The sequence below is a fragment of the Leptolyngbya sp. UWPOB_LEPTO1 genome, from assembly GCF_017302695.1.
Lineage (GTDB): Bacteria > Cyanobacteriota > Cyanobacteriia > Leptolyngbyales > Leptolyngbyaceae > Leptolyngbya > Leptolyngbya boryana.
The window spans coordinates 1-56,610 of the sequence record NZ_JAFLCJ010000022.1 but is presented as its reverse complement, the minus strand read 5'-3'; the positions used below and the strand labels follow the sequence as shown (position 1 = coordinate 56,610).

Below are 56,610 nucleotides of genomic sequence, written 5' to 3'. Positions count from 1 at the left end.
CGTTTTAATTTGGCAGGTAAGTCGGTTCTAATTTGAGATTTTGCGCTGGCAGCATTCAAAAGTGCTTCGATATTGCTCGATCGAATTCGATTTGCCGCATCTATATTTGCAGGAGGTTGATATTGAGAAACGGTTTGTCTCTGGGCTGCTTCTTGCCGAATTTTATCGATCAGAGTGTCAATATTTACGGGGTCACTCATGTTAGATTCACTCCTTTTTTTGCTCTAATAACTTCACTTCAGGCTGACCCAATCGCTGTTTGATTTTCCACCAAACATTTCTCGCTTTCCAAAAAATGCTGTTCTCCATTTCTGAGATTGTTTGATGCGATCGCGCAATTTCTGCGTCTACTTGCTGGCGAAATTGTGTAAATTCTGCTTCGGTCTGTTGCAGCGAAGTTTGTGTCTGCTGAAGCGAGGTTTGCGTCTGTTGCAGCGTTAAATGAGTTTGATGATTCTGCTGCTGAAGTTCAACGAGTTGTTGATAAACTCCATATAACTCTTCTCGTAAAAAGTGAGTTGAATCAAGTGTGTATCTTTTCGACTGAAAATATTCAGAATTCTCGAACGGCGCTGAGATTGCAATTCCTTGTTTTAGCTCATCATAATAGCCGCGCCGCATTGCTTGTGTAATGGAAGTTCCGTCATTAAATTTGCTAAAGGTATAAGGGAATTTCTGCGTTTTCTCATAGCCATTTCTCAACAATTTGTCTCGATAAATATCCGCGAGCTTTGCCCAGGGCGAAGTAATTTCTTCAGGATAAAGAGACGTATTCTTAGAAACAAAATGAGGGCGATCGATATCCCATCCGCTAAAGTGCAAAAATAATAAAGGTTGACCGTTCACAAGTACATTGCCTTGCGGATCTAGCGCAAATTCCTTTTCATAGAAATTCCAGTGCCCAATATTTGCTCCTGGATGTTTTAAGAATTTGAAATCCGGGAAATAAAGCACGGCAAGATTTAGCCATAATTGGTCTGCGGCAAGTCCTCTTGGATCTCCGATCGCACAATCTAAAAAACAGTAATGAATTAATCTGTCCTTCCACCATTGGATAAATTGTCGGGTTTGCTCGGTTCTTCGCAATCCCATAAATCCACCGTTATTGATGCCATGAACTAAGAAATTAATCTCATGTTCAGCCTGCTCTAATGGGACAGGTCGGCTACAGTGTGGACTAAAGATTAATGATGTTTCAGAAAGTTCTTGAAAGATTGGCTCTAGAGAATCACAAATTAAAATATCGCAATCGATAAACAGCCAGCTTTCAGCCGTGGTATGTTCCAGAATATATTCATGTAACAATCCCCGTAGCGCGCAGCAAAACTCTAAGGGAGTGTAATAAAAACTCATCTGAGCGATCGCATCTTGCTCGGGCAGATCTTCTAAGTAAATTAGCTCAAAAGGCTCCGTTTCTGGTTGAAAATAATCCTCAACCCGATCGGCAAGCAAAACATATAATTTTGCTTCTGGATTATGCTCGGTTAACGTTTCAGCTAAGGTTCGAGCATATGCCAAATAGCTCTTCGTGACGACAGTGCAGACAATTCTTTCAGGCATATTCTTCAACGCTCAACTATTCTTGAGTTGGCAATCCCAATTTTCGCTTGAGTTGGAACCAAGTTGCTCGTAACTTCCAGAATTTACTACTTTCCATTGCTTGAATTCGAGTCTGTGCAGCGGCGGCAAGTTGATGGACACGATCGAGTTCAAGTCGGGTTTGCTGAAGCTCTTGATTGAGCTGGTTAACCTGGTCTGATTGCGGTAACGTTTCAGTTAGAAGTCGCATCAAAAACTGAAATGCACTCTGCGAAATACTGGTTTGATTTTGCAACTGTGATTCATCTACATTCACGATCGCTAAATATCCATCAGCATTCTCGATCGCAGAAAGATTTTCTAAATACTCACGCTCAAAGAAATCCTTCGGCAGAGGGTTCTGATAACTCTCAAATCTCACGCCTTTTAATGCAGGTGAAATCGGCTTAACAATATGACTCGAAACGCTGTAGTGCTGCCCTAAAAATACCGCTTCACCAAACGTGCTCAACACCAATTCTCGAAACTCAGGAAATCGGAACTTATGCAAATGAAACTCACTGATCCAAGGCGCAACGCGATAATCATTTGGACAAGACAAAAACAGTTGTCCATCTGGTTTCAGTAAGCGTTTGAGTTCAACTACAAACTTTCGCGGATTCGGCAAATGCTCGATCGTTTCAAAGGAAACAATCACATCGAATGAAGCATCTTCTAATTGCCGCACATAATGAGCATCGGACTGAATAAACGTTGCATTCGGATGCGCGTGAAACTTAGATGCAAAATTCACTGCCGACTGATCCACATCGACCCCAACAACTTCTAAAGCGCCTTGCTGAGCGATAAACTGTGTCCCATACCCCGTTCCACAAGAGATATCTAACACCCGTTTTCCAACGACAAAGGGTGCAACATACGCATAGCGAATCATATGATCCACATTTGCAAGCGAAGTATCTGTTCCTGTCTCGTACACTGGCATATGCCGTTCGCTCGTCGGTGTGTAATCGGCAACTGGGTCAGATGAGATCATGGGCTTCGCTGTCAAAAGAATCGAAGATAGTATACCAAACTGATTGAATCTCCAACGGGAAAGTGGTTCCCGCGAATTCTCGATCGTCAGATAGATTTCAGCAAACCGCGCAAATCACTATGATGCTTAGCGTTGTTCGCGCTAAAACGGTACATGATCGTTAATCCGACTCAAAACGGCTGGCAAATTATTTATCATCGGGCACATGCGCTCCTTGCTGCACAGATTGCAGGGCAGTGGTGCAGAAAAGATGCTCCTCCTCGGCTGTATGAAACCGTTGCTGCGATTTCTCATCATGACGATCTAGAGCGCGAATGGGATGAGAACAATCTGAATAAAGCGGGTGCACCAAAAGATTTTACTCAAGATAGCGAGCAAGAAACCGACTATGACAGCTTGCGACGACATCTTGAAGGTTCGTTGTATCGCGGGCGCTGGGTGGCACTTTTAACGTCGATGCATTTGCTGCGATTGAATTCTGCAAAACGAGGAACCTCGCCGAAAGCAGATGCTTTCCTGGATGAACAGATCGAAAATCAGAAACGCTGGCGCAAAGATTTAGAAATCTCTGAAACAGATGCGACGCAAGCGTATGACTTTCTGCAATGGTGCGATCGCTGTTCGCTCATTCTCTGCCAGCAAGAACTCCCCGCCGATGAACGCTGGCTGGAAATCAGCAAAGCTCATGACGGTCAACGCTATGACATTAAGCAATTAGAAAACGGGTTAGTCACTGTCAATCCTTGGTGCTTTCAAGACGATCAATTTACGGTGAATGTCGAAGCCGTCACCCTTTCAGAGGTCAAATTCAAAGACAACAAGAGTCTGACAAAAGCACTGCAATCTGCACCCCGTAAAGTTTTGGAATGGACGTTTGTCAAAGATGCCGCCTGAAATTGATCAATTACTGAGTCAAGGTGATTTGTCTGAGTTAATGCGAGCGATCGCAGAGTATTTCAATTGCGATCGCTGTTTCTTCTACCTTCGCAATCCCCAAACTCGTCTCGGTCGCGTTCCGTTTTGTTGGACACGCAATTCACAAATTCCTATTGTCTACGATGAAGATTGGAAACCCGAGCCGCAGTCTTTACCGGATGAAGATCCAATGTTTGCGGCAGCACTAGCGACGAAACCTTCTATTTTTGTCGAAGATGTGCAGACTGCAAGCGCTCAGGTTTTGAATGCAAAATTTGAGCGAGAGAACTTTGGACATCGGGCATTAATCCATGGTCATGTTTGCTATGACAATCAGTTGTGGGGAGTTTTGCAGCCTTGCATAATGGATCAGCCCCGACCTTGGACAGCAGCAGAACGGGGAATCTTTACAGAAATTATTCAACGGATCACCCCAATTGCTGTTGCATACATCAAACAGCAAAGCGAATATCCCCCAGAAGAATGAGGTAGAACGTGACAAAAGTAGTGTTTAGTACTTAGGAACACTAAACGCTCATCTTTGTCGATGTCTGGGATGAATCATACTCCTTTTAGCCGAACGCGGACGATCGATCGCATTCTTGTGGTTGACGATACGCTTGATAACTGTTTACTAATTCAGGCGATCTTGCAGGATGAAGGCTATCAAGTTGAACTCGCAGATAGCGGCAAGGAGGCTTTGCGAATTATTGAACAATCTCCCCCTGATCTGATTCTGCTCGATGTGATGATGCCAGAAATGGATGGATATGAGGTGACACGCCGAATTCGGGCAAATGCTGCATTGCCATTTATTCCCATTCTCCTCACAACCGCTTACGATCAGCCGAGTGTCGCTCAGGGATTAGATACCGGAGCAGACGATTTTATCCGCAAGCCTGTTCACTTTGACGAATTGCTGGCGCGAGTCAGAGCACTCCTGCGGCTGAAGCATAGCGTTGATGAGCGAGATCAGATTGCCCGACAAAGAGAAGATTTTGTGTCTCGCCTGACCCATGATTTGAGAACGCCGTTAGTCGCTGCCGATCGCATGTTGAATCTGATGGCACAGGGCGCATTAGGCGATCTGTCTGATGATGTGCAAGATGCAATTGCAACGATGATTCGCAGCAATTCTAATTTGCTGACGATGGTCAATACTTTGTTAGAGGTGTATCGCTACGAGGCAGGTCGCAAGACGCTAATTTTCTCTCCGGTGAATCTACTCGAACTGGCTCAAGAAGTGATTCAGGAGCTTTCACCTTTAGCGATCGACAAACAATTAGCGCTGAAGCTCGAAGCAGAAGCATCAGAAGAATATATTGCAAAAGGCGATCGCTTAGAACTGTACCGAGTTTTAACGAATTTGATTGGCAATGCGATCAAGTTTACGGATGAAGGTTCGGTCACTGTTCGCTTGATCAAAGTAGATACAGGGCTTGTACCTGCGATCAAAATTGAGGTGCAAGATACAGGAGCAGGCATCTCAGACAGCGATCGCGCTACGCTCTTTGAAAGTTTTATCCCTGGCAAACATAAGAAATCTGGCAGCGGATTAGGATTACACCTGACGCGACGGATTGTAGAAGCGCACAATGGCAGAATTAATGTCATGACTGAACCCGATCAGGGCAGTACGTTTACGGTTTATTTGCCGACGCATTGAAGATGGATCGAACTTTCAGAAGATGGCAGATTGGGCAGAATTTCATTCAATAATGGTAAGAAGTCGTTTGAGGACTGCCCAGGTTTGATATCAGGTTTGAATCCCCTTCAAGTTTCCCAATTCATGCTGATGAGTATGGGAATTCGGATGTATTCGTATCATTCCGAGCGAGTTCCCCGAAATAGTGCAGTACTCGTCGTGAGTAATCATCGCAGTGTCATGGATGCACTGGTGTTGATGAGTGCGATCGAGCGTCCGATCCGATTTGCTTGCCATCACTATATGGGACAAGTTCCTGTGATGCGTGAGGTGGTAAAGCAGTTGGGATGTTTTCCGTTAGAAAGTGATCAGCATCGGCAAGCCAGTTTTTTTCAGCAAGCGATCGGTTTACTAAAGTCCCAAGAAGCTGTGGGAATTTTTCCAGAAGGAACGTCACCGATGGTGCAACCGCCTCAGCCGCCTGAGATGGGAAAATTTCATCGCGGGTTTGCACATCTCGCCTTGAAAGCTCCGATCGAGGAATTAGCAATCTTACCCGTTGCGATCGCGCCTGAGAAAGAGACGATTAATTCTGCGATCCCATTAAGAGTCTTAAGCTTTTTCGATCCGACCGAGCCGCTATTTGACCAAGATGGCTGGCATCCGCTAGTTTTGTATCAGACTGTAAATGTCATGATTGGGCATCCGATTTGGATAACCCCGACTCATCGGGCTGATTATCAAGGTCGGTTTGCCCGGAAAGCTGTGGTTGAATTAGTCGATCGTGCCCAAACTGAAATTAAATCCTTATTAGACCAAGGCTGTCCTTAGATTCTCATGCTGCATAGCTCTCCTTGTTTTCTGACCCCCAAAGCGCTACGACCTCAGTTCCCACTGTTTGTCTTTTTGCCCGGAATGGACGGAACAGGGCAATTGTTACGAGCGCAGACGGCAGGGTTGGAAGCAAGGTTTGATGTGCGCTGTTTGGCGATTCCGCCTGATGATTTGACGAATTGGGAAGATTTAGCGCAGCGGGTCGTGGATTTGGTCAAAGGTGAGATGATCGCGCCCCGATCAGTTTATTTGTGTGGAGAATCCTTTGGCGGCTGTTTGGCGATGAAGGTGATTGAGCGTGCGCCGGAGTTGTTCGATCTCTTGATTTTGGTCAATCCGGCTTCGTCGTTTAATCGCAGACCTTGGATTGGCTGGGGCGCACAGCTAAGTCAGCATTTGCCGGAGGTAGCATACCATTGGTCTTCGGTGTCGTTGCTGCCTTTGTTGGCAGCGTTTCAACGAATTTCATCCGTCGATCGCCAAGCCTTGATTGAAGCAGTGCGATCGGTTCCGCAACCGACCTCGGTTTGGCGAATGAATTTATTGCAGGGGTTTGAAGTGCCGAGTGAGGCTTTGCGATCGCTGACGATTCCGACGTTGATTTTAGCGAGTGCGAAGGATCGATTGTTGCCGTCGTTGGCAGAAGCGTATCGGTTAAAGGCAAATCTTCAGAAGGCAGAAGTCGTGGTGCTGCCGGAGAGTGGGCATACCTGTTTGTTGGAAACGGATGTCAATTTGTATCAGATTTTAGAAGCTCGCGGGTTTGCGTAGAGAGATGAATCCGCATCGCTGTTTTTCTTGTGCTTAAGGACGCTACGAATGGGGCAGGGGGTTGAGATGAGTCTCGAACTTGAGAAGTCCACGATTGCTGTCTAACTCCACCGGAATTCCCACTGGAAGCGCTGCATTCTCGCCATCATGTCCGAACGGTAAGCCTGAAACAATGGGAATTCCTAGATCAGAGAGGCGATCGCGTAAAACCTCTTCAACTTGAAAACTGGGAATATTGGCAGGCGGATCGCATTGGCTGAATCGTCCGATCGCAATTCCCCGAATTTTTGCCAAAGCACCGCAGGTTCGCCAATGCGTTAACATGCGATCGATCCGATATGGGGCTTCTGTGACATCTTCGATCGCTAAAATTACGTCGGTTAAATCTGGCTGCCAAGGCGTAAACAGTAAATGCGTTGCAACCGTTAGATTTGCAGGAAGTAACAAGCCTGATGCTTTGCCCATGCCCCAACCGTTTCCTTGCAGCATCGGCAAAGCTCGACCTTCAACCCAATCAAACAATCGGGCTTGTGACCAATCGGGTTCAGATGCGATCGTCGTCAACAAAGGTGCATGAACGCCAGAAGTACCTTGTTGCGCATATGCCCAGAGCAAACTTGTAATATCTGAAAAGCCGATCAGCCATTTCGGCTCAACCGATGGAAACGACCATTTTTCAAGTAATCTTGCACCGCCCCAGCCGCCGCGTGCGCAGAGAATACCGCGACAATTTGGATCTTGAAGCGCGGTTTCTAGTTGAATGCGGCGATGTTTATCGGTTCCAGCTAGGTAGCCATAGCGATCGTCAAATCCGGGAGTCAATTCAACTTGATAGCCTCTTTGCCGCCAAACTTCTACCCCTTGCTGAAATGCTGTCAATTCGCGCAAGGCTCCGCTTGGGGCAATCACCCGCAATAAGTCACCCGATCGAAGTGGAGCTGGAATCTGACAGCGTTTCATAGAAGTATCCGTAAGATGCGTTTTGGCTGCGCTTAAAGCTTAAGCTCCAGGCTAAGCACAACCGAAACTCGAATTTCGGGATTGTACAATGCGATCGAGCCAAATTTCTAAGCGATTTCCCATCGCGCTCAAAGAATACTCAAGTTCAGCCTCTTGCCGACAAATTTCGCGATCGATGTGGTCGAGTTTTGCGATCGCGCTAGCTAATCCCTCAATACTATCGGGTTCAACTAACCAACCTGTTTTGCCATCTTTGACAATTTCAGCAGGCCCACCGCGACGATAAGCAATCACCGGGACACCACACGCTAGCGCTTCAATCGCAACATTGCCAAATGCCTCAACCCAACGCGGAGTCATCAACAAAGCTTGTGATTCTCCTAAAGCTTTTTGTAAGTCTTGGGTTGGAAGAAACCCGCAGTACTCGATCGCAGCATTGGGATAGTTTGCTTGAATGCTTTGCCAATAAGATTCATCTTGAATCACGCCCCAAATTTTTAAGGGGATTCCTGCTTTTTCGATCGCTGCAACGGCATCTTCTAAGCCTTTCTCCGGCGCGATTCGACCCACCCAAGCTAATTGATGTTTCGGAGTTGGATTGAACTGATATTGAGTCAGATCAAAGCCGTTTTTCAAATTGAAACAGGCATCTTTGAAGCGAAAGGTTTCGGCTTGAGCAAGGCTATGAACGGCGATCGTGGTTGGAAAGCTGGATGCAACCTGTTCAATGATGTGATCCATTGCATCGGTGAGTGACCCCATGCTCACTAAATGCGCGATCGCACAATCGAAAAAGGGCGTGAGATAGAACGGCAACCAATCATAGGCAAAGTTGATGATCACGTCATAGTCGCTTTGATTGTGACGCGCATAGTCCCACATCTTGCCCAACACTGAATTAGGAGGCAACGTTACTAAGGCATCTCGACCTTGAGATTGAGCAGTAATTTGCAGATGACCGGGAATCTGAATCAGCGGAATGTCTTCTAAGACAGAACCTTCGGGTGCAACGACCGTGACAGAATGATTCAGAGCAATCAGCGATCGCGCAATATTTGTCAGTGTTAGTTCGACTCCGCCTCCTAAACCAGAACCGATCGCACCAACGGGCGTTGAGAGAAGTAAAAGTTTGAGCGTCGATCGACCCATTGATTTTCTGATGAACAGCCTGTTTATCTTAGTGGATTGCAGCTTCTTGTTCTTACAATGTGATCTCAATTTCTTCAGAATGAGCATCTGCATCAGTCCAGACATTCACTAATCATCTGAGGGAAGCCACTGGTTTGACCAGTGCGACTTGCACAGCTTTGAGCGTTTCCGGAGTCCAGTTGCAGACGTAAAGTAACTCCTACGGTGGCTGAGTGAGCCAAAATCCGTAGAAGAAAAGAACAATGTCGGAATTGTATCAAAGCCTGTCTCACAGCAAGTGGGATTGTAAATATCATGTGGTGTTTGTGCCAAAATACCGTCGCAAGGTGATGTTCGGAGAGATTCGGAAGTTTCTCGGACCAATGTTTCATGAACTGGCGCGTCAGAAGGAATGCCGAATTCTCGAAGGACATCTGATGCCAGATCATGTGCATATGTGTATCGAAATTCCGCCGAAACACTCAGTCGCATCGGTGATTGGCTTTATCAAGGGCAAAAGTGCGATTGCCATTGCTCGACAGTTTCGAGGCAAGCAACAGAATTTCGCTGGAGAGCATTTCTGGGCGCGAGGCTATGCGGTTTCGACGGTTGGATTTGAGCTAGAGGCAGTGAAGCGTTACATCCGGGAACAAGATATTGCAGACAAGGGAGGACAATTCTAGCGTTTGATGTCGTATCCCCCGGCGAGGACATCCGCCTTTGAGGCGGTCACACTCACAAAGCCACCGACTTTGTCGGGGGTGTCTGACTCCTTTACTGAATGCATGTTTGATGATCGCGAAGTGCTTGATAATAATCTACGGCGTAATTATCCTCAAGAGAGGAAGTAATTTGATATTTGAGTGGGACGAGAGAAAAGCTCGATCAAACGAAGAAAAGCATGGAGTCTCGTTTGATGAAGCAGAGACCGTTTTTTACGATCCGAATGCGCGATTGCTCTATGACGCAGAACATTCTTCGGATGAAGATCGATATATCTTACTTGGCATGAGTGAGACACAAATGTTGCTCGTCGTCTGTCATGTGTATCAAGATGATGAAGAGACAATTCGGATTTTTTCGGCACGTCGAGCAACGAAACGAGAGCAGCAACAGTACAGGAGTTTCCTCTAATGAAAGATGAATATGATTTCTCCCAATCTGTGAAAAATCCATATGCTCAGAAGCTCAAACAGCATGTGACTGTTCAGCTTGATGAGGAAGCGATCGCCTATTTCAAGACTCTGGCTGAAGAGATCGGGATTTCCTATCAAAATTTAATTAATTTGTACCTGCAAGACTGTGTAAAAACTCAGCGAAAGCCCTCACTCAATTGGGTTCCATAAGCTCATTGGACGATCGTCGTTACGATTGAAGTTCTTGGATATGAGAAGAAAACCTTGATCGGCTCATCAGATATAACGGTCAACATGTCAATTCGCACCCTAGGTTAGTAGAGAAAAAGTGGGCGATGAAAAATCCCAACCAAAATCAGGGATACCTTCAACCCGGCTTGATTCCTATTCTTGGGCGCTTGAAAAACCGCCTCTCTCACTCAGATCAATTTAAGATCCAGTGATACAGTTGATCAGCATCATTTCCTGACCTCGTTATGAGCCTACCGCTTCCTGATGGCACGATCGTTCAAAACCGTTACCGGATTCAACGGATGTTGGGTCAGGGTGGCTTTGGTCGCACTTATCTGGCAGAAGATACCAATCGTTTCAACGAGACTTGTGTTCTAAAAGAATTTGAACCCGCCTCACAAGGTTCCAAACATGCCCAGAAAGCGGAAGAACTCTTTACTCGCGAAGCTAAGGTTCTCCATCAACTGCATCATCCTCAGATTCCGCAGTTCCGCGAACTGTTTCAGATCAAAACGCAGAATCGGGAATTGTTTTTCTTAGTTCAAGATTACGTCGCAGGCAAAACCTATGAGCAATTGCTAAACGATCGCCGAAATCGTGGCATGACCTTCAGCGAGTCGGAAGCCGTTCAACTCCTGCAACAACTTCTACCCGTTTTAGACTACATTCATCGATCGGGCATTGTGCATCGTGATATTTCTCCAGATAACATCATTCTGCGAGATCTCGATCAAAAGCCTGTCTTAATCGATTTTGGTGTCGTCAAAGCGGCAGCAACTCAAGCAGTACATTCCGGGCAAACCTTAGTCGGTAAACCTGGCTATGCTCCCATCGAACAGCTTCATAAAGGCAGCGCGGATTCGAGTAGTGATTTGTATGCGTTGGCTGTGACGATCATTGTTCTGCTGACGGGACGCGAAGCCCAATCGCTGTTCGATTCGATGAATATGACCTGTCAGTGGAAGCAATACACGAACGCTTCGCCCGCATTCGCGCAGGTGATCGATCGCATGTTGAGTAATCGCCCTCGCGATCGCTATCCTGCTGCTCAAGAAGTGATGGAAGCGCTGTCCAGAGTTTCATCTGGTTCTATGGTTCTAACCCATGCGCCTGTTCCTATCCCGCCGCCGATCCCTCCTAACTCAACCCATTCAACTCATCAAGGAACAGTTGCGCTGGCAGGCAAAAGGCATCGCCGTTCAACGGTTGCGAACTCAACGACTACTGGAACTTATCCGCGTCCTTGGTTTGAATCTGCATTTGATGTGCCACTTGCGTTATTCCACGGGGCTTACAAACTGCTGAAGTGGATGTTTCGAGCGATGTTTGGCATCGTGCGATTGACGATGTTCGGTATGACTAAATTAGTCGTACGAGTGCTGCTTTGGATTTTAGCGATCGTCAGCTTCATCTGGCTTGTGCCGCAAGTCTTTCCGTATGTTGCTAAATCGGTTCCTGATTTTAGTAAAGCCGTTCCTGACTTTAGTAAAGCTGTTCCTGACTTTAGTAAAGTTCTGCCAAAACCAACGAGTGTGCAAGCGATCGACTACGAAGCGGAATGTCGAAAGTTGGGCATTGATTACAACGACTTCATTGCTCAAGTCAACGATGAGTTTTACCGTAAGTTTCCCGCGCGACGAGGCAAGCCGCTTACTCAATCACAAGCTGATGAGAAGTTCCGGAGCGAATGGCATCGAATTGCTCAGAATCTTCTGAGTGAGAAGTCAGGCGATCTCAAATCTCAGCGCAAAGTGGCTGAAGATTCTAATTTTTAAATCTCTCTACGGGTTACGGGTTGAGCAGAGCCAAAACTCAACCCCAATCAAGCAGACTAAAGCACGTTCTCTAAACAGTCAAAGCTCCCCAATTTGCTAAAGCCTGACTCAATACAGTTTGAATCCGCTCTTCTACCTCGTCCTCGCTCCCACTCGCGTCAATTCTCAACACCCGATCGCGATCCCGTTCAGCTAAAGCTGCAAATCCCGCTCTAACCCGATGATGAAAATCGAGACTCGCCTGCTCAATCCGGTCAGGTTTTCCGGTTCCAGAAGCATCGCGTTGTCCCCGTTTCTGCATCCGTTCTAGACCTACTTCCACCTCGATATCTAACCAAAGCGTCAAATCGCTCTGCAAGCCCCCAGTGGCAATCTGATTGAGCTGATCAATCAGTTCAAAATCCAACTCTCTTCCATAGCCTTGATAAGCGATCGTCGAATCCGTATAGCGATCGCACAAAATCCAATGTCCCTGTTCTAAGTGCGGGCGCAAAAAACCTTCCACATGTTGCGCACGGTCGGCAGCATACAGTAATAATTCTGTGCGATCGTAAATTTCTTCTTCTCCGTGTAGCAATAGTTGTCGGATTTCTGTTCCGAGCTGTGTTCCTCCTGGCTCACGAGTTGTCATCACTTCGCTCCCCAACTGCGTCGTCAGCCATTGGCGCGATCGCTGCAACTGCGTCGTCTTCCCACAGCCTTCAATCCCTTCAAAGACAATTAATTTACCGTCCATTTGTTTCGATCGCTTTTCTCTTCGACATTTTAGAGTATTGCAAAACTCGAACTTTTCTATTTGATCCTGGCAAATTAAACCACTTTTAGAGGAATTCGGTATAAAGGGAATGATGACAGATTGACAGAAACACGACAAACTGGAAAACACCTTCGCTGCCTGAGCCATCCTCTTAGTCCGGAAGCCAGGATTAAAATTTAAGAACACTTCCCTAGACCGGGGTATCGTTTTAGCGTAGGTTGGAAACATAAAGTGAAGATTCGCTTGTCACAAGATTGGGGTTTGATATGGCTCGATACACCTGTCTATTCACTGTTGGAGTCCCAATGCAGCAGCTCCAGCCGCTGTTGAATCAGACGTTGAAATCCTGCAATCTGGATGTGATTTACGCGACTGAGGATTATTTGATGGCGCGTGAAATCCCCGGAAATGTGGCATTCCCAAAACTAGTCACTGTTGAAGTGCTGATCGACAAAACGACTGCGACCGAGAAAGAAACTCGCCTCAATTTCGTGATCAAAAACGAGGAGTTACCGCTCCAGCTCGAGAATCACTGCCGCAAAATGTTTAATTTGGTCAATCAAACGATTACCGAGAATCAGGGGTGGAATTTGATTGAGACGGTGACGGGGTGATTGGTTGGGGGATCAAAAAAAACGCCCTAGCAACATAAATCTGCCAGGGCATTTTTTATATCAAAAGATAAAACTCAATCATCCTCTGGATCACCCACCATATTCGGGCTAATTAACGTAATATCAAACTCATCTGGTGGAACTGTCAAAACGGCATCCCGCTTGAGCAGATAGTAAATCGCACGAACTTGAGGACCAAACACAATTTCGTCCTGGTTGCGAAGATCACACTGTTGCAGTTTCCGACCATTGATTAGTAAGCCATTCGCGCTGGGCTTACCTTTGAGATTGCCATCAACGATTCGATAATAGTGAGTCCCATCTTCATTTGGCAATTGAAGTAAAGTCGCATGACGGCGAGAGACAAACTGAGACACCAAGCGAATGTCACACTTGGCATCGCGTCCGATCGAGTAAACAGGAGCATCTAACACAAACTCCCGGCGACCTTTATCGTCTTCGATAATTATCAGGTGGTTTTGATGCGGTTCTGAAGGCATTGATATTCAGCTTGAAAGGGTGGGCGAATAGAAAGGGGATCAGCCTAAGATGGACTTAGGATAGACCGAGCTTGATCGGATCAACACAGTACGAGTACCGACATTTCTCGAGATAACTTGCTGCGGGATTTCATTGTAATAAATAAAACATGGTCGGAGCAAATTTGATCGAAATGATCCTGGCTCTCATTGATCAGCCCTACTTTAGCTGATCATTCCGAAAATGACGATTTTGTAAATCCTCGTAATAATAGAGAATTCGTAACGACGCTGACTGAACTCAGTGCCATCAATGCCCCTGCAGCAGCCGGACTGAGTAAGAGTCCAAAGCTAGGAAGCAATGCACCTGCTGCGATCGGAATTCCCAACAAGTTATAACCAAATGCCCAAAACAAGTTTTGCTGAATTTTAGTAAAAGTGGCACGACTGAGCCGAATCGATTCCACAACATCCGTCAGTCGATCGCGCATTAAAACAATACCTGCTGTTTCGATCGCGACTTCTGTGCCGGATTTGAGCGCAATTCCGACATCTGCTTGTGCCAGTGCGGGCGCATCGTTAATTCCGTCTCCGACCATCGCGACTTGATGCTGGTTCGCTTGCAGTTGTGCGATCGCGGCTGCTTTCTCTTCGGGCGGAATTTCAGCCAGAATTTCAGTAATTCCCAGTTCAGATGCGATCGCGCTTGCGGTTTCTTTACGATCTCCGGTCAGCATCAGAATTTTGAGATTCAATTTCTTCAGCGCTTGAATTGTTGATTTTGCATCGGATCTCAGAGCATCGGACACAGCAATAATGCCAATCAGCTTGTCAGTCGCAACATACACGATCGTTTTTCCAGAGGCGGCGAGTTGATTCGCTTGCTCGATCGCTGATGCAGAAATCTCGATCTGATTTTTCTCCATCCATTGTGCAGTTCCGAGAAAAGCAGGCTGCTGATCAACCGTTGCTGATACTCCAAATCCAGGCAGGGTATAGAAATCTTCAGCAGGGAGCAGGGGTAAATCGGTAGCGGATTGCTGGATTGCAGCAGCTAAAGGGTGACGGGTTCCGCGTTCGACCGCTGCTGCAATTTGTAGCACTTGGTTGTTCTCGAATTCAATCACGTCTGTGACGACTGGCTGACCTGTAGTTAGCGTTCCAGTTTTATCAAAGACGATCGTATCGAGTGAATGCACCCGCTCTAAAACGTCTCCTCCTCGAATCAATAAGCCCCGCTCAGCGCCAATACCTGATCCGACGAGAATCGCAGTCGGTGTCGCCAGTCCGAGCGCACAAGGACAAGCGATCACGAGGACAGCGATCGCGAGTTTGACACTCAACAACATCGGAGACGGATGTGACATCATTCCCATGCTATGAGAATGCTCCATGCCAATTGTCCAAGCTCCGGCGTTTGACCAGAGTTTTGTGCCGATAAATTCCCAAAACAGAAAGGTCAGCAGCGCGATCGACATGACACCGTAAGTGAAATATCCTGCGATCGTATCTGCGAGTTTTTGAATCGGAGCTTTCCGCGCTTGGGCTGTTTCGACGAATTCGAGGATTCTTGCTAAGGTCGTTTCTTTTCCGACTCGGGTGACTTGTAGCGCGATCGCGCCGGATTGGTTCATGGTTCCAGCGGTTACAAAATCGCCGACTTGTTTTTGTACCGGAACGGATTCCCCAGTCAACATCGATTCATCGATCGTCGTTTCACCCTTCACAATCTCGCCATCAACGGGGATCTGCTCACTGGGTAAAACTTGGAGCCAATCTCCGGGACGAAGATGCGCAACCGGAATTTCGATCGCGCTTTGATGCGTGTCTTGTTTACCGATTAATCTTGCGGATTTGGGTTGCAATGCAGCGAGCGATTGCAATGCGATCGCCGCTTGTCCACGGGCGCGTTGTTCGAGCGTGCGTCCTAACAAAATAAACCCGACTAACATCACAGGCTCATCAAAAAAGCACTCCCATCCGAGTTGTGGGACGATCAAGGCAATAAAGCTAGCTGTAAATGCAGTCAGTGCGCCCAAACTAACGAGTGTATTCATGTTGGGGACATTGCGACGTAGTCCCTGCCAGCCCTCTACAATCATCGATCGTCCTGGAAAGCTCAAAGCTGCGATCGCGAGTCCGCAGTGAACCCAAACATCGCTGAGCAAAGGAATTCCCAAATGCCCGATCGTCGAGAAAATCAGCAACAGAATCGCGATCGCTAAATTGGTCGTCTGCTGTTTTTGTTCAAGTTGCCGACGCGCGGCTAAATCTTCTGCACGGGTTGAATCTTCAGACGTGCGCGGCTGACTTGGAAATCCAGCTTCTGTCAAAGTTGCAGCAAGATGGTCAGGATCAACTGAGCGATCGCATTCCACGGTTGCGAGTTCAGTCACCAAATTGACTGTGGCAGATTTGACTCCGGGTTGTTGGATTAATTGTTTTTCAACGGCTCGAACGCATCCGGCGCATTTCATGCCAGTGATATCGATCGTGACAGTTTCAGTTGATTCGAGAGTAGGTGATAAGAGAGCTTCAGACACAATTCAGCGCTCCGGAAAACTTCTTTCTTGAGCGTAGAAGAGTTTGACTAAATTGTGGAGAGTTTTTCTAATCTTTCAAGGTATCGCGGCGAAACCAGAGGAAGTAAATGACTAAACCAATCTGCACCGGAACGAGCGCGAGATAATTTTTCAGAATTGGATTGATATCCAGCGAGGAAAAGGCATTGAAATATCCCATTCCTAACAGGGCACAGAGAAAGTACAGCGAGGGTTTGGGCAGTTTTTGCAGCATTAGGGCGATCGCTCGAAGTTGGGAGAGACTAAACGAAACTCCGAGTTTTTCAAAAACTCGGAGTTCTCACATTACGTAAAACTTTTAGCGGTTTGACTAAAACCAGCCTTTTTTGTTCTGAACGTAGGTTGCAACAAAGTCCTCGTCGGATTTAGTCAAATAGATGATCCCTTCAACCAATCCAACAATCCCTGTCAAACCGCAGGTCGGAAGGCAGGCAATGAGCATAATAATGCCTTCAGTTGTATATCCCAAAACAAACTTGTGAACACCAAGTCCACCTAATAAGATGCCGCAAATTCCTGCTGCAACTTTCTTGTTCGCGTCGCTCGAAGACCCACTCGTCATATGTTTAAAGTCCTTATCGAAACTCATCTAATACGACCGCAGTGTACCCTAGCTTTATCAATTCCAAACACAAATTTTACACTTGTTCTAAGTAGATGTACTGCCTAATAAGAACAAAGTTAACAGGGTTCCACTATTCCAGAGTGCATGGAGTAGCACTGATGCCATCAAATTTTGAGTACGGGTATAAACGAATCCCAGAATAATTCCTAACACGGTCAACGGTGCAACTTCGGACAAACTGAGATGCACGATCGCGAAAATTAACCCACTCAACACGATCGCTTGCCAAGTTGTGAAATATCGCGTCAATGAAGGCAGTAAAAAACCTCGGAAAAATGTCTCCTCAAACAAAGGAGCTAAAATCGCTGCGGTAATGAAAAACAGCGTAATTGCGATTCCGTCTTGACCTTCGAGTGCGATCGACAATAAAGGATTACTTCCGCCGCGCCCTTGCCAAATCTTTTCATTGACCCAAGAAACTCCCACCAGTAACGGATACGCCGCAACATAGCCTCCAACTCCCCACAGCAGCCATTTGCCCTTCAAGCTGAAGCGAAACCAATTGTCTTCTAACGATAAGAACCGTTTAATCGAGGCATAGAGCACGCCTAAACCGCCCGCAGCTAGACAAACATAAGTAATCAGCGCGAGAACTGCGCGATCGCGAACTGTAAACATCGTCGGATCAATCTGAAACGCCGATTTCGCCACTGCAAGTCCTGTCGGTAGAAGAATCTGCCCGATCAAGATTTGCCCAACAGCAAAAAATCCAACGACTAAAACCTGCCAAGTAATTTCATAATCCCAAGGCACAGCCCATTTGATCAGATTTGTGCCGACTAAAAGCGACTGTTTGCGCTGAAGCAGCCATTGACCTGCTAGAAAGAGCAGCAAGCCAAATCCAAGAACCATGGCAATGGTTGGAATCGCATTCGCAGTGACCCATTTCGTGAGGGCTGACTGAGACTCAACTTGTTCGAGCGATCGCAATTCATTCAAAGCAGTTTCTCGTTGCTCTAAGGTGTAGAGCTTTTCTAGGGCGCGGTTGCGAAACCAGCCGTTGAGATTTTGTTTCAGAATAGATTCTGCTTGCGGTGGTAACGAATTTTGCCAAAGGGCGGTGAGGGTAGTCGCCGTCGATCGTAATTCGCTGCTTTTCTTGGTTTGTGATCCCGTTGTCTTCAGCGTTGCCCAACTTTTCAGTGCGGCTTCTACTTGGTTTTGCTGCGTTTGAAGAATACCAATTCTAATATCTAATTCATCTCTAAGGGTTTGCTGTTTTGCAAGCTCTACCTTGATCGGATCGGTTGCAGAATCTTCCTCAATTTGAGACTGAGCAGACACGATGGCTTTTTCAACCGACGATCGTGTGTCTTGATAGGCTTTCAATGCTGTTTTTTGCGGCGTTCGATCCGTTAAAACGGGCGTGGTTTGGTTGCCTCGATATTCCGCTGCCTCTAGAAGTAAATCATTCTGGGCTAGCTCTAAGCGGCTTTGAAACTGAGGCTGACTCCAACTTCCAATCAGATCGAACGTAATTGCTGCGATCGCAACGAACGTTAAACCCCACAATAAAATCCGCTTCGCTGTCATAAAGTTCTCCTAGTGCCCTTAGCTATTTTAGAGAACCGCGACGGAACTGAAGATCATTTCAGGAGGTCATTCATGCAGCAGTCCGGACCGGCATGAACGCTGAAAAAATTAGGATCGCCTGAAATGCTGATTCGATTTGGTGAAAAAGGCATGTAGATTGTTTTTTCTCTATCCGTTTACTTTCATCGCTTTCCGGTTCCCTGCTATGATCCCCTCTAATCTCCTCACAAGTCCTGACTGAATGGCTCAAATCAACAGTGCATTCACGCTCTTTATGAGTTTGATGGTCGAGGCAATGCCCTTTTTGCTACTTGGGGTGCTGTTCTCTGGCTTGCTGCAATTTTTTATCGATGAGCGAAAGCTTGTGGCGATTTTACCCAAAAACGCTTTTCTGGGTGCATTTGTCGGTAGCTGTATTGGATTTCTCTTTCCGGTCTGTGAATGCGGTAATGTGCCTGTGGCTCGACGGCTTTTGTTACAAGGTGCGCCGACTTCGGTCGCGATCGGGTTTCTCTTAGCCGCGCCGACGATTAATCCGATCGTATTTTGGGCAACTTGGACAGCTTTTCGTGATCAGCCCGAAGTCGTTTTCTTTCGTATCCTATTTTCGCTGATTATTGCGACCGTAATCGGCTGGGTTTTTAGTGTGCAAAAAGATGTCCGCCCTTTGCTGCAGTCGGGTGTTGCTGCTTACATGAATCGCAAGTTAGAAGCCTCGTCTTCAGCGTCGCCATTATTACAATCTGGCACTTATTTCCTAGGACAGTCGAATAAGCCTCTGATCACTGACCCGCTCGAATATCAAGCGATGCTCAGTAACAAAACCGAGAAACCTGCAAATTATCGGTTTCACCTGTTGCTCGATAACACGATTCAAGAGATGCGCGAGTTGGGTGGAGTCTTGGTTTTAGGTAGTGCGATCGCGGCAATTCTCCAAGTCTTCGTCCCGAGGGACTTTATTCTGGGATTGGGTCAAGATAATGTGACTTCTATTCTCGCAATGTTGCTGCTGGCAGCAGTGGTTTCGATTTGCTCGACTGTGGACTCGTTTTTTGCGTTGTCATTTGCTTCGACCTTTACCACAGGTTCACTGGTCGCTTTTCTGGTATTTGGTCCGATGATCGATCTCAAAGGTGTGGGATTGATGCTATCGGTATTTAAGCCGAGGGCAATTCTGTATATCTTTGGATTGGCGGGTCTGTTGACGTTTCTGTTCTGTTTATTTGTGAATTTGTATATCAGCTAATGATGTCTAGAATTCCTTGGCGAGTGTTGACTCCGTGGTTAAATTTGATGGCGATCGCGGCTTGGGGATTTGCCATTCTCAAGTTTTGGCTGACGGAACAGTTATTTCTGCTGATTCATCCGAATTACAATATTTTGACGATTTCGGCTGGATTTGGCCTGCTGTTCGTTGCTGGGATAAAAGGCTTTTACCTTTGGCGAGCACGGCGAGAACCGCAACTTGTGCAACCTGATCTGCCTCATGCGACGTTCTTTCCGCCTGCATTCAGCAGTGCACTGCTGTTAATCGTTGCGATCGCAGGATTGGTGATTACGCCTCGTCCGTTTGCCAGTCAGACGGCAATCGATCGCGGCGTCAATGATTCGATTACGCTAACTCGTGTCAGACCTCAAACCTTTCAAGCTTCAGCCCGAACAGAAGATAAGAGTTTGATTGATTGGATTCGCACGCTTCAGGTGTATCCCGAACCGGATGCTTATACCGGACAAAAAGCGAAATTGCAGGGCTTTGTGGTGACGACTCCAGAACTTTCAGAGCAGTATTTCTTACTGACTCGTTTTGTCATTACTTGCTGTGCAGCAGATGTGTATCCCGTGAGATTGCCTGTGAAATTAACCAGCGGCAAGAATTCAGATTACAAAGTCGATTCTTGGCTCGAAGTCGAAGGGCAGATGATCACAGAAACGATCGCAGATAAGCGCCAACTCGTCGTTCAAGCCAGTTCGATCAAACCGATTCCCGAACCGAAGAATCCCTACGATTATTAAAGAGTTCTTCTCAAGATCGGGAGACGTTCCTAGTCTTGAGAAGAACCCTTGAGTCGTGACGATTTCTCGCAGCGATGCTTAGCGAAAGAACTCAGTAACCGCACAACTAAAATTCGGGAGAATTCTAGAGGTCAATGTATCTTGAGCAAACAATGTTGCGGACAGTTTCAACAGTGCATCTTGGCGATCGTAAACTTCGAGTTGCTGAAGTCGCCAGTCTAGAATCCAATATTCTTGAACTCCTCGTTCTGCATAGAGCTTGAGTTTTGTTTCTCTGTCTCGCCGCTCATTCTGTGTTCCCGGCGAGAGGACTTCAATAATTAATTCTGGCGCGATCGTGAAATGCCCTTCTTCGTCAACTCCTGCGGCTAATCGCTCATGAGACATCCAGATGACATCGGGAATTACATTGTCTGCATCGTCGAAAATAATGCCTGGAGTTGGAACCGTTTGACCAAGTTGGGATGAAATTGACCAAAGATTGAGGATTTGGTAAGCCTGCCCGATCGCTTTTTGATGTTTCCAATGAGGCGCACGAGTCATCAACAAATGTCCATCAATAATTTCATAGCGACTGCTGCTATCCGGCAGAAGCTTGAGATCTTCAGTTGTCCAACGAACTCGATCAGAAGCTTGAGTCATGGGAAGAATTGGAAGATAGATCTTGCTTTGATAGTAAAGGATTTTTGATGATCGATCTCGAGCTTTAATCCTCTAATGCACCCCTGCAATTTGAGCAAACACCGATCGCCAACTTCCTCCTAACCACCATTCGCCAATCACACACACGACGACTCCGAGCAGTGATCCCGCAATCACTTGCACAGGCGTATGTCCAAGCAATTCTTTCAGGCGGTCTTCATTGAAATGATGATCGCCTGTAAAAAATTCATCCATGATTTGATTGAGGATTTTCGCCTGTTTTCCAGCCGCCTGTCTCACACCCTGCGAATCGTACATGACCACAAATGCCACGATCGTTGCGATCGCAAATTGCGTACTACTCCAGCCATCGACCATGCCCACACCCGTTGCCAACGCTGTAACTAAAGCCGAATGCGAACTGGGCATTCCACCGGTTTCGACTAACACCCGAAAATTGACTTTGTGATTGACAATCAGTTCGATCACGAGCTTAGTGGCTTGAGCAATCAAACAGGCAACGAGCGCTAAGAGCAGCACTTCGTTATCCAAAATTCCAGCAAAGTCCTGCATACGGTGGGGGGATAGAGGGATAGGTAGAGTTAGTTTTTGCGGGCAGTGATGTAATCAGCGATCGCCATAAGTGGCAGCGCTTGTTCACCAAATCCAGCGACCTCAGCTTTCGCCTGCTCAATGAGTTGTTGAGCCTGACGTTTCGATTCTTCCATGCCTAAGAGGCGGGGGTAAGTCGCTTTCTCAACATTCGCATCTTTGCCGATGCTCTTACCCAATTCTTCTTGAGTCGAAGTGATATCGAGTAAGTCATCAACAATCTGGAACGCTAATCCGATCGCTTGAGAGTAACGGCTAAGACGTTGCAGATCAGACTCCGACCCGCCTGCCAAAATACCGCCACTGACGACGGAGGCTTCAAGCAATGCCGCCGTCTTGTGCGTGTGAATAAAGTTCAGTGTATCAAGGGTAATGTCTTTTACGCCTTCGCATTCGAGATCGACCACTTGACCGCCAACGAGTCCAGCCGCACCCGCCGCACGACCCAGGCGAGAAATCACTTTTAATAAGCGATCGGCGCTGACATTGCGAGTTTCTTCCACAATGTGCTCAAAGGCATAGGCAAGTAATCCGTCACCCGCTAGAATCGCAACCGCTTCTCCATAAAATTTGTGATTGGTGAGTTTGCCGCGACGGTAATCGTCGTTGTCCATCGCAGGCAAATCGTCGTGAATCAGCGACATCGTGTGGATCATCTCCAGCGCGCAGGCAGTCGGAATAGACATCTCTGGTGTGCCATTAAACAGATCACAGGCAGCGAGACAGAGGACAGGACGCAGCCGTTTTCCCCCTGCGAAGAGGGAATAGCGCATCGCTTCATAAATCTTATCGGGATAGACGACGGGAAAGGCTCGATCGAGAGCAGCTTCAACTAGTTGCTGTTTTACTGATAAATAGCCCTTTAAATCGAATTGCGCTGCTTGATTCGATTGAGTTGTCCCGGTCGCGACCATTCCCGTATCCTCCTAAGCCTAAATTCGTGATGTCAATTTGAAGTTGCTTTATTTTTGGAAGCGCTGTTGATAGCTCCATACTGTATTGTGCAACAACATGGTGACAGTCATCGCACCTACTCCACCTGGAACAGGAGTAAGATATTCCGCCACGGATTGTACCGCATTAAAGTCTACATCTCCGACAAGTCGGCTTTTTCCTGTGGTTTCATCAGTGATGCGGTTGATCCCGACATCCACGACGATCGCGCCCGGTTTGACCATGTCTGCGGTGATTAAGTTGGGACGACCGACTGCGGCAACGAGAATGTCAGCGCTGCGAGTGACTTCTGCGAGGTTCGGAGTGCGAGAATGCGCGATCGTGACAGTAGCATTGGCATCGAGTAGCATCAATGCGATCGGTTTGCCTACGAGAATGCTGCGCCCGACGACAACTGCTGTTTTGCCTGCGGGATCAAGGTTATATTCTTCTAAAAGTCGCATGACTCCATAAGGCGTGCAACTTCTCAATCCTGGCTCTGTTCTCACCAACCGCCCTAAATTCATCGGATGCAAGCCATCAGCATCTTTGTCTGGATGAATTTGGTTGAGCAGGGCGACGCTATCGAGATGATCGGGAAGTGGAAGTTGAACAAGAATGCCATCTACTCGATCATCCGCATTGAGTTGTGCGATCGTCTCTGCAACTTCGGCTTGAGTTGCGTCGTTGGGAAAATGTTTGCCAAATGAAGCGATCCCAACTGCGGCGCAGGCTTTTTCTTTGTTACGAACGTAGGCGGCACTGGCGGGATTATCGCCGACCATCAGCACGGCTAAACCGGGAGGACGACCATATTGGGGAGTCAAAGACTGAACTTGTGTAGCGAGTTCAGTCTGCATTTTTTGAGCAAGGGCTTTTCCGTCGAGGAGTTGCGCGATCGAAGACATACGTGAAGACGTGAAAAAAGTTGACTAAAAACTAAAAAGATCGGACAAAATGTGAGACGTAACATCTCAGGTTGATGAAGGTTTGATTTGAACTTCCCGATGATGAGGAAGCTTTTTGCATTGGATAGATAGTGACTTTCATTAGTTTCGCAGATTCACGCATTCTTGGGTGAATTGAGTTTTTGCGGGGAAGGTTGCTCTTGAAGTGAAATGACGAGTCGGTAGGGTGCTATCGCGTAGTTTTCTCAGGAAAGGGCGGGTGACTTATGGGTTTCTCACGGATTGGAGTTGTGCTGTTGTGTGTGAGTGCAATCGGGTGTACGACTTCGCCAGATTTGCCGTCTACGTCAAATAACGTGTTATCGGTGCTTGAGCCTGGAGAGCAGGTAAAAGCGAATCAGGTGAGTCAGAAACGCGATCGCGTGGTGCAAGTACAGGGTCAAATTAAGGCGCAGGCTCCGCTCATGGGCGGACAGCGAGCGTATGAGGTGCAGGATGAGACGGGCAGTGTTTGGGTGGTGAGCGATCGAACTGTGCCTGCAACCGGAAGCCGGGTGAGTGTGCAAGGTAGGGTGAAGTTTCAGAAGATCGAGATTGGGGGGAAGGATCAGAGTTCGGTTTATATTGAGCAGCAGTAGAGAGGGTGGGGAGTCTACTCCCTACTCTCCACTCCTCACGTTCATCAAAACCTGCCACTATACCGTTCCTCTTTCCAGGGATCGCCCCGATGGTGATACCCATTGCGTTCCCAGAATCCGAGATCTTCTTTCGGAAGAAACTCTAGACCATTAATCCATTTAGCGCTTTTCCAGGCATATAAATGGGGAACAACGGTACGCATCGGGCCGCCATGATCTGCGGGTAAGGGTTCGCCAAATAAGGTGTGAGCGAAGAAATTTTCTTCGCGGACGAAATCATCGATCGAAATATTTGTGGTGTAGCCTCCGTAGCAGTGTTCCATGATATGCACTGCTTTGGGATCAACCTCGATCGCATTCATAAAATCTGTGACTTTTACGCCAACCCACTTCACATCGAGTTTTGACCAAGTGGTGACACAGTGAAAATCTGCCGTAAATTCACTTTGCGGCAGTGCCATAAAATCATCCCAAGAAAAAGTCTTTTCTTTTGCCAATCCCCAGACTCGAAACTGCCAGTCTGCACGATCGACAATTGGGGTCTCTCCATAAGTCAAGACGGGAAATCCTGAAGCGAGTCTTTGACCTGGAGGAACGCGATCGCCATGTTCGCTGCCTGGTTTTTTGAAATACTTACCTATCATGATTCTGACTCCTAATCATTACCCTAAATCATAGGATCAGAATCAGAAATGCGTGACTCTTCATTGCGTCGGAATCACGCATTCTCGTTATTCTTCGTCAGTTTCTTCGTCAGTTGGATAGACGAAGCCTTTCGCACGTCCGGTCAAAATTGACTTGCCGAGGGACAAAGCGCGTTGTGCTTGCAGGTTTGCTTTACGTTTCCAGGTTGCTTTGCGCTGGTCACGCTTTGCACTTGAGGTTTTCTTCTTAGGTTGTGCCATGATCGGCTCGGAGTTTAAACAGCCTTCCTATTCTACGGCAGGATCGCAATTTCCGGAGTCGATCGACTCCAGAAATTTGCATCCACTCTATTTCGCTGGTTTCAATGCCAGGACGGCTTCAACTTGGCTGGTGGTTCGGTCAATTTGGCTAGTCGTACTGCCGATGCTGCGCACGGACTCCAAGACGGCGCGGGCTTCCGGGTCGAGTTGGGCGGCTTGGGTTCCCTGAGTGAACTTAGTCATCAAGGCGGTCATTTTCTCGACATCCATGTAGAAATAACCCGTATTCTGCTTTGGCAAAGCCGCCATCACGCTTTTGAAGCCATCGCTGCTTTCGAGTGCCGGATTCGCTTGGCTTGAGAAAGAAGAAACGAGCGGTTCACCCGTGGCAATAAATAGCGTATCGTCGTTGATCCAGCCATGTCCTAACAGCGCACCTTGAGGAGTTTGCCACTCGGTGACTTTTTTGCCATTTACATCGCGTTGCGCGATCGACAAAGATTGGTTTTTCGCCAAAGTATCCAATTTACCTAAAGTCGATTCGGCAGTTTTGCGATCGCTGGTTTGAAATACAAGGGCTTGACCAAATCCCAAATCCGCCATCATGCCTTGGTTCATCGGCATCAGTCCGATCGCGAAGTCGCCGGTCATCCAACCAAAAATGTCTTTGTCGAGGTCAAGCCCGATCATCTGACTGCTGCCTCGCATCAAATCGACGATTCTTTTAGCCTCCTCATTGTTTTGTGACTGCTCGGTCACTTGATTCCAGTAAGAATTGAGATTCGAGCCAGAGATTAAAGCAAACGTGTCAGCGGGGAAAAGAGCCGCGGCTTTTCCTGCCGAAGGTTTGAAGTCGATCGCGATTTTGGGATCAACTTTGACTTCTCCTTTGAAGCGCAATCCGACATCGGCGATGCTGAGTGTGCCTGTTACCGATTGCAGACTTTTTAGAGATTCGATCGCTGTCGCATCCATTTTGGGATCAGCGCTCATTGCTTTCGCGATCGCAGGAATAGGCATATAAACGCGAGCAATCACTGCTTCTCCAGCGTCTGGTTGAGCGAGTTGCGTTGCCGTTTCGGGATTGGTTGCGAAAGAGGGGTTGCCTTTGGTTGCCTCGATTGATTGCTCAATGCCAGCGCGATTGCTTGCGATGACAAGGTAAGCGTCGTTGAGAACAGCGGTGTAGTAAGGTGTTTTACTCTTCTCCGGCAAGGTTTCAAAGATTTTGACTCCTTGATATTCGGTTTCGGTGGTTTTGGCTTTGGAGTCGCTCTTCACTTTGTTGGCGAAACTCAAGGCACTCATTTTGTCTTTGATGCCGATCGCGGCAACGACTTCGGCGTCTTCTTGCTTGCTGCTGGGCATGACGGCAATCATCATGTTGCCCATCCAAGGTTTGATATCCTTGTCGAAATCAAGCTTGGCATCGCTCATCATGTCTTGCTGCATTTTTTGCAGGTTTTGTTCGATCGCTTTTTGAGCGGCTGGCGTGCCAAACTTTTTCAGCTTTTCCCAAGTCTTCTCATCAGTTGAAACGAAGGTCGCCATATACGCTTCATCGGGAAGCACTTTGGCGATCGCTAAAGGTGTGGTTTTATCAGAAGATGTGCGATTGAGAAAAAAGAAGCCTGCAGCACCCCCCACGAGAGCGACTACAGCCAGACCAGGTAGAATGAGCTTTTTTAAAGCCATGAGCGTTCCTCAAAATTGTTATCGCTACGGTGAACTTCACCTCAGTTTGGGATGAATCCGGGCGGGCAAAATGATGTCGAGGTGAATCCTTTTAGAATTCCCGCTCACCGAAGCAATCAACTTATTTCAGACTGGCGGCAAGTTTCTGCCACTCTGCGAGCATGGCTGGATTAGAAGGTTGACCCTTTGCGATCATCACAACGCCGTCTTCGACTTGCAATACGCCATATTGTTTTTCATTCACGAGTTTTTCAAGCAGCGGCAGCGTTTTCGTGAGGTAGAACTGGCTGTCTTTGAAGGCTTTGCTGTATTCTTTGAGCTGCCACAAATCCGCGATCGCGTATTCGAGTTGAACTTTCTGATTGCGATCGTCATAAATTTCGATCAGGGGTAATCGCACGATCGCGCGTCGAGTCGAAAGCTGTGGAATTAAGTGCGTTGTCGTCGTCACGCTGGCATCTTTTGGAACATTGCGAATCACGTTGTAAATATGACCTGCATGTTCCCATTGGCGGGTTAGGGGAACAAACACCCAAGGACGAAACGAATCGGGAATCATGAACGAAAAAGTTCGATGGGGATTGCCGCTCAGCATGAACAGTACAGACAGAATCATGGCAACTTTCCACCAGCGGCGAAACTTGGGTGTGAATTTCTGAGGATTGCGTGACCACCAGAGAATTGCACCGTAAAACACACCTGGAACGACTGCAACTGCGTAGCGAATGTTGACTGCTAAAGCAGTCACCCCAGATTGTGCAAACAGTGAGATCAAAGGAAAGCCTGAGACTGTCCAAGCGGCTCCTGAGACAGCAGGAACAAATGCTAATGAGAGCCATTGACTTGCCAGATAGTTAATTCGGCGATCGACCGGGGTGAATAAACTTTCTGCAAGTTCAGCGGGATGTGTGATCATTCCCCACAGAACTTGTAATGTTGTTGGATTGTCGCTATTTACAAACTGCCTGAAGCGAGCCGCTAAATAGAGTCGAGAGACATCAGTTGAAAATCTCGGCTGTACAAAGTTAGTGACAAAAGCAACATAGCTAAAACTGAGAATGCAGAGTGCTAAACCAATCCAGGGATGCCGACGACTCAGCAGGAGATACACCCCAATCCCGAAGAGAATAATGCCTGCTTCTTCGCGAACGCCTAAGACTAGAACAACACAGATCCAGAACCAGACCCATTGCTTTTTTTCTAATGCGAGTAATGTCCCAAAGGCAAACAGTGGAATTTGACAGTGTTCGTAGAAGTTTGCGATCGTAGAACCTGCAACTGCGATCGCGCTGTAGTAACTTGCAGTAATCCAAACAGATAGCTGCGGTGCAAGGTAATGTCGTGCCAACGCATAAAGCATTAAGCCACCCACAGTCATTAAAGCAACTTGCAAAAAGCTCAAGGTCAGAGGGTGAGGAAAGAGCGCATATAAGGGCAACCAGAGTAGAAAATCTAAAACAAGATGCTGTCCTAAATGGACAAAAGATACGGTTGGAGTAACGCCATCTTGAATCGTAGCAACGGAATTTCCAGAGGTGAGTGAACTCTCAAACCAACGCCCGTGCAGGTTATTCCAGAAGACTTGGTTGAAAAGTCCTTGGTCGTAAGAGGTATAGAACGTGAAATAGCGATTGATTGAGATGATCAATGTGATGGTAAAAAAGACGATCGCACAATACCAGGCACGACGCAAGCCAACTTGATCTTGACTGGGCACGATCGCTTTTAATGCTGTAGAGAAGTTCATCACGTTCAAACACACTTGAGATCAGGAAAAACTATAGCATTCCGAAGTCTCAAACACCTTTTGATATAATCAACGCACGGTCTGATAAGAGGCAGCAGAACATGACTCAGGCGAAACTGCGATTCTCTAGCTTTGAGGAATATTTTGCAGCGGGCGATGATCTCGAACTCGAAGGACGCTACGAATTGATCGATGGAGAACTCGTCCAAGTGCCACCCGAATCAGAAGAGAATAACTTCTTCGCTTTGAATTTGCGAGATTTATTCGCTGCGCTCCTCCCTCGTCGATGGGTTCGCATTCATCAGTGTGAGATTCAAGTCCCTGTTTTAGAAAAAAAGGATGCTGCAAATCGGTATCCGGATGTTGTCATTTTGCGTCCAGAACATATTGCGCTTACGAAAACTCGGTTAACGATAAAAGCAGATATGCCACCTCCACAGTTAGTCGCAGAAGTGATCAGTCCGGGAAGTCAAAACCGCGATCGAGATTTCAACAGAAAACGCGCCCAGTATGCTGAGCGCGGAATTCCTGAATATTGGATTCTTGATCCTCAAACTCGTTCGATTACGGTTCTAGAATTGCGCGATCGCGACTACGTTACGTTCGGCGTTTTTGCAAATCATGAACTCATTGTCTCTCCCACTTTTCCCAGTCTCGACTTTACTGCTGCTCAAGTTTTTAGCGAGGAGTAGAACTCGGTTGTGGCGATTTTGTAGGTTTCGGAGAAACTTTCACCGACTGTGGAGTTGCCGGAACTGGCAAAACGCTTGGCTGTGGACTAGGGGCGACAATCGGTTCTTTCTCGCCTAGAATGCCCGCGCCTCCCGTGTCAAATACACCTGCGACACAGGCAATCATCATTGTGGCTAATGTGCCGACAAATAGTGCCTTCCAGCCCAATTCAGAAATGTCTTTGCGGCGAGAAGGAATGAGAGCGATTGTTCCACCCACAAAAATGCCCACGGATGCTAAGTGAGCAAATCCTGAGAGCGCATAGCTGACAATTAGAACAGCTCGATCGCTGAGCGGATTTTCGGGTCTAGCTGCTGCTGCTGCTAATGCTTGATAAGGCGGAATGGCGGTTTCGAGTAAACGCCGACCAATGATTACCGAAGATTCCCAAAGCTCATTCCACTCCAATGAAACCCCAGTCAGGAGCGTAAACGGCAAGAAGATCACCCCTGCAATATTTGCCAGTGTCACGACTTGGAAAGTACTGCCAATTGGACCCGGTATCGTGGCTAATCCAGCAAAGATTTGATTGATCAATGAGACTAAACCCAGAATCAAGATCAACACAGCCGCGATCGACACCGCCATTTTTACCCCATCCAATGAGCCGATGATCGCTGCATCTAAAGGGCTAGCTTTCTCGATCGGTTCAGCTAGAGCGACCTCTTCGAGCATTTCTCCGTCTTCTGCCAACCATTTCTTCTCTTCTTTGGGAATTCCACCCATCGTCAAAGGCTTTTCAGTTTCTGGCACCAGAATCTTTGACAGTACAAAGCAAGCTGGAATCGCAATAATCGAGGCAGAAACCAAGTGCCCCAAAATATTGGGAAACACAGGACGTAAGAAACTGACATAGATGGCTAAGGTTGAGGAAGCAGCCGTCCCAAAGCAGCACGCCAAAATGGCACAGAGTTCACTGCGGGTCATTTTGGGTAAGTAAGGCTTAACGACGATCGCGGCTTCAATTCCAACAAAAATGTTGGCTGCTCCACTGAGTGATTCTGCTCCACTCAACCGCATGGTGAGATAGAACACTTTCGCGAATGCGTTGGTGACGATTTGAATGACACCTAGATTTTGCAGGAGTGCCATTAAGCCTGAGAAAAAGATCACAGTCGGCAAAGCCCGAAAGGCAAAAATATATCCCAAATTTACGTCGGGTGGAGATCCAGGAGCAGGAACGATGTTGCGCCCAAAGACAAAACGCGCCCCCGTGTCTGCCGCAGTAAAGACGCTATCGAGCAAATTGCTGAAAATCTGAAGCGCATCACGGGTTCCTGGCACGATAAAGACGAATGCACCCAAAACCAATTGCAGTAAGATTCCAGTCGCAACGACTCTCCAGGGAAACACTTTAAGACTGCGATTTTCCGAGAAGAGCCACGCAATGATGCATAAGCCGAAAATACCAAGAAAAGAGACGAGGTTGAGTAAGCTCATGGGTAGAGGCTGGGTAATAAATCGCACATTACAAGTGCCCCTAGAAAGATAGCTAAGATTTCTCAGTTCGGCGCAATTTTTTCCTTGGTTAGTAGGCAACTGAATAAGAAGTGGGGAGTGGGGGAGCAGTCTGGGTGTGGGTTCTCCATATTCTCCCGTTTTGCAAAATAAATGCAGTGACGACTCATTTTCTCAGCGCTTTTCCAATACGCCCGATCGCTTTAATTCGTTCAAATCTCGCGTTCCGGTACAAAAGAGTACCGTTGTAATTTCTGCTTCAAGGATTTCGACGAGCAGATGCAGCGCTGCTTCTGAGTCATTCGCTGCTTGTAAGAATGGTAGGGCTAAGCCGCCGAGATCTGCGCCGAGTGCGATCGTTTTTGCGACATCTAAACCATTTCGCAATCCGCCAGAGGCGATTAAGGGAATCGTGGGTGCGACTTGCCGAATTTGTGTAATGCAGTCGGCTGTCGGAATACCCCAATCGGCAAAGGTTAAGCCTAATCGTCGTTGGATTGGATCTTGAGCGCGACCGCTTTCGACTTTTGCCCAAGAGGTTCCTCCGGCTCCCGCGACATCGATCGCACTGACCCCGATTTGAATCAGTTTTTCTGCCATTTTTTGAGAAATCCCATTGCCGACTTCTTTGGCAATGACAGGCACAGGCAGCGCTTCACAAAGTTGAGCAATTTTGTCGAGCAAGCCGCGAAAATTCTGATCCCCACGGGTTTGCACCGCTTCTTGCAAAGGATTTAAATGCAAAATCAATGCATCGGCTTCTAGAAGATCGATCGCGCGTAAACACTGCTCGATTCCATAGGTATAGTTCAACTGCACTGCACCAAGATTCGCAAACAGCAAGGCATCTGGAGCGATCGAGCGAATTTTAAACGAATCTGCAACGGCTGGATTTTCGATCGCGACTCGCTGCGAACCGACTCCCATTGCCAGCCGATATTCTTGTGCGATCGCAGCAAGTCGGTAATTAATAGTCTTCGCTAAATCTGTGCCCCCGGTCATTGAGGAAATCAGAATCGGCGCACTCAGGCATTTATTGAAGAACCGAGTGCTGATATCAATTTCAGCGCGATCGAGTTCGGGCAAACAGCAGTGTGTAAAGTGATAATTTTCCAATCCCGTGGTTGCTTCACGACATTGCACATCATCTTCTAAGCAAACTTTGAGATGGTCTGCTTTGCGGTTTTGGGTTTCGATCGCTCCGTCCATTTTTATCCTTTGATAAGTTCAACACCGTCTCGTCCATCGATTTCTTGCAGATAGACTTTGACTTTTTCTTCTTTCGCCGTGGGTAGCTGTTTTCCAATGTAATCTGGGTGAATGGGGACTTCTCGATGTCCGCGATCGATTAATACGGCTAATCGAATGACTTCCGGTCGCCCATAGTCATTGACTGCATCTAATGCCGCGCGGATTGTGCGTCCTTTGTAAATCACATCGTCGATTAAAACAACCGTTTTACCCGTGAGATCGAAAGGAATATCCGTTTTTGCAGGGGTGCGAACACCGATTGTGTCGAGGTCATCTCGGTAAAAGGTAATGTCGATCGCGCCTAGGGGAACCTCAATTTTCTCTAAGATTTGAATTTGTTCGCACAGCGTTTTTGCCAAGGGAACACCGCGCGTATAGATTCCCAGTAAGACTAACTTGGACAAATCGCCCGATCGCTCTACAATCTCTGAGGCAAGGCGATTCACGGTTCGGCGCACTTCTTCAGTCGATAAAATTTCAATCTGTTCTAGAGGCATGAGCGATCGTCAAAAGGGATAGCCATAGTTTACATGACGAAAAATCAGCAATTACAATGCCTCAAGACATTGATTCTTTTCTCTAAAGGTTGATAAATTAAGCTGTGATGTGAGGGTGTGACAGAAATTTAGAAGAAAACGTTCAATTCTGATGAACTGTCGCTATAACTAAGTATCATTAAACGTCCTTGAACGTTAAACTCCTCTGCTGAGCTGAGCTGATTACGTCCTGCAGGTTATCCCATGAGTGAATCTGAAATTCCCAATTCTTCCGCTGATTCGATCGAAGCTCCTTCAACTCAGGAGTCGGGTTGGACAACTGTTAACTTTCCGAATGCGATCGACCTCGATAGCATTCCAGAAGCTGCACCTGAACCAACGCCTGAACCGACTCAAATTGGCATTCGGGTCAAGGATTTAGAGCAGCAAAATCAACGTCTGCGATCGCGGGCTGCGGAGTTGGAGTTTGCGTTGGGTGAAGCTCATGCCACCTTGCGCTCTGAGACGAAGCGCTTAGAAACTCAGTTGAGTACACAGCAAGCAGAGGCAGAACAGCGAGCGCTCAAAGAAGCTCAGCTTTCTCAGCAGCAAACGGTGATGATTGCCAAACAGCGTCAAGCCCTAGATGCGTCGCGCCAAAGATTGCAAGACCAAGAAGCACAGCTTGCAGAACAAGTTGAGGCGATCAATGCAGTTCAACTGGAAGTGAAGCAACTGGCTCAGAATTTGGATCAAGCGCATCAAGTGCATCAAAAACAGCAGATTTTAATCGAGACGTTGACCGCTCAGCTTGAAGCGAGTCAGGCTCAAGTTGCCCAGTTAGAGCGAGATTGTGCGTTAACCAAGCAGCAATATGATGAGCAAATCCAGCAATTGCGCCAATCTGAGGCAGCGTGTCGGGATTTGCGATCGCGCTTGCATCGCCAGCAGCAATACACGCTGCAATTCAAGGCTGCTTTAGAAAAATGCTTGGACGTGTCCGCAACTCAGAAGATTGAAGAGTCTGTGGATCAAGCGATTTCACAGAGTGAATGTCATGCTGAGCCAGTTGGTTTTGTCAAAGCGCAGCCAGTTCAACCTTGGTCTACGACGCTCGATAGTACGACAAGCTGGAACGAACCTGAACTGACTCCAGCCGCTTGGGCGACTGCACCAGATGATGACATTTTGTTTGAGCCAGAAATTTCAGATGAGATCGCACCAGAAGTTGAGCCAGCGTCTCTTGATGTAGATGTAGATGACACTGAGGTTGAGCTTCCTGAACCGATTGTGATTAGCCCACCGCTGAGCTATACGATTAAGCGATCGACGGAAGAAGTCCCGTCTGTTCATCACGATATTCATCTGTTTGAGCCGACTGCGGTGCAAACAGAACCTGAGAATTTTGTAGTCAGTGAACCTGCGATCGACATTGATTCGATGCCTGCCATTGAGCCAGTCGAGGAAGTCGCAGCAAGTCCGACTCTCGCTTTGCCACCTACAATTGAGCCAACTGTTCCGGCTGCTTCTCCGTTTATCACATTAGGTGTGAATGATCGAATTCGACGGGATGAACCGGATGAGGATCTGCCACCTGTGGGAGAAAGCCCTTCGCCTGTCGTGTATCCTCAGCGATCGCAAAAGAAACTCGACTCTTTAGCAGCAGTTGAACTGCCAACTTTCCCGAAAAAATAGGATTTAGATCTCAACAATTATGCCTTGCAGTAGCTCTCCAACTTGGAAAAGTGCTGCGAGGTTTTGTTATGAGTAGTTCAGCGCCAGCAATCGGATAGGGAGATAGGGAGCAATCTGAGTTTGGGTTCTCCTCATTTCCCCATCTCCTTACTCCGGCTTAAAGCTCACTCACCGGATTTTGCTTCGTCAAGCGATAAACGATCGCTCTCGCTGCAAACTTCGGTAAAGCCATCATTCGTTTCCATCGCCAAGGTTCCTGATACAGCCGATACAACCATTCCAAATGGTTATCACAGAACCACTGAGGCGCGCGCTCTTTCGTTCCTGCCCACACGTCAAAACTCCCTCCTACCCCAATCCAGACCGAATTTGGGCAAATGTGGCGATGTTGGGAAATCCATAGCTCCTGACGGGGCACACCTAACCCGACATAAATTAAGCGCGGTTGTAGCATTTTCAAGCGATCGAGAAATTCCCGCTCATCTTCCGGCTTTAAATAGCCATTCTGCGTTCCTACGATCGAGATTTCGGGTACTTTTTTTTGCCAATGTTCTGCTGCAGTATCAGCTACTCCCGGTGCGCCCCCAAAAAAGAAAATTGACCAGGGTTCGCCAAACTGAGTCGATCGCTCAAGCAACGTCTGTGCAAGTTCAATCCCTGGCATTCGCTGCACCCGCTTGCCATGAATTCGCATGTAGAAGACAATCCCCGAACCATCTGGAATGACTAATTCTGCTTGATGAATAATATGTGCAAGTACTGGAGTCTCCTCTGCTTGCATTGTCATTTCTGCATTCAGTGTGATCACATGGCATCCCAAACCCTGTTCCAAACGATGCATAATCCAGCGTGGATAATCCTGAACAAGGTGCATCGGTAAGCCTAAAACCGAGACAGACTGCAAGATATCCGATGAATAGGGAATGTTCGACACGCGATCCTCACACATAGGTGTTCAGGGACAAAATTGTACCAGGAATTGTGCCTTACGACAGGACTAAATTATCGCGATGCACAATCGTTTCTTCCCCGGCATAGCCTAGAATTTCAGGAATTTCATCGGATTGACGTCCGCGAATTTTTTCGAGTTCGTCATGACTGTAATTGACAATCCCTCTCGCAATTTCTTGCCCAGTCCGATCGCACAATTTCACTGCCTCCTGACTTTCAAATGCTCCTTCAATCTGCACAATTCCGGCAGCTAATAGCGATCGACCACTGCTACGAATCGCTCTAACAGCACCCTCATCTAAGTAAATTTGCCCCGTCGGCACCAATCCATGAGCAATCCAACGCTGACGCGCATTAAACGGGCGAGGCTGAGGTTCAAACTGCGTTCCAATGAACTCACCTGCTAGAATCTTGCTCAAATTCTGAGGTGTGCGACCTTGAGTAATTACCGTTCTCACGCCTGCCCCAGTTGCAATTCGAGCCGCTTGGATCTTCGTCACCATGCCCCCTGTGCCCCATTGCGTTCCAGAGCTTCCAGTTTGGACTTCTGCGAGTTCATCGAGATTTTTGACGATCGTAATCGGTTGAGCATTGGGGTTACTACGCGGATCAGCAGAATACAAGCGATCGACATCAGTTAATAAAAACAACCAATCTGCATCGACCACACTGGCAACTAGAGCCGACAATGTATCGTTATCTCCAAACTTCAATTCATCGACGGACACGGTATCGTTTTCATTAACGATCGGAATGACATCCAGCTTTAGCAGTTCCTGGAAGGTATGCAACACATTGATATAGCGATTGCGTTGAATCAAATCGCCGCGAGTCAGCAACACTTGAGCGATCGGTTGCTGTAATGCAGTGAAAAAATCATCATAAATTCGCATCAATCGCCCTTGCCCAACTGCTGCAATGGCTTGTTTTTTTGCCATCGATTTCGGACGTTCGACCAAACCCAGCCGCGCACAACCTACTCCTACGGCACCAGATGAGACTAAAACCACTTGATTTCCTTGAGCGCGGAGTTGGCTGAGCACTTCGACCAAAGACGCGATCGTAGATAGTGCTAACATCCCCGAATCCGGAGTGGTTAGACTCGACGTTCCAATTTTCACCACGATCGTTTGAGACATGAGCGCGAAAGACCTAAAACCGCTCAAATATCCTATCAAACGGTTTCACCGATTAAGATGTGACAAAATATTTCACAATTCTGGAAAATACGTAGGATCTTCTAAAGAATAAAGGGCAAACATGCCTACAATTTAGACTGCCAAACGTGCGTGGGTGAGAGATATGAACCTTAACAGCATTGCATCAGGAACCGCAACTATTAATCTGACGACTGTTCAGACCAATCAGACTTTGACACGAGAACTTCAGCAACGCCTGATTGCATTAGGCTTTCAACCGGGTCCTGTCGATGGAATTTGGGGCAATCGTACGCAGGCGGCTTATGCTGCTTTCGCAACTCGCAATCAGTTTACAACCACTGCAATCAGCCCGCGTGCGGCTCAAGTCTTACTGGGCATCAATACCCTAAATAATATTGCATCAGGGACAGTGACGATCGCACTATCGACGATTCAAAATGTACAAACAATCGTCAGAGAGCTTCAGCAGCGCTTGACAAATTTAGGCTTTCAACCTGGACCCATTGATGGAATCTGGGGCAGTCGTACTCAAGCGGCTTATACTGCTTTTGCAACCCGCGCTCAGCTTAGAGGGACCGAAGTGACTCCTCGGGCTGCCCAGTTGCTACTAGGGCGTCAATCTCTTCCAACTCCAACCCCCACACCTGCTCCGACCCCCACGCCTGCTCCAACCCCAACCCCAACTCCGACCTCAGTTCAACAACCGACCCCAACTCCAACCCCGACTCCGACCCCAACTCCGACCCCAACCCCGACTCCGACCCCAACCCCAACTCCGGCTCCAACCCCAACTCCAACCCCGGCTCCGACCCCAACTCCAACTCCTAGTTCGTCTCCTCGCTTTGCTCCAGCAACTCAAGCTTTACCGACTGGGCTACGTCCCATTGCCAGTGATGTCTTAATTTGGCAAATGAATCGAATCAACACAGATGCTCGATTGGTTCGTCAGATTCAACAAGGATTAGATGCAATGGGACACCAGCCTGGATCAATCGATGGACTCTGGGGAGGCAGAACGCAAACGGCTTATGCCGGGTTTACTAGAGTTTATGGCTTTCAAGCCGATGAGCTTTCACCGCAAGCAGCTTTGATGTTGTTGGAGCCTGCGATTCCTCAGATTGAGGTTGTCCGTCCAGTGCGATCGCTACAACCGAAAGATTTTCAAGATGTTGCTAGATCGATTGGCTGTGAGGTTGCAGCAGTGAGAGCAGTTGTCGAAGTTGAAGCCGCAGGGTCTGGATTTTTGCGGGATGGTAGACCGAAGATTCTATTTGAGGCGCATTGGTTCTCAGAGTTTACGAATGGGCGCTTTGATAATAGCAATGGGGATATTTCCAGTCCGGTTTGGAACCGTAGTCTCTATATTGGGGGCGCAGGTGAATGGGATCGATTGTATAAAGCAGTGAATTTGAATCGAAATGCGGCTTTGATGTCTGCTTCTTGGGGACTCGGACAAATCATGGGATTCAATCATAGTGCAGCGGGCTATCGGGATGCTGAATCGTTTGTGCGAGATATGCATGAGAGTGAAGGAAAGCAGCTTGCAGCGATGTTCAATTTCATCAAGAGCAATCGTCTCGATCGCTTTTTGATTAACCGCGATTGGGCAGGATTTGCGCTTCGCTACAATGGCGAGAGCTATCGTGTGAATCGCTACGATGAAAAGCTTGCCGATGCGTACAGTCGTTGGTCAAATGTTGCTTAGGTGTGCAGATTCAAACCATATCGAGCCTGGTGCATGGAATTCACTGGGCTGATGTGGTCTCAAAATTTGGTTTCGCAATGCTGAGGTTTAGAATGCGATCGCACATCCGTCTGCTCTCGGTTCTGAACCTGCAATCAAAACCTTGCCAGACTTGAGAATCATCTGTCCGCGTCCGAATGCACTCGGTTCGGCGGTGAGTTGAATTTGGTGATTTCTGTCGGTCAGTGCGATCGCAATATCAGATCGCACAGTCTGCTCTAGTAAAACTTGGTTTTTTGCGAACCATCGCCAGCGTGGAGCATTCAAAGCCGTTTGCGGATTCATTCCATAGTCGATGAGGTTGACAACCATCTGTAAGTGACCTTGAGGTTGCATAAAGCCACCCATCACACCCAAAGCTCCAATCGGTTGATCATTGACACTCAAAAAGCCAGGAATGATCGTGTGATAGGAACGTTTACTCGGTGCAACTTGATTGGGGTGTCCAGCTTGAGTTGAAAAACCTGAAGCCCGGTTCTGAAGTGCAATTCCAGTACCAGGAATTAAAATGCCACTACCAAATCCTGCATAGTTCGATTGAATAAAAGACACCATGAAGTCCTGATCTGCGGCTGCTAGATAGACGGTTCCACCTTTGGGTAGTCCTGAACTTGTTTCCGGCAAAGCGGTGTCACGGATGAGTTGTCGTCTTTGAGCGGCATAGGTTTTATCTAAGAGATCAGCGTTGGAAACTATCATTGATGCAGGATCGCTCACATGACGATCGACATCCGCAAATGCGAGTTTCATTGCTTCAATCTGCAAATGGAAGCTCTCGACCGAATCGCGTGGAAATTGAGTCAAGTCGAATCCTTCTAAAATATTCAGAGCAATTAAGGTTGCAATTCCGTGCGTGTTCGGTGGAATTTCCCAAACATCGACTCCTCGATAATTGGTTGAAATCGGAGTCACCCAATCTGCTTGATGAGTGGCTAAATCTGTGCGATCGATGAATCCTCCTGTCTGTTCTGCAAATTGGGCGATCGCGTCTGCGAGTTCCCCTCGATAAAAAGACTCTCCTTGGCTTTGAGCGATCGATCTGAGCGTTTTTGCATGATTCGGGCTGCTCCAAATTTCGCCTGCACGAGGAGCACGTCCATTCGGAAAAAAGACCGCTTGAAAGGGCTGATATTCCGCGCCTGAAAATGAAGTAAAAATTTGCTCGGCTCGTTGCCAAGCCCGAGCCGTTTCAGGAGAAACCGGAAAGCCTGCCTCCGCATATTCAATCGCAGGTTCAAACAGCCTTTCAAACGGTAGCTTTCCCCAACGCTCTGAGAGCGATCGCCAAGCAGAAACCGCACCCGGAACCGTCACCGTTTTCCAGCCTAAATCAGGCATTCTCGGAGCATTGAGCAGCGTTTCGACTGGAATATGACGCGGGCTTCTGCCGGAAGCATTGAGTCCATGCAGTTTGCCATCCCAGACCAGTGCGAAAGCGTCAGAGCCAATGCCGTTTGAGGTCGGCTCGACAACCGTGAGCGCGATCGCGGTTGCAATGGCAGCATCGATCGCGTTTCCACCTGCAAGTAGCATTTGGATGCCTGCGAACGTTGCTAAAGGCTGGCTAGTTGCAACGGCTCCTCGCGTTCCCATCACAACCTGTCTCATCGTCGGGTAAGGATAATGAAGAATCTGCCTTTCAGCAGAGAATCGCTCCCACGCATTCGTCTCCAAGATGGACTCCTTTTGGTTAATTTTGGTGCTGTGCTGATCTGAGCTAGATGATAACTTTATCTCTAGTGGGACAGACCATCTCCTGATCCGGAACCTGTTTCCTCGCTCATGAATCTATAGACAAGAGGACAGTGCCTAAATCGTCTCAGTTCAGGTACTGACGCATATGAACAAAACTGCACTTTTGACTGGAGCCGTGGTGCTAACTGCCGCCGTCGCATCAACGATCGCGACCGTCACCTATCAACGTCCGACCGCAGAAAAAGTTGAGCAACCGCCAGTTGAACAACCTCAACCTGCTCCCACATCTACCCCCTCAACAGAGAAATTCAATCCCCCAGTTGCAACTTCTCCCACGCCTGCATCTTCTCGTCAGCCGATTACTCTAGTCGATGAGTCTGTGCAATCGCCAGAATTTGCGAAATTTCTCGATCGTACAAAACAAGCGGTTCGCGATCGCGATGCAAAATATATTCGCAGTATTGTCACCCCAGCAACTCGCTTCAGTTTTGGCGAACATCGATCGATTAACTATCTCAATCCCGACAATCCCAAATCTCCTTTCTGGACATCCCTGGAAAAAGCCTTATCGCTTGGTTGTTCGCAGGAGGCTCAAGCCTATTCTTGCCCAACTGTATTTCATCAATTCGACGAAGCTATCAAGAAGAGTAATGCGAACATCGATGCTTTTTCTGCCATTGTCGTAGTCGGACAAAATGTGAATGTGCGATCGCAACCTCAGGAAAATGCTGCTGTCATCGCTACTCTGACCAACGAAATTGTCAAGTATGACATGGAAACCTTTCAGAATGCCGCTGCAAAAGAGGCGCTAAGACTGGATGATCCAAATGGTTGGACTCCGATCGTACTGCCCAATGATAAACGCGGATATGTTTCGAGTCGATATGCTTACAGTCCAGTCGGTTATCGAGTTTTCTTTGGCAAAGAACAAGGGGAATGGAAAATGCAAGCCTTTGTGAGCGGAGATTAGTGTGAGCGGAGATTAGTCCGCATGGCGATGTCCGTCCGGGTAAATCGTAAAGGCATCAACGATCGCACCTGTTAAGTTGAGATCAATTGCTCGATCCAAATTGGCTCGGCTCAAATTCGCGCCGCTCAAATTTGCATCGCGGAAATTCACGCGACGCAGATCCGTATTGCTTAAATCTGCATCGCTGAGATCGGCGTTTCTCAAATCCGCTCCCGCTAAATCGGCTCCCGTCAAATTTGCTCCGCTTAGATTTGCAAAACTCAAATCCGATCGCGAAATTTTCGCCTGCTGTAAATCTGAATTTGATAAATTCGCCTGATGCAGTTGGGTATCACTCAACTCTGCGAACTGTAACTGAGTCGATGTCAAATTCGCCTGTCGCAAATTCGCATACGGTAAATAGGCTCGATTCAAGCGACATTCAGCCAAATTGATATCGACTAACATCGCCTCAAAAAAGTTTGCTTGTTCTAAGTTACACCGTTCAAAATTCCGCTCTCCCTGGTTGTACCTTGAAATTAGCTCTTCTGCTGCGATCGTATCCATTACCGTTCTAAAGTCCACCAATCAACGCTCATTACAAAAATGTAAAAAAGAATTGTAATAGGTTAAGGATACTTAACATTTTCTTTAGGGATCATCCAAAAAAGATCTTGAAAATATGGGGAACGGCAATCCAAGAAATTGAAAAGTCTCTATCTTGGAATCAAGTTGTTCTGCGAACGACTAGCTCTCAACCCCATCTCGTGTCAATATCAGAAACAGTACGCTGCCGAACCAGGACTATGCCGGACTTGCAAGTGTCGATCGCTCAACACTATCACGAACGTACCAAATACGACCCCCAAACGATTCATGCCAAAAGCCAAGCCCTAAATTGGGAAGAACAACCCATTCCGTTCAAAGCATACCGATTTGGCACATCGTTCGATTTGAAGCCCTATCTGAGCGAAGAGACCAACCAAGGCGATGAGACGATTTGGTGGCAAAGGCTCTCTAAGCTTTTAGTTTGTAGTTACGGTTTGACCGGAGCAATCCCCACCAATGGCGAACCGCATTATCTGCGATCGTCCCCATCGGCAGGCGGTCTTTATCCGGCGGAGATATATTTGATCTCACGCGGCACTCCCTATCTTCCTGCCGGACTCTACAACTATCAATCGAAAACGCATACGCTGGTTCATTTTTGGCAGAGTGATGTCTGGACAGCTTTACAATCGGCGTGTTTTTGGAATCCAGTGCTCGAAGATACACAGCTTGCGATCGTGGTTTCTGCTGTGTTTTTCCGCTCGGTATGGCGGTATCAAGATCGAGCGTATCGACGGATTTTTCTCGACAGTGGGCACTTACTGGGCAACATTGAACTTGCCTGTGCGATGACTGATTTTCGTCCCCATTTGATTGGGGGATTTGCCGACGAAGCGATCAATCAATTGCTGTATTTTGACGTGAATCAAGAAGGTGCGATCGCAGTGTTACCGATCGCAGATTTACGAGAACTGCGCGAAAATTTGCCCCTAGCTCGCACTGCGCTACCCACGACTCCTCAGCTAGAGTATCCTCGTATTCCAGACGGCAGTTTATTGAGCTATTTTCATCAAGCCACCCAAATTCCCGACAATCCGAATGCAAAAGTAAATTGGCAAGTTCCTGAACCGAAAGCGCAGCAGGATAAGTACAATTTTCCGTTCTGCTTAAAGGTTTCCATGACTTGTCCACCGATCGATTGGAGTCCGAATTTATCTGGACTTGAACAAACGATCATTCACCGTCGCTCCACTCGTGCGTTTAGTGGAGAGAAGCTATCGCTGGATGAACTTCGCGCTGTCCTCGATTTTACTTATCAACCTCAGCATTACATTGAGCAAAACTTCGATCGATCTCCTGATTATTTTGATTTAAGCTTGGTGGAGACATTCATTGCGGTATCTGGGATTCAAGACCTGGAGGATGGATGTTATTACTATGCGCCTGCGACTCAAGAACTTCGGCAGATTCGGTTTAAAAACTTTCGCCGAGAACTACATTTTCTTTGCTTAGGACAAGATTTAGGGCGAGATGCGAGTGCGATTGTGTTTCACACGGCTGATTTACGCACGGCGATCGAGCAATATGGCGATCGAGTGTATCGCTATCTGCATATGGATGCCGGACATCTTGGACAACGAATAAATCTGGCTGCCATTCACCTCGGTCTAGGCGCAAGTGGCATTGGTGGATTCTTTGATGATCAAGTCAATGAAGTCTTAGGGATTCCCGAAGATGAAGCGGTCTTGTACATCACAGCCTTGGGACGACCGAGAAAGCGAGAATAAGTTGCTATAGTGAAAAACTGAATCTATTGCAGATATCCGCTTATGTTTCCGGTGATCTATTCCGATGAGTTTCTGCTGCACGATACGGGGCATTTTCACCCCGAAAACTCTGGGCGACTGACTGCAATTCAAGCTGCATTAAAAGCAACATTCCCCAGTCAGATTCACTGGCAACTTCCGACTCCGGTCGAAACTCGATCTCCCCTTTTATCGGTTCAAGCGGTTCACACTCAGCATTATCTAGATCAAGTTCGGTTGACTGCAAATCGCGGGGGTGGGTTTGTCGATGGTGAAACTGTGATTTCTCCACGCAGCTATGAAGTTGCACTGCTTGCGGTCAATGCTTGGATTGATGGGGTTGAGATGGCGCTTTCGGGTCAGCCTTGTTTTGTGATGGCACGCCCGCCTGGACATCATGCGATCGCAGATTTGGGTATGGGATTTTGCTTACTGAGTAATGCTGCGATCGCGGCTCATTACGCGCTGCAAAAGTGCGATCGCGTTGCGATTCTCGATTGGGATGTGCATCACGGGAATGGCACACAAGCGATCGTCGAAAAGAATCCGAACATTCGCTTCTGTTCGCTGCACGAATCGCCTCAATATCCGAGAACAGGAGATGCTTCTGAAAAAGGGTTTTATCAGAATGTTTTGAATTTGCCTGTGTCGGCGGGAAGTACGATCGCAGACTATGACCCGCTCTTTCAGCAGAAAGTGATTCCATTTCTAAGTGAATTTGAGCCGGATCTGCTGATCGTTAGTGCTGGATATGATGCGAATGCTGCCGATCCTTTAGCAGGCGTTTCACTCCAGCCTGATGATTATCGTGTGTTTACAGAATACTGTTTGGGGCTGACTCGCAAGATTGTGTTTGGGTTAGAAGGCGGATATGACTATGATGCGTTAGCGCGATCGGTGGTGGCAACGATCGCACCCTGTCTGAAGGATTAAGAGTGCTTTTTCAAGATTAGAGCCAAAAGGTTTAGAGATTGATTAACCCCCAGTTCGCAATGCTTCTCGATCAGTCTCAAACTTGTCTAATCGCTCACGTCCTCATCCTGCTGTAGCGTCGCTCGATAGCTTTGCGGAACTTCTTGAGGTAGGGTCAGCGATGAATCATCGTGGTTAAAAAAGTTCGATCGCGTGCGCTTCAATCCCCCTACCGTATCCCTCCGAGATTAATACGCGAATCTACTGTTCTGTGAACTGCCGCTGTGTCATGATCTTTATAGCTCTCCTCATCCCTTATAACTTCCTAGCCGATCTTATTGGTTCATTTTTTCTTAATTTTCTAAGCAATTTTTAGCTAATTCTTCTTGTGTTTTTTTACCGTTATCTGGTTGTCTAAATCTCTTAAGTTTATTTCCCATTCTATAAATATCTGAAACTCGCAATTCTAAAAGAAAACTTAAATCTATCCAACTCCTTGGATCTCAGATTGATTTAGTCTTTTTTCCATCCATTCATCCACTTTAGTCTCTAGGAAAGCCCTGAATAACTGGCTTTCCGGCACTCGATTGTTACCTTATGGATGATTTGATTTGATTGAGATTAGCGCTCACACTTTTCTTAAATGTGAGACAGAATGATCGATTTCTATCTTCAGGCATAGACCATGATTTGCATTGATTGGGAATTACTAGACACATAGTCTCTAGAAAATGCTTTTCTCAGACAAAATTTAGAATTCTGCTCCAATTGATTGTCACAAAACGAATTGACAAAGTTGTTCTTTTTTAGCTTAGAGAGATGACTTAGGAAGCAGTGCGATCGAAGCATCTCTATTATTCATTTCCCCTGCCTTCTCACATTCCTTAGGTCTATGGCTTCTTTAACCACTGGTTATAATCTTCAACTTGTTCTTGTTTCAGTGCTCATCGCTGTTTTAGCCTCCTACTCTGCTATAGATCTGGCTGGAAGAGTGACTGCAACCCAAAGCCGAGTTCAAAAGATTTGGTTGTTCAGTGGTGCTGCTTCGATGGGCATCGGCATCTGGTCAATGCACTTTATTGGTATGTTGGCATTCCGATTGCCTGTTCTGGTAAATTACGACTTTCTCACCGTTCTTGTTTCGATTGCGCCAGCCATGATTGCTTCAGGATTGGCGCTATTTCTGGTTAGTCGTCCAACATTGGGCTGGTCTCAACTTCTAGGTGGCAGTATCTGCATGGGCTTGGGGATTGCCTCTATGCACTATATCGGTATGCTTTCAATGCATGCCTCGGCAGTCATCCACTATGACGTTCGCGTGGTTGCGCTCTCGGTTCTGATTGCGATCGCTGTCTCGTTTGCAGGACTGTTTTTGGTCTTCCAGTTGCGAGAAGAAACCACATCGCGCCAACTCTGGAAAAAACTCTTAGCTTCCTTAATTATGGGGATAGCAATTCCGACGATGCACTACACTGGCATGGCTGCCGCCTGTTTCATGCCGATGTCTAATATGCTCGCGGAGTCAAGCTTACAACCCCCCAAAAACGTAGTCCCTTTAGCTGCTGCTGTGATTGTTGGCACGCTGATTATTTTAGGACTCGCATTACTAGCCGCGTTTTTCGATCGGCGGTTATCTGCTCAAATCATCTATGCCCAGGCGATTCAGGAGAGCCAACAATATCTCAAAACAATTCTTCAAGGCATTCAAGTTGGTGTGTTGGTGGTTGAAGAAGATGCTCAAATTCAGTTATCCAATCGCGCAGTGCTCGATCTATTACATTTCTCCAGTGAAGCAGACCTACAAAAGCTGTGGAATCAAGGTATTACAAGCTGCCTGGATTCAACTTTGCTTGAGGATTCAGAGAATCCGCTGCTTCATTCAATGCAACCTGTATTGCAAAACATCCTTGCCAAACAGCCAGTACAGAATGCTGTGATTTATGTTGAAGCTGAGGAGCAAGAACCAACGGCGCTTCTAGTTAATGCTGTTCCTTTGAAATTATCGAATGCTGCGGTCACTCAGATGGTTTGTACGTTTAATGAGATCACTGAGTTAAAGCGTACTGAAAATCGTCTCAAGGAATCCGAAGCAAAATTCAGAGACTTAGCAACTCAGGAAGAACTGCTCAACCAGCTTTCATCTCAGATTCGAGAATCTCTGGATCTTCCGACGATTTTGCAAACAGCAGTCTCCGAAGTGCGGAAACTATTTGCTGTCGATCGCGCTTTAATTTACCAATTTAATGCGGATTGGCGGGGACAGGTTTCACTTGAAGATGTGGCAGAACCTTGGTCTCCTACCCTAGGCGAGGCAGCAGATAATTGTGCGCCCGGTGAATGTTTTGAAAAATACCGCCAGGGTCAAATTCGAGCCATTAACAATGTGCTTGAAGCGGGGTTAGATCCAACGCATCTTCAGTTCTTGCAACGCTTGCAGGTGCAAGCTAATCTGATTGTGCCGATCATGGTGGGCGATCAACTCTGGGGCTTGCTGATTGTGCATCAATGTAGTCACCCTAGAGTTTGGAAGGAGGAAGAAGGCAATCTACTGTATCGCCTGGCGGGTCAGCTAGGGATTGCGATTCAACAAGGAGATCTCTATGCCCGGATGGAGAATACTGCACTGCAAGCTCAAGCTCAAGCTGAACAATTGCTCGAATCTGAAGTCCGACTGACGCAGCAAACTCGAACTCTCCAAAAAACCCTGGAAGAGCTACAAAGCGTTCAACTCCAACTCGTTCAGAGCGAAAAGATGTCTGGTTTAGGTCAACTGGTCGCGGGTGTCGCTCATGAAATCAACAATCCAGTCAACTTTATCCACGCTAATCTGAATCATTTACAAACCTATGCGTGGGATTTATTAGATTTTGTACAGCTTTACCGCAAGTATTACCCCGATGCGATGCCAGAGATTGAGGCGAAGGCTGAAGAAATCGACCTCGAATTCTTGCAGGAAGATTTGATGAAACTGCTGACTTCAATGAAGACTGGCACTGATCGTATTCGTCAGATTGTGCTGTCGTTGCGTAACTTCTCGCGCATGGATGAATCAGAATTTAAAGCCGTCGATATTCACGAGGGAATTGAAAGCACCTTGATGATCTTGCAACATCGGTTAAAGGGAAGTAAAAACCGTCCAGCGATCGGGGTCATTCGGGAATATGACAATTTGCCGATCGTGGAATGTTATCCTGGACAACTCAACCAGGTATTGATGAATCTGCTCAGTAATGCGATCGATTCTTTGGAAGACCAGAACGAAAAACGAACCCTGCAAGACATCAAAGATCATCCCAGTCAGATCACACTTCGCACATCCTCGATCGACGCTCAATGGATCGAAATAGAAGTGGTCGATAATGGTGCGGGAATTCCTGAAGAAGTTAAAGAACGGATTTTTGATCCATTCTTCACCACAAAACCAGTTGGGAAAGGAACTGGTATGGGATTATCCCTGAGCTATAAAATCATCGTTGAACAACATGGTGGCAAACTAGAGTGCTATTCACAGCCTAATCAGGGCGCACAGTTTGTGATCCGGATTCCTATCAAACAGTAAACCTAGAAGAGTGGTTTAATCTCAAATTCCGACAAGCTCAAATCGTTTGGACTGTCATGCTATCGCTGCACCTCTCACCAGCCAATTTCTAAAAACCTTACTAGCCGATGTAGATTTCATAACAGTCTTAAATCGGTGTGAAATAGGGGAATAGGGAAATCGCTTCTCGTTCCCCTGTTCCCCCAACTTGCAAGACCTTATGAATCAAACAGGAGTGCTCTATGTTTGCGAAGATTCGGGATACACAGATTTACTTTGATATTGAAGGCGCAGGACTCGTTCCCGATGGCGATCGTATGCGAGAAAAGCCGATCGCCTTCCTGATTCATGGTGGTCCTGGTGCGGATCATAGTTCTTACAAGCCGACGTTCTCTGCCCTGAGTGATCAATTGCAGCTCGTCTACTTTGATCATCGCGGACAAGGACGATCGGCAAGAGGCGACAAATCAACTTACACGCTCGATCAAAATGTCGAAGATATGGAAGCACTTCGACAATATTTGGGACTCGAGAAAATTGCTGCGATCGGCGGTTCGTACGGGGGCATGGTTGCTCTAACCTATGCCACTCGCTATCCCCAAAATCTCTCTCATCTGATCGCGATCGCCACTGTTCCCGATTTCCGCTTTCTCAAACGTGCTCAAGCAATTCTCAACGAACGAGGCACCCCCGAACAAATCGCGATCTCCCAATATCTCTGGAATGGCAACTTTGAAACCGAAGAGCAACTTGCCGACTATTTCCGCATCATGCAGCCGCTGTATTCTGTGAATCATCCGGTTACAGAAGGTCGATCGCGTACCATTCTCTCGATCGATGCAATTAACATGGCGTTTGGAGGATTTTTGCGATCGTATAACGTTCTCGATCAGCTTCACAAAATCACTGTTCCTACGCTCGTCATTGGCGGACGGCACGATTGGATCTGCCAACCCGAATTCTCAGAAGAAATTGCCAACGCGATTCCCAACGCAGAGCTGAAAATTTTTGAGAACAGTGGACATCTCATCCGTTTAGATGAACCACAAGCCCTACTGAGTGCAGTTTCAGAATTCATTGCTAAAAAATAGGGGCGATCCCTCAGAATCGCCCCGTTTTGCCTATGCTTCGCTTGTTACGTTGTCCGTGCCTTCGTCGGTTCGACGTTTCACGGGCTTGGGAAGAGGTTCCGTCCGACGCGGAGCCGCCTGTGGTTGAGGCGCAGCTCCTGACGGTCTACGATCGCCGCCACTCGGTCTACGATCGCCGAACGGTCTTCTGCCGCCGCCACCACCGCCGCCGCCAAAACGCCCGCCTGGGCGAGAGAAGCGACCGCGTTCGATCTCCTCTTTCGACTTCTTCCGAGGCGGAATCATGCCGATCGACTTAGCAGTCATGACGACCAGATCTGCACCTTCGCGCTTCGCGTTAATTTCCCAGAAATATCCAACCGATTTTCCGGTCAACTCACCGCGCAATTTCAGCTTGAAGGCTTTTGCACGATCGTCTTTCTTGCGTGGAGCTTGCTGAATCTTAATCACCATCGACTTCTCTTCAGGCGTGTGAAAAATCACTTCGCCTCGAATCGAAAAGTAATTATCTTCTACCTCAGAAGAAGGCAGATAATTCGGGGTTTCCTCGGCTTCTGACTCTTCTTCAGACTTACTGAGATTTTCAGGCTCCCAAACTCCGACGATCTGAACATGCAGATCTTCGTGCTTCTCACGAGTGCGCGGATACACCACCCAGAGATGCTCTTGTTCGAGGTCTAAATGGTTTTTCACTAAACTCATCACCCGACCGAGCAGCACGGCTTCGATCGTGGTTCCATCTGCGGTCTTCATCTCGCCCCGCGTGAACTGTTCTTCAGACGGAGTATAGCGACCTCTCAAAAGCCCGATCGCACGATACTGCATCGGTTCGCTCGGAGCCGGAATCGGCTGCTGGCGCAAACTTGCAGGATCAAACAATTCGATCTCTGGCTCAGGAGGCTTCTCCACAGCAGGCGGAGGTGAGGTCGGAGCCGCAGGAGCAGGTTGAGGGCGCGCGACAGGTCGCACCAGCGGGCGCTGGGCGGTCGGCGGCTTTGGATCAGATGCATCTGGGGATTGTGGCATGTCAGAGCCTTCAGCCGCAGTCTCGGCGGCATAGGATTTAGGAGGCTGGAGTGGTCGGTTGGGCAAGGGACTCATAGGCTGTCATCGTCACAGGCTGAGGGCAAAAAGCAATCAGTCGCTTATTGTACTGAATGCAGGCTGGCTTTCAAGAATCCGAACGCTTTTAGACCGATTTACAAAAAAAATATTTCTCATCGGCTAAACTTGCGGTTGTTTCGGATTCTCCAGAGTGACTACGAGAATGCCATACTGGAAAATACGGCACTTCATAGACCTCTTTCTTAGCATCTTCGGCATCGTGTCAGCAAGAATACTATGCCTATGATACTGATTTCTAATGCCGTCCAAATCGCTTTGGACGGCAACAATCTTAAGATTTCCCGTGATTTGATTGAGATCAACAGAGATTTCTGCCTGTGTGTCTCTGTTCGGAAATTTCGATATAGAAATCTACCCAGCAGTAGAGAGCCTAGAATCAATACTTATGGCTCTACACGAAACCTTGACAATTACGTTAAAATTTGTAAACGAGTAATACATATCGCTTCACATCCGTCGCCTCAGGAATCTTTCGGATGCGAAATGAAGTCATTGTGAAGCAGATGTGGATTAGCGCTCCTTTGTATTTAGTGTTTCACCGAGTTTGGTGAGTTTGAACATGCAAGTTCCGTTTTTTGGCAAGGTTGGCAAAAGTCAGCCATCTCGTTGGGTATTGGCATTGCTTGCAGCAGGCGCGATCGCGATTCCAAGTGGTGTATTTCTGGCTTCACGGCAGTCTAGCCCTCGTCAGGAAACCGCTACAATTTCTGTCGAATCGAAGACCGTGACTGCGAGAATTTCAGCGAGTGGCGAGATTATCCCAGTTCGCACGGTTAATTTAAGTCCGAAAACTGCCGGGAAGATCGTTCAGTTGCTAGTCGATCAAGGCGATCAGGTGACGCAAGGACAGGTTGTGGCGCGAATGGAAAGCCAAGATATTGAAGCAGAACGCAATCAGGCTCAAGCGCGAGTTGCGGAGGCTGAGGCGAAGTTAGATCAATTGAGAGCGGGAACGCGGGTTGAAGAACTGCGCCAAGGAGAATCAGAAGTTGCGAGAGCAGAAGGCGAAGTGCAGCGAGTGCGAGGATTAGTTGCGGATGCGAACTCTGCGCTAGATTTTGCTCGAACTCAAACGCGCCGACAGCGAGATCTGGCAAGCCAGGGGGCAATTTCGGCGAATTCACTGGATGAATTTGTGCGACGGGAACAGAATGCGAGTCAAACGCTGAGTCAAGCTCGTGCTCAGTTGAGCCAAGCAGAAGCTCAGTTGAGTCAAGCGAACCAACAATTAGAACAGCGTCAGAATGGGGCGCGACCGGAGGAGATTCGGCAGTCTGAGGCACAGTTAGCCTCCGCGATCGCTCAGCTTCAGCAAGTCCAAAACCGTCTTGAAGATACTTTTATTCGTGCTCCTTTTTCAGGAGTCATTACTCAGCGATATGCCACCGTTGGAGCGTTTGTCACCCCGACGACTCAGGCAAGTGCGGGAGCAGATGGTTCGGCATCGACTTCGATATTCGCCTTAGCCAGTGGATTAGAAGTGCGGGCGAAAGTGCCAGAAGTGGATATTGCTCAGATCAAAAGCGGTCAAGAAGTCGATATTCGAGTCGATGCTTATCCGCAAGAAACGTTTAAAGGTCGAGTGCGCTTAATTGCTCCTGAAGCCGTGACAGAGCGGGATGTGACATCTTTCTCAGTGCGGATTGATATTCTCACAGGACGCGACAAACTGCGATCGAAGATGAATACCGATGTCAGTTTCTTAGGCGATTCGATTCCTGAAACGCTGGTTGTTCCGACGGCTGCGCTTTCAACTCAGAAAGGTAAAACAGGCGTTTGGGTTCCCGGTGAGAACAATAAACCGCGTTTCCAAACCGTGACGACTGGACTGAGTTTTGATAACGAGACTCAAATTTTAGAGGGAATTAAGGCAGGCGATCGCATTTACGTACAGCCACCTGCAGGACAGAAAATCGAGAATTCCAATCAGTAGGGTAGAGCAATGGATTTTGGTGAGAGCTTAAAAATGGCAGCGAAGACGCTGACTGCCAACAAGCTTCGCAGTAGTTTGACAATGTTGGGAATGATCATTGGCAATGCGTCGGTTATTGCCATGATTGGAATTGGACAAGGCGCGCAAAGGCTTGCTTCTGAGCAATTTGAATCGTTGGGACCGAATGTATTGTTTGTGTCACCGGGCGGAAATCAGGCACGGCAACGGACGAATAATATCCCGAGAACCTTAGTCTGGGACGATGCAAAAGCGATCTCCGAACAAGTTCCGAGCGCAGCAGGCGTTTCTGCCCAGAAAAATGCTTCGTTTCCAGTGGTGTATGGCAGTCGAAATTCTACGTCGCTGATTGTGGGTGCGACTCCTGAATTCTTGACGGTGCGGAGCTTTGATGTTGAAAAAGGGCGATTTATTTCCGAGATTGACTTGAAGCGAAATCAGCGAGTCGTCACGTTGGGCGCAGATTTGGCAAATCGGTTTTTCGGAGATAAAAATCCGATCGGAGAAGAGATCCGAATTCGCAACGTCAGTTTCAAGATTGTCGGTGTTCTGCAAGCGAAAGGCTCTTTTCTTGGCAGTAACCAAGACGACGCGGCTTATATTCCTTTAACGACCATGTCGAGTACTTTGACGGGTCGATCGCCCTACGGATTAGATCTGTCGTTTATTTCGATTTCAGCGAAAGATGAAGCGAGTATTCCGGCGGCTGAGTTTCAGATTACAAACTTACTCCGACGACGACACAAAATTGTCACAGATGATGATTTCACAGTGCAAACTCAGAAAGATATTTTGCAAATCGTTGGTACGATTACGAGCGGATTGACGGCAATGCTAGCGGCGATCGCGGCTGTTTCTCTGCTGGTTGGCGGTATCGGCATTATGAACATCATGCTGGTTTCTGTGACGGAGAGAACTTCAGAGATTGGTTTACGCAAAGCGATCGGAGCATCAGGGAATGACATTCTGATGCAATTTATGATTGAAGCTGTCATTCTTTCAGCAGCAGGTGGCTTCATCGGAACGGTTGTTGGTGTCGGTGGTGTTGTCCTCGTGGCTGCCTTTACGCCGCTTCAAGCGATCGTTGCTCCTGCCGCCATTATTCTTGCCGTTGGAGTCTCAGGCTCGATCGGCTTAGGATTTGGTGTAATTCCTGCGCGCCAAGCTGCCAAACTCGACCCCATCGTTGCGCTCCGGAGTGCTTAATCATGCCAAATTCAGTCATTATTCGCTTAGAAGAAGTTACGAAGGTCTACGGAATCGGAGATACAACTGTTCATGCTTTAGCAGGAGTCGATCTGATCGTCGAACAGGGTGAGTACTGCGCGATTATGGGGGCTTCTGGGTCGGGTAAATCGACGATGATGAACATTATCGGCTGTCTTGATCGACCCACTGCCGGACGGTACTATCTCGACGGAGAAGATGTTGCTCAGTTAGACGATAGGGCTTTAGCTCATATTCGTAATCAGAAGTTGGGCTTTGTGTTTCAGCAGTTTCATTTACTTCCGCAACTGACTGCATTAGAGAATGTGATGTTGCCGATGGTTTATGGGAATGTACCTGCTCAAGAGAGGCGCGATCGCGCAACAGAAGCGTTGATCAAAGTCGGCTTAGAGCAGCGAATGCAAAATAAGCCGACTCAGCTTTCGGGGGGACAGCAGCAACGGGTTGCCATTGCTAGAGCGATCGTCAATCGTCCGGTGCTATTGCTAGCAGATGAACCGACAGGTGCATTAGACTCGACCACGACTCAGGAAATTCTGAATATTTTTACCGAGTTGAATGCGAGTGGAATGACAGTTGTGATGGTAACGCACGAACCAGAAGTTGCTCGGTGTACTCGGCGAGTGATTTGGTTCAAAGATGGACAGGTGCTAACGCCTTACTTAGCTCCAGAAGAAGTAGGCGTTGCAACCGTGAGCTAGGAAATTCAGGAATGAATTGATATCTCCTGCGAGAGAAGATCTAGCAAGTTTCTCGCGATCGCTAAACATGCTCTCGCTGGCGACTGCAATAGCGAATCAATGCAATGAATAAGCCAATGCCTGCAAAATATTTCAGGGGATCAGGCACGATTGGACTCGGTGAGAAAAAGCCTTCAATCACGCCTGCAACAATCAACATGGGAATAACTCCAAACATGAGTTGTGCTGCCTTCAAACTGTAGACTTTAATCGCATCAATCCGTCGATACTGTCCTGGAAACAGAATGCCTCTTGCAATTAACAATCCTGCTCCGCCAGAAAAGAAGATGGCAGGAAGTTCCAACGAACCATGTGGAAACACAAACGCCCAAAATGGAAAAGCGAGATTGTTCTGTCCCACTAAAGTGCCTACCCCCCCAATCAGCAAGCCATTCATAAATAGCAAGAAGATCGTAAATAGTCCGAGTGTCATACCCCCTGCAACGGCTCGAAAAGTCACCCCTAGATTGTTCGTCATAATCTGGCTTGCTGCTTCTGGTTCAATTCCTAGAATCGAACCCATCCAAAGTCTCCCATCATCCCGTACAGTGCGAATCAGATGGTCTGGAACAATCATTTCGAGAAACTGCGGATCGCGCCAGGAAAACCACCAAGCGATTAATCCACCTAAGCAAAATATTCCGGTTGCGATCGCAGTATAGCCGAACGTCTCCTGCACCACCGCAGGCAAGCCCCATTTGTAAAAGTCGATCGCAGTTTTCCAATCTTGCTTGCGCGATCCCTGATAAATCTGACTATATCCACGAGAGGTGAGCCGTTGTAAATCCTGGACGAGCGTATTGCCAACCTGGGCTTGATTGGTGCGTGCTCTGGCTAGATCGGCAGATACCGAGCGATATAAACTGGCAAGACTTTTAATTTCTTGTGTCGAGAGCGATCGCAGTCCTCGCTTTTCTATCCGGGTGAGAAGTTCGTCTAATTGTTTCCAATTCGGCTCACGTCGAGCAATCCAGCGCTTAACATTCATAGTTTGTAAAATTTTCGGGTGTTTCGGACAACCTCGCCTAAGATAGCCTCAGACCGTACGGTTTGATTCATTCACGTCGAAATTTATGTCTAATCTTAGCCCTAGTAATCCCATTCAGCCCCTCAGTGTTGGAGATGTGATCAGTGCAGGTGTGCGTCTGTACCGCTCCAATCTCAAACGATACTTGATTTTAGTGTTGCGGACTTATCTTTGGATTTTTGTTCCCGTGTACGGATGGGCAAAAAGTGCAGAAATCACGGGTCGCATCTCTCGCCTTGCTTATCAAGAATTAATTAATCAACCAGAGACTCTCACTGAAGCTCAGCAAAACACTGAACCAAAAGTCTGGAATTTTCTAGGCGCGGGATTACTGATGGGGTTAATTGTGATTGGGATATACATGGCTTTTTTAATTGCCTTTTTCATCCTGATTGTGATTACAGCAGCATTAACAGCGGTGAATCCGCCGTTAGGAATCGTTGGTGGCTTGTTAATGGTTGTTGCATTCATATTTGGATTGTTTACTTTTATCCGGATTATGTCTCGGGTCTTTATTTATGATGCGGCGTTAGCAATCGAGGATAATCTGGATGCTTCGAGTTGTATTGGTCGCAGTTGGAATCTGACGAAAGGATCGGTCGGTCGGATTCAGTGGATTTTCTTTGTCACATTCATCCTGACGCTGATCGTCAACGTTCCTTCTCAATTTGTGGGTGCAGCGTTTCCTGTAGGGGAAGATACTGATCCTGCCATTGCTGTGACTGCCACACTCTTGTTTTTTGCGATTAGCCTAATTGGCAGTGCGTTCATTACTCCGCTGTGGCAAACCATTAAAGCGGTGGTGTACTACGATTTGAGAGCGCGACGAGAAGGTTTTGGCTTGGAATTGCGCGATCGCGGTTAAAGTGGGAATGACTTGAGATAGTCCTCCTTATCGAATCACGGTCATGAGTCTGTTTAACCACATCAAAGTCCGCACTCCAGAGAGCGTCGAATTAGAGTTTACGCTCGCAGGAATTGGCAATCGTACGATCGCGCTGATTGTGGATTACCTCATCTGGGGTGCGTTGCTGATCGGTGTATTAATGGTTTGGTTAATTCTGTCTGTCCAAATTCAGCAGTATTTTCCAAATACCAGAAACATTGAGATGTGGTTGACTGCCATTTCGATCCTGCTTTCGTTTGCCATCTACACGGGCTATTTTGTTCTGTTTGAAACCCTATGGCAGGGACAAACGCCAGGAAAACGCTATACCAAAATCCGAGTCATTCGAGATGATGGACAGCCAGTGGGGGCGACTCAGGCAATTTTACGAGCATTGGTTCGCCCGATCGATGATATTGCTTTTATCGGGATGTTGTTGATTATTCTGACGAAACGCGAAAAACGTTTGGGAGATTGGATCGCGGGAACTTTGGTTGTTCAAGAACAACGTCCGATCTCGTCTGCGAATTTTAAGCTGTCTCCAGAAGCAGACTCGCTGGCAAATCAACTAGTCGCAACTCAAAATGTCGCCGTGTTGTTACCTGATGATTTTGCGGTCATTCGGGAGTATTTGCAACGTCGATCGATGTTAGACAATCGAGCTAAAAATGATCTCAGCCTGAAGTTAGCAAGACAGGTCAGAGATTTACTAGAGATGAAAGAGCTTCCATTTGAGATGACAGCAGATTTGTTTTTGGAAGCAGTCTACTTGGCGTATCAGAGACAATAGACTCAGAACCAGTAGACTTAGAGGTAGTGCCTTTTAGGAAATGCTGTAGAAAATAGGCTGATTTCATGCAAACATGTATCGGCATTGCTCATTGTAGTAGTGGATGAAGTTCCAGATGGCAGCAATATGATTGTTGACATCCTTCGAGAACGATAAAGTTTTCCGCACTAACCGAGACACTCGTTGTCTTAAAGTGTTGTTGAAG

At 47.4% G+C, this 56,610-nt stretch carries 55 protein-coding genes (1 of these 55 only partly in view); 26 read left to right on the top strand and 29 right to left on the bottom strand.

Annotated features, from left to right (window positions below):
- The 3 genes in view from J0L70_RS25555 to J0L70_RS25545 are tightly spaced (at most 16 nt apart) and all read right to left on the bottom strand, a layout consistent with a single transcriptional unit that may run on beyond the window.
- Positions 1–200: the 5' end (the start) of a hypothetical protein gene (locus tag J0L70_RS25555; RefSeq protein ID WP_017288372.1), read on the bottom strand. 214 nt of this gene lie to the left of the window's left edge; the window shows 200 of its 414 coding nt (coding positions 1–200); the start codon lies at positions 198–200; its stop codon lies off the left edge, out of view.
- A gap of 7 nt (positions 201–207) precedes the next feature.
- Entirely contained in the window at positions 208–1,560 is a 1,353-nt protein-coding gene (locus tag J0L70_RS25550; RefSeq protein ID WP_287456379.1) for a hypothetical protein, read from the bottom strand.
- A 16-nt stretch (positions 1,561–1,576) separates the two neighbouring features.
- A complete protein-coding gene (locus J0L70_RS25545) occupies positions 1,577–2,575 on the bottom strand; it encodes a class I SAM-dependent methyltransferase (RefSeq protein ID WP_287456378.1) in 999 nt (332 codons plus the stop codon).
- Positions 2,576–2,728: 153 nt separating this feature from the next.
- Here J0L70_RS25545 and J0L70_RS25540 point away from each other — a divergent pair, with 153 nt between their 5' ends.
- From J0L70_RS25540 to J0L70_RS25520, 5 genes are all read left to right on the top strand, one after another.
- On the top strand, positions 2,729–3,469 hold the full coding sequence (locus tag J0L70_RS25540; protein ID WP_190653167.1) for a DUF3891 family protein: 741 nt from the start codon (positions 2,729–2,731) through the stop codon (positions 3,467–3,469).
- A complete protein-coding gene (locus J0L70_RS25535) occupies positions 3,459–3,977 on the top strand; it encodes a GAF domain-containing protein (RefSeq protein WP_287456394.1) in 519 nt (172 codons plus the stop codon). The genes J0L70_RS25540 and J0L70_RS25535 overlap by 11 nt, the downstream gene beginning before the upstream one ends.
- Before the next feature lie 69 nt (positions 3,978–4,046).
- Positions 4,047–5,156: an ATP-binding response regulator gene (locus J0L70_RS25530; protein ID WP_353736662.1), complete on the top strand. Its 1,110-nt coding sequence runs from the start codon at positions 4,047–4,049 to the stop codon at positions 5,154–5,156.
- 123 nt (positions 5,157–5,279) lie between these two features.
- Positions 5,280–5,966, top strand: a complete 687-nt coding sequence (locus J0L70_RS25525; protein ID WP_287456376.1) for a lysophospholipid acyltransferase family protein — start codon at positions 5,280–5,282, stop codon at positions 5,964–5,966.
- Positions 5,967–5,972: 6 nt separating this feature from the next.
- Positions 5,973–6,740: an alpha/beta fold hydrolase gene (locus J0L70_RS25520; protein WP_287456375.1), complete on the top strand. Its 768-nt coding sequence runs from the start codon at positions 5,973–5,975 to the stop codon at positions 6,738–6,740.
- Positions 6,741–6,782: 42 nt separating this feature from the next.
- Here J0L70_RS25520 and J0L70_RS25515 read toward each other — a convergent pair whose 3' ends face one another.
- Entirely contained in the window at positions 6,783–7,700 is a 918-nt protein-coding gene (locus J0L70_RS25515; protein ID WP_287456374.1) for a S66 peptidase family protein, read from the bottom strand.
- Positions 7,701–7,751: 51 nt separating this feature from the next.
- Positions 7,752–8,849 carry a glycosyltransferase family 4 protein gene (locus J0L70_RS25510; RefSeq protein ID WP_287456373.1) on the bottom strand — a complete coding sequence of 366 codons (1,098 nt, stop codon included), beginning with the start codon at positions 8,847–8,849 and terminating at the stop codon, positions 7,752–7,754.
- Positions 8,850–9,091: 242 nt separating this feature from the next.
- Here J0L70_RS25510 and tnpA point away from each other — a divergent pair, with 242 nt between their 5' ends.
- The 4 genes from tnpA (at position 9,092) to J0L70_RS25490 (ending at position 11,970) form a co-directional block, all read left to right on the top strand.
- Entirely contained in the window at positions 9,092–9,511 is a 420-nt protein-coding gene (gene tnpA, locus J0L70_RS25505; protein ID WP_287456372.1) for an IS200/IS605 family transposase, read from the top strand.
- A 169-nt stretch (positions 9,512–9,680) separates the two neighbouring features.
- Positions 9,681–9,962: a BrnT family toxin gene (locus tag J0L70_RS25500; RefSeq protein ID WP_287456371.1), complete on the top strand. Its 282-nt coding sequence runs from the start codon at positions 9,681–9,683 to the stop codon at positions 9,960–9,962.
- Entirely contained in the window at positions 9,962–10,174 is a 213-nt protein-coding gene (locus J0L70_RS25495; RefSeq protein WP_287456370.1) for a hypothetical protein, read from the top strand. Before J0L70_RS25500 ends, J0L70_RS25495 begins: the two co-directional genes overlap by 1 nt.
- Before the next feature lie 266 nt (positions 10,175–10,440).
- A complete protein-coding gene (locus J0L70_RS25490; RefSeq protein WP_287456369.1) occupies positions 10,441–11,970 on the top strand; it encodes a serine/threonine-protein kinase in 1,530 nt (509 codons plus the stop codon).
- A gap of 70 nt (positions 11,971–12,040) precedes the next feature.
- Here J0L70_RS25490 and tmk read toward each other — a convergent pair whose 3' ends face one another.
- The gene (gene tmk / locus J0L70_RS25485) at positions 12,041–12,706 is read right to left on the bottom strand and encodes a dTMP kinase (protein WP_268242965.1); all 666 of its coding nucleotides are present in this window, start codon (positions 12,704–12,706) and stop codon (positions 12,041–12,043) included.
- 287 nt (positions 12,707–12,993) lie between these two features.
- Between tmk and J0L70_RS25480 the strand changes: the two genes are divergently transcribed.
- Positions 12,994–13,341: a hypothetical protein gene (locus J0L70_RS25480; RefSeq protein WP_026148660.1), complete on the top strand. Its 348-nt coding sequence runs from the start codon at positions 12,994–12,996 to the stop codon at positions 13,339–13,341.
- A 74-nt stretch (positions 13,342–13,415) separates the two neighbouring features.
- Here the strand turns inward: J0L70_RS25480 and J0L70_RS25475 are convergent, their stop codons facing one another.
- From J0L70_RS25475 to J0L70_RS25455, 5 genes are all read right to left on the bottom strand, one after another.
- Positions 13,416–13,841 carry an FHA domain-containing protein gene (locus J0L70_RS25475; RefSeq protein WP_017288389.1) on the bottom strand — a complete coding sequence of 142 codons (426 nt, stop codon included), beginning with the start codon at positions 13,839–13,841 and terminating at the stop codon, positions 13,416–13,418.
- A gap of 212 nt (positions 13,842–14,053) precedes the next feature.
- Complete coding sequence (locus J0L70_RS25470; protein ID WP_287456368.1) at positions 14,054–16,363, bottom strand: heavy metal translocating P-type ATPase; 2,310 nt, start codon at positions 16,361–16,363, stop codon at positions 14,054–14,056.
- Positions 16,364–16,430: 67 nt separating this feature from the next.
- Complete coding sequence (locus J0L70_RS25465) at positions 16,431–16,616, bottom strand: hypothetical protein (RefSeq protein WP_017288391.1); 186 nt, start codon at positions 16,614–16,616, stop codon at positions 16,431–16,433.
- Positions 16,617–16,712: 96 nt separating this feature from the next.
- Positions 16,713–16,991, bottom strand: a complete 279-nt coding sequence (locus J0L70_RS25460; RefSeq protein WP_017288392.1) for a TM2 domain-containing protein — start codon at positions 16,989–16,991, stop codon at positions 16,713–16,715.
- 60 nt (positions 16,992–17,051) lie between these two features.
- Positions 17,052–18,560, bottom strand: a complete 1,509-nt coding sequence (locus tag J0L70_RS25455; protein WP_287456367.1) for a CPBP family intramembrane glutamic endopeptidase — start codon at positions 18,558–18,560, stop codon at positions 17,052–17,054.
- 241 nt (positions 18,561–18,801) lie between these two features.
- Between J0L70_RS25455 and J0L70_RS25450 the strand changes: the two genes are divergently transcribed.
- Entirely contained in the window at positions 18,802–19,806 is a 1,005-nt protein-coding gene (locus J0L70_RS25450) for a permease (protein ID WP_017288394.1), read from the top strand.
- A gap of 2 nt (positions 19,807–19,808) precedes the next feature.
- Positions 19,809–20,573 carry a TIGR03943 family putative permease subunit gene (locus tag J0L70_RS25445; RefSeq protein WP_144056360.1) on the top strand — a complete coding sequence of 255 codons (765 nt, stop codon included), beginning with the start codon at positions 19,809–19,811 and terminating at the stop codon, positions 20,571–20,573.
- 78 nt (positions 20,574–20,651) lie between these two features.
- Here J0L70_RS25445 and J0L70_RS25440 read toward each other — a convergent pair whose 3' ends face one another.
- From J0L70_RS25440 to folD, 4 genes are all read right to left on the bottom strand, one after another.
- The gene (locus J0L70_RS25440; RefSeq protein ID WP_190653158.1) at positions 20,652–21,215 is read right to left on the bottom strand and encodes a Uma2 family endonuclease; all 564 of its coding nucleotides are present in this window, start codon (positions 21,213–21,215) and stop codon (positions 20,652–20,654) included.
- 72 nt (positions 21,216–21,287) lie between these two features.
- Positions 21,288–21,788, bottom strand: coding sequence for a divergent PAP2 family protein (locus tag J0L70_RS25435; RefSeq protein WP_017288399.1), 501 nt, complete (start codon positions 21,786–21,788; stop codon positions 21,288–21,290).
- 29 nt (positions 21,789–21,817) lie between these two features.
- Positions 21,818–22,741, bottom strand: coding sequence for a geranylgeranyl diphosphate synthase CrtE (crtE, locus tag J0L70_RS25430; protein ID WP_190653157.1), 924 nt, complete (start codon positions 22,739–22,741; stop codon positions 21,818–21,820).
- A gap of 48 nt (positions 22,742–22,789) precedes the next feature.
- Complete coding sequence (gene folD, locus J0L70_RS25425) at positions 22,790–23,668, bottom strand: bifunctional methylenetetrahydrofolate dehydrogenase/methenyltetrahydrofolate cyclohydrolase FolD (protein WP_190653156.1); 879 nt, start codon at positions 23,666–23,668, stop codon at positions 22,790–22,792.
- 266 nt (positions 23,669–23,934) lie between these two features.
- On the opposite strand from folD, the gene J0L70_RS25420 reads away from it, so the two are divergent.
- Entirely contained in the window at positions 23,935–24,306 is a 372-nt protein-coding gene (locus J0L70_RS25420; RefSeq protein ID WP_051077798.1) for a hypothetical protein, read from the top strand.
- Positions 24,307–24,350: 44 nt separating this feature from the next.
- Here the strand turns inward: J0L70_RS25420 and J0L70_RS25415 are convergent, their stop codons facing one another.
- From J0L70_RS25415 to J0L70_RS25400, 4 genes are all read right to left on the bottom strand, one after another.
- Complete coding sequence (locus J0L70_RS25415; RefSeq protein ID WP_017288403.1) at positions 24,351–24,950, bottom strand: sulfite oxidase-like oxidoreductase; 600 nt, start codon at positions 24,948–24,950, stop codon at positions 24,351–24,353.
- Positions 24,951–25,037: 87 nt separating this feature from the next.
- Positions 25,038–25,211: a 50S ribosomal protein L32 gene (locus J0L70_RS25410; protein ID WP_017288404.1), complete on the bottom strand. Its 174-nt coding sequence runs from the start codon at positions 25,209–25,211 to the stop codon at positions 25,038–25,040.
- An 87-nt stretch (positions 25,212–25,298) separates the two neighbouring features.
- Entirely contained in the window at positions 25,299–26,906 is a 1,608-nt protein-coding gene (locus J0L70_RS25405) for a DUF3352 domain-containing protein (protein WP_287456366.1), read from the bottom strand.
- A 121-nt stretch (positions 26,907–27,027) separates the two neighbouring features.
- Entirely contained in the window at positions 27,028–28,653 is a 1,626-nt protein-coding gene (locus tag J0L70_RS25400; protein WP_017288406.1) for a DUF2079 domain-containing protein, read from the bottom strand.
- Between the two features lie 101 nt (positions 28,654–28,754).
- On the opposite strand from J0L70_RS25400, the gene J0L70_RS25395 reads away from it, so the two are divergent.
- A complete protein-coding gene (locus J0L70_RS25395; RefSeq protein ID WP_268242971.1) occupies positions 28,755–29,345 on the top strand; it encodes a Uma2 family endonuclease in 591 nt (196 codons plus the stop codon).
- Here the strand turns inward: J0L70_RS25395 and J0L70_RS25390 are convergent.
- The 3 genes from J0L70_RS25390 to pyrR all read right to left on the bottom strand — a co-directional run bounded on the left by J0L70_RS25390 (position 29,332) and on the right by pyrR (position 32,591).
- Positions 29,332–30,825 (bottom strand): NupC/NupG family nucleoside CNT transporter, encoded by a 1,494-nt coding sequence (locus J0L70_RS25390; RefSeq protein WP_287456365.1) that lies wholly within the window; start codon positions 30,823–30,825, stop codon positions 29,332–29,334. The genes J0L70_RS25395 and J0L70_RS25390 overlap by 14 nt on opposite strands.
- 192 nt (positions 30,826–31,017) lie before the next feature.
- Complete coding sequence (gene fni, locus J0L70_RS25385; RefSeq protein WP_268242972.1) at positions 31,018–32,052, bottom strand: type 2 isopentenyl-diphosphate Delta-isomerase; 1,035 nt, start codon at positions 32,050–32,052, stop codon at positions 31,018–31,020.
- Between the two features lie 2 nt (positions 32,053–32,054).
- The gene (gene pyrR, locus J0L70_RS25380; protein ID WP_017288410.1) at positions 32,055–32,591 is read right to left on the bottom strand and encodes a bifunctional pyr operon transcriptional regulator/uracil phosphoribosyltransferase PyrR; all 537 of its coding nucleotides are present in this window, start codon (positions 32,589–32,591) and stop codon (positions 32,055–32,057) included.
- 243 nt (positions 32,592–32,834) lie between these two features.
- Here pyrR and J0L70_RS25375 point away from each other — a divergent pair, with 243 nt between their 5' ends.
- Positions 32,835–34,265 carry a coiled-coil domain-containing protein gene (locus J0L70_RS25375; RefSeq protein ID WP_287456364.1) on the top strand — a complete coding sequence of 477 codons (1,431 nt, stop codon included), beginning with the start codon at positions 32,835–32,837 and terminating at the stop codon, positions 34,263–34,265.
- Positions 34,266–34,422: 157 nt separating this feature from the next.
- Here the strand turns inward: J0L70_RS25375 and J0L70_RS25370 are convergent, their stop codons facing one another.
- Entirely contained in the window at positions 34,423–35,214 is a 792-nt protein-coding gene (locus J0L70_RS25370) for a WecB/TagA/CpsF family glycosyltransferase (protein ID WP_287456363.1), read from the bottom strand.
- A 37-nt stretch (positions 35,215–35,251) separates the two neighbouring features.
- Positions 35,252–36,355 carry a glutamate 5-kinase gene (proB, locus tag J0L70_RS25365; RefSeq protein ID WP_287456362.1) on the bottom strand — a complete coding sequence of 368 codons (1,104 nt, stop codon included), beginning with the start codon at positions 36,353–36,355 and terminating at the stop codon, positions 35,252–35,254.
- A 163-nt stretch (positions 36,356–36,518) separates the two neighbouring features.
- Between proB and J0L70_RS25360 the strand changes: the two genes are divergently transcribed.
- Positions 36,519–38,081, top strand: a complete 1,563-nt coding sequence (locus J0L70_RS25360) for an N-acetylmuramidase domain-containing protein (RefSeq protein WP_287456361.1) — start codon at positions 36,519–36,521, stop codon at positions 38,079–38,081.
- An 87-nt stretch (positions 38,082–38,168) separates the two neighbouring features.
- On the opposite strand, the gene J0L70_RS25355 is transcribed toward J0L70_RS25360, so the two are convergent.
- Positions 38,169–39,794, bottom strand: coding sequence for a gamma-glutamyltransferase family protein (locus J0L70_RS25355; RefSeq protein ID WP_287456360.1), 1,626 nt, complete (start codon positions 39,792–39,794; stop codon positions 38,169–38,171).
- A 166-nt stretch (positions 39,795–39,960) separates the two neighbouring features.
- On the opposite strand from J0L70_RS25355, the gene J0L70_RS25350 reads away from it, so the two are divergent.
- The gene (locus J0L70_RS25350; protein WP_287456359.1) at positions 39,961–40,785 is read left to right on the top strand and encodes a hypothetical protein; all 825 of its coding nucleotides are present in this window, start codon (positions 39,961–39,963) and stop codon (positions 40,783–40,785) included.
- A 12-nt stretch (positions 40,786–40,797) separates the two neighbouring features.
- Here the strand turns inward: J0L70_RS25350 and J0L70_RS25345 are convergent, their stop codons facing one another.
- The gene (locus tag J0L70_RS25345; RefSeq protein WP_287456358.1) at positions 40,798–41,349 is read right to left on the bottom strand and encodes a pentapeptide repeat-containing protein; all 552 of its coding nucleotides are present in this window, start codon (positions 41,347–41,349) and stop codon (positions 40,798–40,800) included.
- Positions 41,350–41,570: 221 nt separating this feature from the next.
- Between J0L70_RS25345 and J0L70_RS25340 the strand changes: the two genes are divergently transcribed.
- From J0L70_RS25340 to J0L70_RS25325, 4 genes are all read left to right on the top strand, one after another.
- On the top strand, positions 41,571–43,100 hold the full coding sequence (locus tag J0L70_RS25340; protein ID WP_190653145.1) for a SagB/ThcOx family dehydrogenase: 1,530 nt from the start codon (positions 41,571–41,573) through the stop codon (positions 43,098–43,100).
- 42 nt (positions 43,101–43,142) lie between these two features.
- Positions 43,143–44,051, top strand: coding sequence for a histone deacetylase family protein (locus J0L70_RS25335; protein WP_287456357.1), 909 nt, complete (start codon positions 43,143–43,145; stop codon positions 44,049–44,051).
- Positions 44,052–44,922: 871 nt separating this feature from the next.
- Positions 44,923–47,589 carry an MHYT domain-containing protein gene (locus J0L70_RS25330; protein ID WP_287456356.1) on the top strand — a complete coding sequence of 889 codons (2,667 nt, stop codon included), beginning with the start codon at positions 44,923–44,925 and terminating at the stop codon, positions 47,587–47,589.
- 221 nt (positions 47,590–47,810) lie between these two features.
- Positions 47,811–48,659 carry an alpha/beta fold hydrolase gene (locus tag J0L70_RS25325; protein ID WP_287456355.1) on the top strand — a complete coding sequence of 283 codons (849 nt, stop codon included), beginning with the start codon at positions 47,811–47,813 and terminating at the stop codon, positions 48,657–48,659.
- A 30-nt stretch (positions 48,660–48,689) separates the two neighbouring features.
- On the opposite strand, the gene patR is transcribed toward J0L70_RS25325, so the two are convergent.
- Entirely contained in the window at positions 48,690–49,760 is a 1,071-nt protein-coding gene (patR, locus tag J0L70_RS25320) for a heterocyst master regulator PatR (protein ID WP_242044760.1), read from the bottom strand.
- Positions 49,761–50,343: 583 nt separating this feature from the next.
- On the opposite strand from patR, the gene J0L70_RS25315 reads away from it, so the two are divergent.
- Genes J0L70_RS25315 through J0L70_RS25305 form a run of 3 tightly spaced genes read left to right on the top strand, consistent with a single transcriptional unit; the run spans position 50,344 to position 53,663 of the window.
- Positions 50,344–51,717, top strand: coding sequence for an efflux RND transporter periplasmic adaptor subunit (locus J0L70_RS25315; protein ID WP_268242987.1), 1,374 nt, complete (start codon positions 50,344–50,346; stop codon positions 51,715–51,717).
- Positions 51,718–51,726: 9 nt separating this feature from the next.
- A complete protein-coding gene (locus J0L70_RS25310) occupies positions 51,727–52,941 on the top strand; it encodes an ABC transporter permease (RefSeq protein WP_287456354.1) in 1,215 nt (404 codons plus the stop codon).
- Positions 52,942–52,943: 2 nt separating this feature from the next.
- Positions 52,944–53,663, top strand: coding sequence for an ABC transporter ATP-binding protein (locus J0L70_RS25305; RefSeq protein ID WP_017288424.1), 720 nt, complete (start codon positions 52,944–52,946; stop codon positions 53,661–53,663).
- Between the two features lie 61 nt (positions 53,664–53,724).
- Here the strand turns inward: J0L70_RS25305 and J0L70_RS25300 are convergent, their stop codons facing one another.
- Positions 53,725–54,690, bottom strand: coding sequence for a stage II sporulation protein M (locus J0L70_RS25300; protein WP_017288425.1), 966 nt, complete (start codon positions 54,688–54,690; stop codon positions 53,725–53,727).
- Positions 54,691–54,775: 85 nt separating this feature from the next.
- Here J0L70_RS25300 and J0L70_RS25295 point away from each other — a divergent pair, with 85 nt between their 5' ends.
- Both J0L70_RS25295 and J0L70_RS25290 read left to right on the top strand, forming a co-directional pair.
- Positions 54,776–55,594, top strand: coding sequence for a DUF7847 domain-containing protein (locus J0L70_RS25295; RefSeq protein WP_017288426.1), 819 nt, complete (start codon positions 54,776–54,778; stop codon positions 55,592–55,594).
- 43 nt (positions 55,595–55,637) lie between these two features.
- Positions 55,638–56,405: an RDD family protein gene (locus tag J0L70_RS25290; protein WP_017288427.1), complete on the top strand. Its 768-nt coding sequence runs from the start codon at positions 55,638–55,640 to the stop codon at positions 56,403–56,405.
- Positions 56,406–56,468: 63 nt separating this feature from the next.
- Here J0L70_RS25290 and J0L70_RS25285 read toward each other — a convergent pair.
- A partial coding sequence (locus tag J0L70_RS25285) for an IS1 family transposase (RefSeq protein ID WP_287453022.1) occupies positions 56,469–56,610 on the bottom strand: 142 nt, incomplete at its 5' end.

Excerpts from the sequence above, each read along its gene's own strand:
- pyrR (WP_017288410.1), bottom strand. The coding sequence starts at position 32,591 with ATGCCTCTAGAACAGATTGAAATTTTATCGACTGAAGAAGTGCGCCGA.
- J0L70_RS25545 (WP_287456378.1), bottom strand. The coding sequence starts at position 2,575 with ATGATCTCATCTGACCCAGTTGCCGATTACACACCGACGAGCGAACGG.
- J0L70_RS25475 (WP_017288389.1), bottom strand. The coding sequence starts at position 13,841 with ATGCCTTCAGAACCGCATCAAAACCACCTGATAATTATCGAAGACGAT.
- J0L70_RS25300 (WP_017288425.1), bottom strand. The coding sequence starts at position 54,690 with ATGAATGTTAAGCGCTGGATTGCTCGACGTGAGCCGAATTGGAAACAA.
- J0L70_RS25360 (WP_287456361.1), top strand. The coding sequence starts at position 36,519 with ATGAACCTTAACAGCATTGCATCAGGAACCGCAACTATTAATCTGACG.
- J0L70_RS25510 (WP_287456373.1), bottom strand. The coding sequence starts at position 8,849 with ATGGGTCGATCGACGCTCAAACTTTTACTTCTCTCAACGCCCGTTGGT.
- J0L70_RS25440 (WP_190653158.1), bottom strand. The coding sequence starts at position 21,215 with ATGACTCAAGCTTCTGATCGAGTTCGTTGGACAACTGAAGATCTCAAG.
- J0L70_RS25375 (WP_287456364.1), top strand. The coding sequence starts at position 32,835 with ATGAGTGAATCTGAAATTCCCAATTCTTCCGCTGATTCGATCGAAGCT.
- J0L70_RS25490 (WP_287456369.1), top strand. The coding sequence starts at position 10,441 with ATGAGCCTACCGCTTCCTGATGGCACGATCGTTCAAAACCGTTACCGG.
- J0L70_RS25550 (WP_287456379.1), bottom strand. The coding sequence starts at position 1,560 with ATGCCTGAAAGAATTGTCTGCACTGTCGTCACGAAGAGCTATTTGGCA.
- J0L70_RS25515 (WP_287456374.1), bottom strand. The coding sequence starts at position 7,700 with ATGAAACGCTGTCAGATTCCAGCTCCACTTCGATCGGGTGACTTATTG.
- J0L70_RS25435 (WP_017288399.1), bottom strand. The coding sequence starts at position 21,788 with ATGCAGGACTTTGCTGGAATTTTGGATAACGAAGTGCTGCTCTTAGCG.
- proB (WP_287456362.1), bottom strand. The coding sequence starts at position 36,355 with ATGTCTCAAACGATCGTGGTGAAAATTGGAACGTCGAGTCTAACCACT.
- J0L70_RS25525 (WP_287456376.1), top strand. The coding sequence starts at position 5,280 with ATGCTGATGAGTATGGGAATTCGGATGTATTCGTATCATTCCGAGCGA.
- J0L70_RS25350 (WP_287456359.1), top strand. The coding sequence starts at position 39,961 with ATGAACAAAACTGCACTTTTGACTGGAGCCGTGGTGCTAACTGCCGCC.
- J0L70_RS25410 (WP_017288404.1), bottom strand. The coding sequence starts at position 25,211 with ATGGCACAACCTAAGAAGAAAACCTCAAGTGCAAAGCGTGACCAGCGC.
- J0L70_RS25445 (WP_144056360.1), top strand. The coding sequence starts at position 19,809 with ATGTCTAGAATTCCTTGGCGAGTGTTGACTCCGTGGTTAAATTTGATG.
- J0L70_RS25305 (WP_017288424.1), top strand. The coding sequence starts at position 52,944 with ATGCCAAATTCAGTCATTATTCGCTTAGAAGAAGTTACGAAGGTCTAC.
- J0L70_RS25325 (WP_287456355.1), top strand. The coding sequence starts at position 47,811 with ATGTTTGCGAAGATTCGGGATACACAGATTTACTTTGATATTGAAGGC.
- J0L70_RS25315 (WP_268242987.1), top strand. The coding sequence starts at position 50,344 with ATGCAAGTTCCGTTTTTTGGCAAGGTTGGCAAAAGTCAGCCATCTCGT.
- J0L70_RS25405 (WP_287456366.1), bottom strand. The coding sequence starts at position 26,906 with ATGGCTTTAAAAAAGCTCATTCTACCTGGTCTGGCTGTAGTCGCTCTC.
- J0L70_RS25330 (WP_287456356.1), top strand. The coding sequence starts at position 44,923 with ATGGCTTCTTTAACCACTGGTTATAATCTTCAACTTGTTCTTGTTTCA.
- J0L70_RS25400 (WP_017288406.1), bottom strand. The coding sequence starts at position 28,653 with ATGAACTTCTCTACAGCATTAAAAGCGATCGTGCCCAGTCAAGATCAA.
- J0L70_RS25310 (WP_287456354.1), top strand. The coding sequence starts at position 51,727 with ATGGATTTTGGTGAGAGCTTAAAAATGGCAGCGAAGACGCTGACTGCC.
- J0L70_RS25530 (WP_353736662.1), top strand. The coding sequence starts at position 4,047 with ATGAATCATACTCCTTTTAGCCGAACGCGGACGATCGATCGCATTCTT.
- J0L70_RS25495 (WP_287456370.1), top strand. The coding sequence starts at position 9,962 with ATGAAAGATGAATATGATTTCTCCCAATCTGTGAAAAATCCATATGCT.
- J0L70_RS25295 (WP_017288426.1), top strand. The coding sequence starts at position 54,776 with ATGTCTAATCTTAGCCCTAGTAATCCCATTCAGCCCCTCAGTGTTGGA.
- tmk (WP_268242965.1), bottom strand. The coding sequence starts at position 12,706 with ATGGACGGTAAATTAATTGTCTTTGAAGGGATTGAAGGCTGTGGGAAG.
- J0L70_RS25390 (WP_287456365.1), bottom strand. The coding sequence starts at position 30,825 with ATGAGCTTACTCAACCTCGTCTCTTTTCTTGGTATTTTCGGCTTATGC.
- J0L70_RS25340 (WP_190653145.1), top strand. The coding sequence starts at position 41,571 with ATGCCGGACTTGCAAGTGTCGATCGCTCAACACTATCACGAACGTACC.
- J0L70_RS25395 (WP_268242971.1), top strand. The coding sequence starts at position 28,755 with ATGACTCAGGCGAAACTGCGATTCTCTAGCTTTGAGGAATATTTTGCA.
- J0L70_RS25520 (WP_287456375.1), top strand. The coding sequence starts at position 5,973 with ATGCTGCATAGCTCTCCTTGTTTTCTGACCCCCAAAGCGCTACGACCT.
- folD (WP_190653156.1), bottom strand. The coding sequence starts at position 23,668 with ATGTCTTCGATCGCGCAACTCCTCGACGGAAAAGCCCTTGCTCAAAAA.
- J0L70_RS25450 (WP_017288394.1), top strand. The coding sequence starts at position 18,802 with ATGGCTCAAATCAACAGTGCATTCACGCTCTTTATGAGTTTGATGGTC.
- fni (WP_268242972.1), bottom strand. The coding sequence starts at position 32,052 with ATGGACGGAGCGATCGAAACCCAAAACCGCAAAGCAGACCATCTCAAA.
- J0L70_RS25465 (WP_017288391.1), bottom strand. The coding sequence starts at position 16,616 with ATGCTGCAAAAACTGCCCAAACCCTCGCTGTACTTTCTCTGTGCCCTG.
- J0L70_RS25535 (WP_287456394.1), top strand. The coding sequence starts at position 3,459 with ATGCCGCCTGAAATTGATCAATTACTGAGTCAAGGTGATTTGTCTGAG.
- patR (WP_242044760.1), bottom strand. The coding sequence starts at position 49,760 with ATGAGTCCCTTGCCCAACCGACCACTCCAGCCTCCTAAATCCTATGCC.
- J0L70_RS25415 (WP_017288403.1), bottom strand. The coding sequence starts at position 24,950 with ATGATAGGTAAGTATTTCAAAAAACCAGGCAGCGAACATGGCGATCGC.
- J0L70_RS25540 (WP_190653167.1), top strand. The coding sequence starts at position 2,729 with ATGATCGTTAATCCGACTCAAAACGGCTGGCAAATTATTTATCATCGG.
- J0L70_RS25420 (WP_051077798.1), top strand. The coding sequence starts at position 23,935 with ATGGGTTTCTCACGGATTGGAGTTGTGCTGTTGTGTGTGAGTGCAATC.
- J0L70_RS25460 (WP_017288392.1), bottom strand. The coding sequence starts at position 16,991 with ATGAGTTTCGATAAGGACTTTAAACATATGACGAGTGGGTCTTCGAGC.
- J0L70_RS25290 (WP_017288427.1), top strand. The coding sequence starts at position 55,638 with ATGAGTCTGTTTAACCACATCAAAGTCCGCACTCCAGAGAGCGTCGAA.
- J0L70_RS25480 (WP_026148660.1), top strand. The coding sequence starts at position 12,994 with ATGGCTCGATACACCTGTCTATTCACTGTTGGAGTCCCAATGCAGCAG.
- crtE (WP_190653157.1), bottom strand. The coding sequence starts at position 22,741 with ATGGTCGCGACCGGGACAACTCAATCGAATCAAGCAGCGCAATTCGAT.
- tnpA (WP_287456372.1), top strand. The coding sequence starts at position 9,092 with ATGTCGGAATTGTATCAAAGCCTGTCTCACAGCAAGTGGGATTGTAAA.
- J0L70_RS25455 (WP_287456367.1), bottom strand. The coding sequence starts at position 18,560 with ATGACAGCGAAGCGGATTTTATTGTGGGGTTTAACGTTCGTTGCGATC.
- J0L70_RS25335 (WP_287456357.1), top strand. The coding sequence starts at position 43,143 with ATGTTTCCGGTGATCTATTCCGATGAGTTTCTGCTGCACGATACGGGG.
- J0L70_RS25370 (WP_287456363.1), bottom strand. The coding sequence starts at position 35,214 with ATGTGTGAGGATCGCGTGTCGAACATTCCCTATTCATCGGATATCTTG.